The organism is Streptomyces sp. CB02366 (genome assembly GCF_001905905.1).
Classification (GTDB): Bacteria; Actinomycetota; Actinomycetes; order Streptomycetales; family Streptomycetaceae; genus Streptomyces.
On record NZ_LIVT01000005.1, the window covers coordinates 56672 to 113642 of the forward strand.

The window sequence follows — 56971 nt, forward strand, 5'->3', positions numbered from 1 at the left end:
CAAGGACCTCGCCCGCAGCGGCACCACGATGATCGTCGTCACCCACGAGATCGGCTTCGCCCGCGAGGTCGCCGACACCGTCGTCTTCATGGACGAGGGCCGCATCGTCGAACAGGGCCCGCCCGCCGCCGTCCTCGACCACCCCGTCCAGGAACGCACCCGCGCCTTCCTCTCCAAGGTCCTCTGAACCGCTTCTCGCCCCAAGGAGTCCGTACGTGTCCGTCCGCCGCGGCACCACCCTCGCCCTCGCCGTGCTCACCGCCACCGGTCTGCTCGCCGCCTGCGGCGCCTCCGACCCCGCCACCGACCCGGCCGCCCCCGAGGGCCGCCGGGACACCGGGATCCACATCGGCCCCGACCAGGACCGCATCAGGGGCGAGAAGGCGGCTGCCGCCGCCGCTCTCGTCCCCGAGGCGGTCCGCGAGCGCGGCACGCTGCGCATCGGATCCAGCGCCGACGCCTCGCCGCCGCTCGCCTTCTACGCCACCGACGACAAGACCCGGATCGGCTCCGAGATCGACATCGCCACCCTCGTCGCCGACACCCTCGGTCTGGAACCGGAGTTCGAGCAGGTCTCCTGGGAGAACCTCTTCGTCGGTCTGGACAGCTCCAAGTTCGACGCCGTCCTGTCCAACGTGACGGTGACCGAGGAGCGCAAGGAGAAGTACGACTTCGCCACCTACCGGCTCGACAACATCGCCTTCGAGGCGGAGAAGGGCTCCGGCTGGAAGGTGAAGGGCCCCGCCGACGTCGCGGGTAAGACCATCTCGGTCTCCTCCGGGACCAACCAGGAGAAGATCCTCGTCGAGTGGAGCGAGGAGAACGCCAGGGCCGGGCGCGAGCCGGTGGACATCAAGTACTTCCAGAAGGAGACCGACTACTACCTGGCCCTCCGGTCCGGCCGCGTCGACGCCCACCTCGGCCCCACCCCCAACGCCGCCTACCACGTCGCCACGGCGGGCCAGTCCGAGATCGTCGGGCAGCTCTCCGGGGCCGGCGGGGACCTCCAGGGGAAGATCGCCGCCACCACCAAGAAGGACAGCGGCCTGGTGGAGGCGTACGCCGCCGCGATCGACCACATCATCCGGAACGGCTCGTACGGCGAGGTCCTCAAGCGCTGGGGGCTGAGCGGCGAGGCCGTGGAGAAGTCGGAGATCAACCCGCCCGGCCTGCCGAAACCCACGAGCTGACGCCGGCGCCGCGGGCCCGTCGTCGCGACCGCGCCCCGTCCGGCCCGGCCACGACGACGCCCCGGCGAGCCCCCGTCCGTCCGCCGACCCGAGAGGTACCGCATGCCCGCCCCCGCCCCCCTCCACCTCGCCGCCGAGATCGGCGGCCCGCCGCACTACGACGCCGGGCACTACCTCCGGCTGGCCGAGCTGGCCGAGGACGGCGCGCTCGACTACGTCACCCTGGGCGACTCGTTCGCCCGGCCCGGCCTCGACGCGCTCGCCGTCCTCGCCCGCGTCGCCCCCCGCACCGACCGGATCGGCCTCGTCCCGACCGTCACCACCACCCACACCGAGCCCTTCCACGTCTCCTCGGCCGTCGCCACCCTCGACTGGGTGAGCCGGGGCCGGGCGGGCTGGCAGGCCGACGTCTCCACCACCGAGGCCGAGGCCCGGCTGTTCGGCAGGCGCCCCGCCGCGCCCCCCGCCGAGCTGTGGCGGGAGGCCGGCGAGGTGGCCGACGTCTCCGGGCGGCTCTGGGACAGCTGGGAGGACGACGCCGAGATCAGGGACACCGCCACCGGCCGCTTCATCGACCGGGACAAGCTCCACTACGTCGACTTCACCGGCTCCGCCTTCACCGTCAAGGGCCCCGCGATCGTGCCGCGTCCGCCGCAGGGCCGGCCCGTCACCGTCCTCGACGCCACCACCGCCCCGGCCCGCGAGGCGGCCGCCCGGCACGCCGACGTCGTCCACATCCGGGCCACCACCCCCGAGCAGGCGGCCGCCGTCCGCGACGAGGTGCGCGCCGGGGCCGCCGCCCACGGGCGCGACCCGGAAGCCCTGCGGGTCCTGGTCGCGCTCACCGTCGACCTCGGCGACGTGGAGACCGCGCCGGAGCCGGGGCTGGAGGCCGGGCCGCGGCTCGCCGGGCGCGGCACCTACTTCCGGGGCGGGCCCGTCGACCTCGCCGACCTCATCGCCCGGTGGCACGGCTCCGGCGCGGCCGACGGCTTCCACCTCACCCCCATCACCCCCGAACGCGACCTCGAAAGGATCGTCAACGGCACCGTGGCCCTCCTCCAGCACCGCAGTCTCTTCCGCACCTTCCATCCCGGCGGCACCCTGCGGGAACACCTGGGGCTCCCACGCCCCGTCGGCCGGTACTCCACCGCCCGGACCGCCGCGAAGGGGGCCTGACCGTGCCGCGCCCGATGCACCTCGCCGCCCATTTCCCCGGCGTCAACAACACCACCGTGTGGGCCGATCCCCGTTCCGGCAGCCAGATCGACTTCTCCTCCTTCGAGCACCTGGCCCGGACCGCGGAGCGCGGGAAGTTCGACTTCTTCTTCCTCGCCGAAGGGCTGCGGCTGCGCGAGCACAACGGCCGCATCCACGACCTGGACGTGGTCGGCCGGCCCGAGTCGCTGACCGTGCTCAACGCGCTGGCCGCCGTCACCGAACGGCTCGGCCTCGCGGCCACCGTCAACGCCACCTTCAACGAGCCCTACGAACTGGCCCGCCGGCTCGCCACCCTCGACCACCTCAGCGCGGGCCGTGCCGCCTGGAACGTGGTGACCTCCTTCGACGCCTTCACCGGCGAGAACTTCCGCCGGGGCGGCTACCTCGACCGGGCCGACCGGTACGTACGGGCCGCCGAGTTCGTCGCCACCGCCCGCGAGCTGTGGGACTCCTGGACGCCCGACGGCGTCTCGCGGCCGTTCGCCCACGAGGGGCCGCAGTTCACGATCTCCGGCGAGTTCACCGTCCCGCGCTCGCCGCAGGGGCATCCGGTGGTCATCCAGGCCGGGGACTCCGACGAGGGCCGGGAGTTCGCCGCGTCCGCCGCCGACGTCGTCTTCACCCGGCACGGCACCCTGGAGGCGGGCCGTGCCTTCTACGCCGACGTCAAGGCCCGGCTCGCCGCGTACGGCAGGCAGCCCGACGACCTCAGGATCATGCCCGGCGTCACCGTGGTGACCGGCGACACCGACGCCGAGGCCCAGGAGCTGGCGTACGAGATCCGCCGGCAGCAGGTCTCCCCGCAGAACGCGATCCTCGCCGCCGAACAGGTCTGGGGCGCCGACCTCTCCGCGTACGACCCCGAGGGCCCGCTCCCGGACTTCGACCCGGTCCCCGACTCCGGGATCACCCAGGGCCGGGTCCGGCACGGCGACCCCCTCGCGACCGCCGCCCGCTGGCGCGCGCTCGCCGAGGCCAAGGGGCTCTCGCTGCGGGGGACCGTCATCGAGACGACCACCCGGCAGTCGTTCATCGGCTCGCCCGCCACCGTCGCGGCCGAGCTGACCGCGTTCGTCGACGGACGGGCCGCCGACGGCTTCATCCTCGTCCCCCACCTCACCCCCGGCGGCCTGGACGACTTCGTCGACCGGGTCGTCCCGATCCTCCAGGAGAGCGGGGCCTTCCGCTCCGCCTACACCGGCTCCACGCTGCGATCGCACCTCGGCCTCCCGGAGCCGGTGTGGAAAGGTTGACCGCATGAGCACGGACGCACAGCAGCAGGAGCAGGGCGGCGGACCGGACGCCGCGCAGGACTGGCAGCGGTGGCACGAGGAGCGGATCGCCGCCGTCGCGGCCCCCTACGGCCCGCTCTCCCTGACCGGAACCCACTGGCTCGCCGACCACCCGGAAGGGCGAATTCCGGCCGTCCCGGGGCGGTGGCGCGAGGACGGCGACGAGGTGGTCCTCACGGCCACCGCCGAGGACGCCGTCACCGTCGACGGCAAGCCGCTGACCGGCGAGATCCGCCTCGGCGCGGACCGCGGGCCGGCCGACGACTCCCGGGTGGCGAGCGGGGGGCGGCGGCTGGTGGTGATCCGCCGCGAAGGGCTGTGGGCGGTACGGGACTTCGACCCGTCGTCCCCCGCGCGGCGCGCCTTCTCGACCATCGAGGCCACCCCGTACGACCCCCGCTGGGTGCTGCCGGGGACCTTCCGCCCCTACGGCGGCGACCGGACCGTACGGGTGGCCAACGCGGACGGGGTCGAGCGCGGTCTCGGCCTCGGCGGCGAGATCGCCTTCACGGTGGACGGCGAGGAGTGCACGCTGCGGGTCGCGGTCGAACCGGACGGGTCGCTGTGGGCGGTCTTCGCCGACGCGACCAGCGGGAACGGTAGCTACCGCTTCCGCTTCCTGCGGCCCGGCGCGCCCTCCGCCGACGGCCGGGTGACGGTCGACCTCAACCGCGCGCTGCTGCCGCCGTGCGCCTTCGCCGACCACTTCATCTGCCCCTTCCCGCCCCCCGGCAACACGCTCGCCGTCGCGGTCCCCGCGGGGGAGCGGAACCGCCTCGACGCCTGATCCGGAAGAAACCCCTCCGGCCCCGCGGGCCCCACGGCCCGCGGGGCCGGGTGCGTGAGTGACCGGCGTGGCCGAAAGGCATTCTTGCGTCTCCCGTCCGGCCGCCTCGATACTCCGGTCAGCGATTGTCAGGGGCACGGCAAATCCGGAATCCGGACAGGCCCCCGACTGCGCCTCACGGGCCCACCACCCCACAGGAGGGCCCCCGATTCCCCTCGGAGGAACCCGACGTGAGGATCAAGCGCACCAACAACCGCTCCGCAACGGCGAGACGCGCCCGGAACACGGCCGTCATCGCGGGGCTCGCCGCCGTCGCGGCGCTGGCCATCCCCACCGCGAACGCCGACACACCCCGTACGTTCAGCGCCGACCAGCTGACCGCGGCGAGCGACGCCGTGCTCGGCGCCGACATCGCGGGCACCGCCTGGAACATCGACCCGCAGTCCAAGCGCCTCGTCGTGACCGTCGACAGCACGGTCTCACAGGCCGAGATCAACCGGATCAAGAAGTCGGCGGGCGTCAACGCCGACGCGCTGCGCGTCGAACGCACCCCGGGCAAGTTCACCAAGCTCATCTCCGGCGGCGACGCCATCTACTCCGGCACCGGGCGCTGTTCCCTCGGCTTCAACGTCCGCAGCGGCACCACCTACTACTTCCTCACCGCCGGCCACTGCACCGACGGCGCGACCACCTGGTACGCGAACTCGGCCCGCACCACGGTGCTCGGCTCGACCTCCGGATCGAGCTTCCCCAACAACGACTACGGCATCGTGCGCTACACCAACACCACCATCCCCAAGGACGGCACGGTGGGCGGCCAGGACATCACCAGCGCCGCCAACGCCACCGTCGGCATGTCCGTGACCCGCCGCGGCTCCACCACCGGCACCCACAGCGGCTCGGTCACCGGCCTTAACGCCACCGTCAACTACGGGGGCGGCGACGTCGTCTACGGCATGATCCGCACCAACGTGTGCGCCGAGCCCGGCGACTCCGGCGGTCCGCTCTACTCCGGCACCCGGGCGATCGGTCTCACCTCCGGCGGCAGCGGCAACTGCTCCTCCGGCGGAACGACCTTCTTCCAGCCGGTCACCGAGGCGCTGAGCGCCTACGGCGTCAGCGTGTACTGACCGGCCCCGCCCCGGCCGGGTACGGAGCTGTCCGTACATACGTGCCCCCGTCCGGAATTCCGGACGGGGGCTCCCGCTCGCCGGGTGGCTCTTGAGAGGATGACGCCACGACGGGTCGTCGCGACGGGGCGACAGAGGGCGCCGGGGGCGGGCGAGCCCCGGACCGCCCTCCGCTGGGCATCAGGGGGTAGCAGGTCCGTGTACCGCATCGGAGTGACCGGTCACCGCTCCATCCCCGCCGAGGCCGAGGCCCATGTGCTCGCGGGACTGCGCGCCGCGCTCCACGACCGCGCAGGGGCGGTGCAGGCGCTCTCCAGCCTGGCGGTCGGCGCCGACCAGCTCTTCGCCGACCTCGCCCTCGCCCGCGGCGCCGAACTGACCGCCGTCATCCCCAGCGGCGACTACGAGGCGTGCTTCGAGAACGCCGTCGACCTCGCCCGCTACCGGACGCTCAAGGCGCGCGCCGCCCGGGAGGTGCGGCTCGGCTTCCCGCACTCCACCGACGAGGCGTACTACGCGGCCGGCGCCTACATCGCCGACCACTGCGACCGGCTGCTCGCGGTCTGGGACGGCCTCCCCGCCCGGGGGCTCGGCGGCACCGGCGACATCGTGACGTACGCCCGGACCCTCGGCCGCCCGGTCACGGTGATCTGGCGCGACGGCGTGCTGCGCGGCTGACCCCGGCCGGACCCGCCGCCGCCCCGGCGACGGACCGGCCGGCTCACACCCGGTGCCGCACCAGCCAGTCGGTGTGCTCGGGCGACACGATCTGCTCCGTCTCGAACACCGCCGCGGGCCAGTGCCGCTCGGTGAGCGTGGTCTCCATGGCCGCCTGCATCGACTCCAGATCCTGCTCCACCAGCGAGTGCGCCGAGATCAGCGGATGGTGCCGGCGCATCTCGTTCCAGGCGAGACAGGCCGCCGCCGCCGCGGACAGCACCCTCGTCAGCCCGAACGACCTGCCCATCCCGAACGCCTGGAACGTGCTCAGGACCAGCGCCGGAAGCGTCAGCGCGACGATGGCGCCCGACCACACCAGCGCCCCGCGCCGGGAGGCGTGCCGGCGCCTGCGGTACCAGCGCCGCTGCTCGATGAGCCGGTCCCGCACGTAGGTCTCCTTGCGGACCGTGTACGCCTTGTTCCGCAACGCGCGCATCGACTCCGTGATGAGCCCGCCGGAATCCGGCAGCTCCTCGCGCGGATCGGCCCACCCCACCTTCCGCAACTCCTGGAGGCCGTCCTCCAGACGGTTGGCGAACAGCGCCTCGGGATGCTCGGTCGTGCTGTCGAACGGAGCGCCGTGGACCGCGTACCGCCAGCAGTTGGACTTGATGAACTCGGCCGCCGAGCGGTTCAGCTGCCAGTGGGACTTCGCCTTGCGGTGGGAGGCGAGGAACGTGGTGAAGAGCACGCCCAGATAGGCCAGCACCGCCGCGCCGTGCAGGACGCGGGCCGCCGGGCCGTCCTCGGCGGACCACGGCAGCGCCGCCGGGACCGTACCGGCCACGAGCAGCGCCAACTGCGCCCGCGTGGTGTTCACGGCCTCACGCTGCCGGGCCACCGCGACCGCGTCCGTGTGGTGGAACAGCGCGGGCAGGTCGTCGTTCCTGAAGACCATGGATCTCAGCGGCTCGGGCAGCGCCGTCACGGTCGCCTCCGTCTGCAGTTGTCGTGTGACCCGGCCGCACGTCCCCCTGCCCGTCCGGGGCCACGAGAGTAGGGGCGGGGACCGGGTGCGGCAAGGGCGCCCCGGCCCTCCGGCCGGTCACCGCGACGAGGTTCGGCCACCTTCGCGCGAGCGGCCTTCCTCACCCGTCGGCACTGTGGCAAGGTTGCCCGACCGGGCGGTACAGCAGGCGGGCCGGCGCCCTCTTCGGCGGGCCCGGCCGCCTCCGGACGGGGGAGGGGCCATCGAGGGGGACCGGCACGGAGGGGCGGACGACGGCACCCCGCTCCAGGACGCTCAGCGCAGGGTGCGCCGCAGCCCGCTGCTCTTCACCGCACCGCTGGTGCTGCTCGCGCTCCTGCTCGTGATCCTGGTGTGGGAGGCCGTGCGGGCCAATGTCTCGCCGGGGGCCCGGAGCGACTGGCCCTGGCGGCTGCAACTGCTGGACACGGAGGCGCTGGGGAGCCTGCTCGCCGTGGCGACGGGCGCCGTCCTGGCCCGGGCCCAGTACGCCCGTACGGTGCGGCCCTACCTCGGCTACCGGGGCTCGTGGCGCACCGGGCTGCTCGCCGAGGGGGAGCCCGCCTGGCGGGTGGGGATACTGAACGGCGGCCAGCACATCGCCGTGGTCGACAGCTGGGAGTGCCGCGTCGTGCTGCGCGGCGGGTCCGACGAGGCGCCCGCGCCCTGGGCCGCCGTCCCGGACGTCGTGTCCACCCTGACGTCGGCCGGACTCTCGGTCGGCCGGGACTACCAGCTCATCGCCTTCGGGGCGGGCTTTCCGCTGGTCGGCACCGGGAACTACGAGACCGTGCCGGTGGGCGTCTTCTCGCGGCGGTGCGTCGAGAAGGTCGAGTCGCTCCAGGTCCGGGTCCGGGTCACCGACGTCGTGGGCGACAGCCACGAACGCGTCCTGGACTGCATGCGCGGCGCCCGCGCGGAATACAACGTTCCCGGCACGGAACCGGTGAACGGGTGAACCGGCGGCCCCGGCGGGACGTGCCGGCGGCCGTGTCCGGGGCGGCGCCGCGCACGTCTCCGGTGGCGCGCCGGACGTCTGTGCGGACGGCCGGGGAGCCCTCCGCACGCCTCCCACCTGCGAGAGCCGGCGACGGGGGGAGCCGGCCCTCCGGCCCGGCGGCCCGGCCCTTCCTCCCCCGTTCCCCCGAGCGGCCGAACGCGGGCCGTGTTCCGGCTTTCGGAACACGGGGGCGAAGGCCGCTCCGCCGGCATGTGGAGGGCCCCCGGCGGTAGTAAAGTGCGCATGCCGGACCGTGTGGTGACACGGAATCCGGCGGTGTTGGATTGTCCGGAAACAGACCCCCTCAGGACCCCCCTAGGACGGCCGTGAAGACCTACGGAACCACCCCCGCCTTCGCCCCGGCGAAGACCCGCGCGACCCTCGCGGCGACCGACGTCCGCAGTGCCGAGGCCGTCAGGAAGATCAGCCGCGCGATCGGCGCGACGACGGCCCGGTCCACCCGGATCTCCACTTTCAGTTCTGCTCTCTGAACAGGCGTCAGAACTGGCTAGACTGGCGGAATGACAGGACCCCTGGTCCCCTTCCGTGAATTCGTTCTCAAAGTGCACAGCAGGTGCGATCTCGCCTGTGACCACTGCTATGTCTACGAACACGCAGATCAGAGCTGGCTGACCCGCCCGAAAGTCATCTCCGACGAGGCGATTTCCTGGACTGCCCGGCGCCTGGCCGAGCATGCGACGACACATGCGCTTCCCTCCGTCACAGTGATCCTGCACGGCGGGGAACCGCTCCTGGCGGGGCCCGCGCGACTGCGCCGGGTCTGCGAGGAGCTCGGCTCGGCCCTGAACGGCATCGCTGAGCTGGACCTCAGGATCCACACCAACGGCGTCCAGCTCAGCCCCCGCTACCTCGACCTCTTCGACGAGTTCCACGTCCGCGTCGGGATCTCGCTCGACGGCGACCGCGCCGCCAACGACCGCCACCGCCGGTACGCCGACGGACGCAGCAGCCACCCGATGGTGCTGCGCGCGGTCGGACTCCTGCGCGAGGAGCGCTACCGTCACCTGGACCTCGGCCTGCTGTGCACGGTCGACGTCCGCAACGACCCGGTGGCCGTGCACGACGCCCTCGCCGCCCTGGAACCCCCGCTCGTCGACTTCCTGCTGCCGCACGCCACCTGGGACGACCCGCCGCCCCGGCCGGACGGCTCGCCCACCGCGTACGCCGACTGGCTGCTGACGGTCTTCGACCGCTGGACCGAGCAGGGCCGCCCCATGCCCGTGCGGATGTTCTCCTCGGTGCTCTCCACCCTCGGCGGCGGCCCCAGCCTCACCGAGTCCCTCGGGCTCGCCCCCACCGACCTCGTCGTCATCGAGACCGACGGGACGCTGGAGCAGGTCGACTCGCTCAAGAGCGCCTACGAGGGCGCCGCCGCCACCGGGTTCGACGTCTTCCGCAACACCCTCGACGAGGTCGCCGCCCACCCCGGCGTCCGGGCGCGCCAGCTCGGGCTGGCCGGCGTCGGCGACACCTGCCGCCGCTGCCCGATCGTGCGTTCGTGCGGCGGCGGGCTCTACACCCACCGGTACCGCTCCGACCGGGCCCCCGGCGGCGGCGGGGGTTTCGACAACCCCTCGGTCTACTGCGCCGACCTGACCGCCCTGATCCGGGGGGTCGAGGAGCGGACGGCCGCCGCCGCCGAGTCGCCCGCCCTCCGGTCGTCCGAGGCGCTGCTCGCCGCCCACCAGGAGCTGACCCGTACTCTGCTCGCCGTTCTCCACGACACCCTCGACGGACGCGGCGGGAGGCTCTGGGACGACGCCTGGCGGCTCGCGGCCGAGGCCGAGGCGGACCCGGCCGGGGCCGACGCGCTCGACGCGGTCCTCGCCCACCCCTACACCCGTACCTGGCTGGTCGAGGCGCTGGAGGACGTCGACGCCGGGCGCGGCCTGCCGGAGGCCGCCGCCGGACGGTTCGCCGCCACCGTGGCCGCCGCCGCCGTCCGCGCCGGCCTCGACCTGCCCGTCCCCGTGGCGTACCGCGACGGAAGCCTCCACCTGCCCACCCTGGGCACCGTGCTCCTCGACGGCCCCCCGGAGCGGGGGACGGCGGTCGTGCGCCCCGAGGGCGGCGGCGGATTCCTCGTCCGGGGGGCGGAGGCCGCGCCCGGTATGGAGCGGCGCGTCGCGCACGGCGAGCCCGAAGGCCCGCACTGGCTGCCCGTCCGCACCCTGCGCCGGGCGCCCGCCCCCGTACTCCCGCTGGACGACCTCGACCCCTTCCGCGACCGCTACGACGCCCCCGCGACCGGTCGGCTCGACGCGGCGGAGGCCGACGCCTGGACGCGCCGGATCGCCGACGCCTGGGCGCTGCTGGCCGACGCCGTCCCCGAGCAGGCGGCCGAGGCGGCCCGTACGCTCACCGCGCTGACCCCCCTGTCCGCCGGGGCGGCCGAGCCGGGGCGGCACGGGCCCGGCGCGCTCGGCGTCGGACCGGCGGCCGACGCCGAGGCGTTGGCACGCGGCATCCTGGGCGGAGCGCGCCGCGCGAAACTGCGGGCCCTCGGTGAAGTGACGGATCTTTACGCCCTGGACGGCACCTGGGAACATCGGACGCCTTGGGGGAGCGAACACGTGCCGTTCTCCCGACTGCTGACCGAGACATTCGAACGGGCGGGGCTCGGACTGTACGATCCGCGTTTCCTCATGGGTGTTCCGGAAGCGATCGACATGATCGAGAACGCGGCGGAGGTGACGGTCGACGGTAAACAGCTGATCGCCGCTGTCCGCAAGGAGATCAGCGGAACACGGAGCACCGCCGGGAAGAACCCCGACAGGGTCCTCCCGCTCTCCGGCCCTTCACCGGACATGCCGGCGGCTGACCGGAAAATGACGGTCGAATGACCGAACGGCCCGGCGAGGAAAACGGTCCGCTCCGGAATGATGAGTTCGCTTGCACTCCCTTCCTCCTTCTGGGATGCGAGTGCTCACACAGGACGGGGGTCGTGTGCACGCATCGACGCAACAGCGAGCGGTGGGCCATCGGCCGTATTTCTTTCTGAGTTACGCCCACACGCCGGGATACGGCGCCGGCACGGACCCCGACATGTGGGTCGAACGGCTTTTCCAGGACCTCTGCGGCCATGTGATGGCCATGACCGACTTACCCGCCGGAGCACGCGCCGGGTTCATGGACCGGGAGATACGCTCCGGCGAGGGCTGGTCGGAACGGCTCGGCGACGTCCTCGCCACCTGCCGGGTCTTCGTCCCCCTGTTCTCGCCGCGCTACTTCGCCAGCGAGATGTGCGGCAAGGAGTGGTACGCCTTCGAGCAGCGGGCCATCCACCACCGGGCCCGCTCCAACGAACCGGCCGAGGCCATCGTCCCGGCGCTCTGGGTGCCGGTCCCCCCGAGCCAGCTCCCCGGCCCGGCCGAGCGGTTGCAGTTCAACCACCGGGACTTCGGGGAACGGTACGTCAGCGACGGCCTCTACGGCCTGATCAAGCTCAGGCTCTTCGCCGAGGAGTACGAACGGGCCGTCTACGAACTGGCCAAACGCATCGTCAGCGTCGCCGACACGGTCCGCATCGACACCGGCCGCCCCGTCGACTACCGCCTGGCCCCCAGCGCCTTCGGCTCCCCCGGCAGCGAGGTCGGCGCGCCCCGGCCGATGCGGATCACCATCGCGGCGCCCACCCGCCACGATCTGCCCGAGGGCCGCAACGGCGCCCACTACGGCGACCACCCCCAGGACTGGAACCCCTACTACCCGGCCTCCGCCCGCCCTCTGGCCTACGTCACCGGGGAACTGGTCCGCTCGCTCAACTACCAGGCCGTGATCACCTCGTTCGACGAGGACCGGCACGAGGCCAAGGCCCCGCCCAACACCCCCGAGATCCTCATCGTCGACCGCTGGGCCCTGCGGGACGAGGACCACTGCCGCCGGCTCGCCGCCTTCGACGCCGAGAACCGCCCCTGGGTCACCCTGGTCGTGCCGTGGAACCGCGACGACCACCAGAGCAGGGCGGCCGACGCCGAACTGGCCCAACGCCTCGAAGCCACCATGCCGGTCAAGATGGGCCAGGGCCGGGCCCTGTGCCGCGCCGCGGCGAAAGGAGTCCCCACGATGGAGGCGTACGGACAACTCCTGCCCCAGGTGGTCGAGGTCGCCGCCCAGCAGTACCTCAAGTACGCGAAGGCCTACCCGCCCGGTGCCGGTGGTGGTTCCGGCGAACGGACCCGGCTCACCGGCCCCATGGGCGCCACGAGCTACATACCCGACCCGCACGACCCTGCGACGGAAGCGGAGGACCTATGAGTGCCGGTCGTGACGGGCGCATCGTCACCTTCTACTCGTACAAGGGCGGCACCGGGCGCACCATGGCCCTCGCCAACACCGCCTGGATCCTCGCGGCCAACGGCAAACGGGTGCTGGCCGTCGACTGGGACCTGGAGGCCCCCGGGCTGCACCGGTTCTTCCACCCCTTCCTGGACCCCGCCACCCTCGGCGCCACCACCGGCGTGATCGACCTGATCACCGAGTACGCCTGGGCCGCGACCAGCCCCGTCCAGCGCCCCGAGGACTGGCACCGCGACTACGCCCGCATCCAGCCGCACGCCGTCTCGCTGACCCCGGAGTCGCTGGGCTGGGAGTTCCCGCAGGGCGGCACGCTCGACTTCGTCTCCGCCGGGCGGCAGAACCGCGAGTACAGCGCCACCGTCTCCACCTTCGACTGGGACAACTTCTACGACCGGTTCGGCGGCGGCACCTTCTTCGACGCGCTGCGCGACGACATGAAGGCCCACTACGACTACGTCCTCATCGACAGCCGGACCGGCCTCAGCGACATCGCCGACATCTGCACTGTCCACCTCCCGGACGTCCTCGTCGACTGCTTCACCCTCAGCGACCAGTCCATCGACGGCGCCGCCTCCGTCGCCCGCCAGATCGCCGAGCGCAACACCGGCCGCCCCATCTCCATCTACCCCGTGCCGATGCGCATCGACGAGGGCGAGAAGGAGAAGGCGGACGCCGGACGGGCGCTGGCCCGGCTCAAGTTCGACCGGCTGCCGCGCGACCTGTCCGGCGACGAGCTCACCGCCTACTGGGGCGCGGTGGAGATCCCCTACCGCCCCTACTACGCCTACGAGGAGACCCTCGCCACCTTCGGCGACGAGGCCGGGCTCACCAACTCGCTGCTCTCCGCCTTCGAACGGCTCACCGCGGTCGTCACCGACCGGGAGATCACCTCGATGCCCCCGATCGGCGAAGAGGTCCGGCTGCGCATCCGCGACGCCTTCACCCGGCGCAGGCCCGCGCTGCCCGCCGACCTCCACCTCAGCTACGTGGCGGAGAACCGGATGTGGGCCGACTGGCTCGAGTCCATCCTCACCCGGGCCGGCTTCCGGGTCGTCCCGCGCGACGTCTCCGCCGAACGCCCGCCCCAGGAGCAGACGGACCCCGCTCCGGAGAACGCCGGCCGCACGGTGGTGCTGCTCTCCAGCGCCTACCTGAAGTCCCAGCGGGCCGTCGAACTGTGGGAGCGGACCGCCGCCGAGGCCGTGGGCAGCGGACACCGCCGGCTGGTCCCGCTGCGCATCGGGGACGTACGCCTGACCTCCCCGTACATCGACCGCAACCCGGTCGACCTCTTCCGGCTGGACGAGGTGCACGCCACCACCGCCGTGATGCGGGCCCTGGACCGGCCGGTGCAGATCACCGACGGCGTCCCGCCCGGACCGCGCTTCCCCGGCACCGTGCCGAGGATCTGGAACGCCCCGCCCCGCAACCCCGGCTTCACCGGCCGCTCGCTCGTCCTGGAGCGGATGCGCGACCAGCTCGGCGGCGGCCTCGCCGTCGTCCTGCCGCAGCCGCAGACCCTGTACGGGCTCGGCGGCGTCGGCAAGACCCAGGTGGCTCTGGAGTACGTGCACCGCTTCATGGCCGACTACGACCTGGTGTGGTGGGTATCGGCCGAACAGCCCGACGACGTGGTGGCCTCGCTCGCCGAACTCGCCGTCCGGCTCGGCGCCCAGGGCGGCGACGACATGGCGGCCGCCTCCAAGGAAGCCGTGGACCTGCTGCGGCGCGGGGTGCCCTCGGACCGCTGGCTGCTGGTCTTCGACAACGCGGACGACCCCGAGCAGCTGCGCCGCTACTTCCCGCAGGGCGGCTCCGGCCACATCCTGGTGACCTCCCGCAACCAGAGCTGGTCCCAGCACGGCGACGCGCTGCCCGTGGACGTCTTCCTCCGGGAGGAGTCGATCGAGCACCTCCAGCGCCGGGCCCCGGGCCTCAGCGACGAGGACGCCGACCAGGTGGCCACCGCGGTGGGCGACCTGCCGCTCGCCGTGGAGCAGGCGGCCGCCTGGATCGCGGAGACCGCCACCCCCATCGACGCCTACCTCGATCAGCTCGCCCGCCAGGCGCCCCAGGTCCTCGCGCTCAACCAGCCGGCCGGCTACCCCGAACCGGTCGCGGCGACCTGGAACATCTCCATCGCCCGGCTCAGGGAGCGCTCGCCCGCCGCCGTACGGCTGCTCCAGCTCTGCGCCTTCTTCGCCCCCGAACCGATCTCCGCCAACCTCCTCTACAGCAAGGAGATGATCGACGCTCTGAAGCCGTACGACTCCTCGCTCCAGGAGAAGCTGGTGCTGGGCCGGGTCATCCGGGAGATCGGCCGGTTCGCCCTCGCCAAGGTCGACCAGGTCTCCAACTCCGTCCAGGTGCACCGCCTCGTCCAGGCCGTGATCAAGGCGCAGCTCAGCGAGGAGGAGCAGCGCGAGGCCCGGCACGTCGTCCACCGCATCCTGGCCGGCGCTCGGCCCGACGACGACGAGCCGATAGACAACCCGGAGACCTGGCCGCGCTTCGCGACGATCTGGCCGCACCTCGGTCCCTCCGACGCACGCAACTGCAAGGAGCCGGAGACCCGCAGGCTGCTGATCGACCGCGTCCGCTACCTCTGGAAGCGCGGCGACATCAGGACCGCGTGGGCGCTGGGCGAGGAGCTGCGCGAGATCTGGCGCGAGCAGCTGGGAGAGCGCGACCTGCAGTACCTGTACCTCTGCTTCCACCTCTCCAACATCCTGCGCACCCGCGGGCGTTACGTGGAGGCGAGGGAGCTGGACGAGTTCACGCTGGAGCGGCAGCGGGAGGTGCTGGGGCCCGAGCACCCGCACACGTACATGACCACCAGCAGCCTCGCCATCGACCTCGGCCTGCTCGGGGAGTACGAGCGGGCCATCGAGATGGCGACCGAGGCCCACGAGGGGTTCGGGCAGATCTTCCACGACTCCCACCCGCGGACCCTGGCCGCCGCCAACAACCTGGCGCTGAACCTGCGCAGCGTCGGCCAGTACGCCCGCGCCCGGGAGATCGACCAGGACGTCTACGATCTGCGCACCCAGGTGCTCGGACCGGCCCACCCCTACAGCCTCTCCTCCGCCATGAACCTGGCGCGCGACCTGCGGGAGGTCGGCCGGTACGAGGACTCGGTGACGCTGCTCAGCACGACGTACAACAGCTTCAAGGAGACGATGGGCCGCACCTTCCCCGCCACGCTGAGCGCGGCGAAGAGCCTCGCGGTGTCGTTGCGCAGGGCGGGCCGGCTGGAGGACGCCCGCCGGCTCACGGTGGCCACCCGCGCCCGCTACCGGGCGAAGTACACCACCGCCAACCCCGAGTCGCTGGCCTGCGACCTCAACCTGGCGGCGGACCTGTTCGCGGCGGGCGAGAGCGTGGAGGCGCGGGACACCGCGCAGGAGGTGGTCGACCAGTACATGAAGGTGCCCGGGGAGAAGCACCCGTACACCCTGGCGGCGCAGAACAACCTCGGCGTCTACCTGACGGGGGCCGGGGAGCCGGAGGCGGCGGAGCGGGTGCTGAAAATGGTCGTCGCCGCCATGCGGGAGACGTTCGGCCGGGAGCACCCCAACACCCTGTTCTGCGTGATGAACCTGGCCAGCGCGACCGCCGACCTGGGCGAGCTGGACATCGTGCTGGAGACCGAGCAGCGCCTGTCCGTGCAGATACGCGACGCGCTCGGGGCGCACCACCCCGAGACCCTGGCGCTGACCTCGAACCTGGCGGTCACGCTCGACGCCATGGGGCGCCAGGACGAGGCGGCGCAGCTGCGGTCGGAGCTCGTCGTCGAGCTGGCGCGTCAGCTCGGCGACGACCATCCGCTGGTCCGGATCGCCCGGACCCAGGAGCGGTTCCGGCGCGAGCTGGAGCCGATGGCGGTGTGACGCCGCGTGCCGGGGGGCCCGCCCTCCCGGCACGCGGACCGGTTCAGCCCCCGTCCAAGTGCTCCCGGTCGTCCAGCAGCCAGTCCAGGACGCGGGGGAGCACCGACAGGGCGTCGAAGTGCGCCGCCGCCGGTTCCAGTACGGCGGTGGCGCCCGGTATCTGCCCGGCCAGCCAGCGGGAGTGGCCCACGGGCGTGAAGACGTCCTTCTCGCCGTGCCAGAGCATCACCCGGCCGCTGATCCGGGCCGGATCGAACCCCCAGGGGCTGCAGAAGGCGATGGCGTCGTCGATCCAGCCGTGCGCCGACGTGCGCAGCCCCTCGCTGTAGTTGCGCAGCAGCATGGACCGGATGCCCACGTCGTTGACCACCACCCGGTCGGAGTCGGTCAGTTCCCGGCGCAGATCGTCCAGGAGCCGTACCGGGTTCTGCCGGATCTGGTCCGAGCGGAGGGTGAAGGACTCCGCGAACCCGTCCGGGTCGGCGGCGGCCGTGGAGTACGCGTCCACGTTGGACGCCGCCATGCCGTCGAACCAGTCGAGGCCGGCCGCGTCCCGGGGTGCGAGGCCGACCAGCGCCGCGGTGCGGGTGATCCGCTCGGGCAGCAGGGCCGCGCAGGCCAGCGCGTGCGGGGCGCCGCCGGAGCGGCCCACGACGGCGAAGCGCGCGAGGCCCAGGGAGTCGGCGATGGCCCGGACGTCCTCGGCGACGTCGCACACCCGGCGGCCCGCCTGCCGGTCGCTGCCGCCGTACCCCGGGCGGTCGTAGGTGATCAGCTGCGTGTGGCGCTGGTGCAGGACCATGGAGCGGGGAGCGGGACCGAGCCTGCTGCCCGGAGTGCCGTGGAGCAGGAAGACCGGTCTTCCCCGCGGATCACCCCGGCGCTCCACCATCAGATGCCGCCCGTCCGCCGCGAGCACCCGGTTGCGCACCCGTGCCTCCTCCGCTCGGTCCCCCGGCCGGCTCGGACACGGCGTGCCCGGCGTGTGCCGCCGCTTCGATGATGACCCATCAGAGGCGTTACGGGGACTGTCCGACCGCGAGGAACTGTGAAGGTCCCGGGAGGCTCCCGGCGGACGATTCCTTCGACATCCGGACGGTTCGCCCCACCATCCGGACCCGCGCGGGCGCCTACCGGACAGGTCTACTCCTCACGCAGGGGCCGTTCCCGGTCGCACCGGGTGTTCGCGAACGGAACCGACGTGGCGTGACCCGCGGTAAGTGAACGGCCCGCGTGCGAAGCGTCGGTGTCGTGTGCACGTCCAGAAGTCGACCTTGTGCGCGATTCCGGGCCTCGGAATAGTGGGCGGCTCATCCCCTCCGTGCACGGACACCCCACATGTCCCGTGCGCGGCCCCACAGGAGGAGGCCGAAGTTGAAGCACCGACGTACATCCGGGAAGCGCGCGATGGTCGCCGGGTCGGCCGTCGCCGCCCTGGTCGCCGCGGGACTCACGTTCCAGACTGCGAACGCCAGTGACGACGTACCGCGGTCCGAGGCCAGGACGCTGAGCGCGGACGCGGCCGGAAAGCTGGCCGCCGCCCTCGACCGGGACCTGGGCGCGGACGCGGCCGGGACGTACTACGACACGAAGGCGAAGACCCTCGTCGTCAACGTCGTGGACGAGACCGCCGCCGAGCGGGTCCGCCGGGCGGGCGGCGAGGCCAGAATCGTGGAGAACTCCCTCGCCGAGCTGAAGTCGGCCCGGCAGACCCTCGCCGACCGGGCGACCCTCCCCGGCACCTCCTGGGCGGTCGACCCGGTGGCCAACAAGGTGCGCGTCACCGCCGACGGCACGGTCGACGGCGCGGCCTGGAAGAAGCTCTCCGCGGTCGTCCAGGGGCTGGGCGGGAAGGCCGAACTCACGAGGACCAAAGGCGAGTTCACACCGCTGATCGCGGGCGGCGATGCGATCTGGGGCTCCGGCTCCCGCTGCTCGCTCGGCTTCAACGTGGTCAAGGGCGGCGAGCCGTACTTCCTCACCGCCGGCCACTGCACCGAGTCGGTCACCAGCTGGTCGGACACCCAGGGCGGTGCGGAGATCGGGGCGAACGAGGGCTCCAGCTTCCCGGAGAACGACTACGGCCTGGTCAAGTACACCTCCGGTACCGCGCACCCGAGCGAGGTGAACCTGTACGACGGCTCCACCCGGGCGATCACCAGGGCGGGCGACGCGACGGTCGGCCAGGTGGTCACCCGCAGCGGTTCCACCACCCAGGTGCACGACGGCGAGGTGACCGGGCTGGACGCCACGGTCAACTACGGCAACGGCGACGTCGTCAACGGCCTCATCGAGACCACGGTCTGCGCCGAGCCGGGCGACAGCGGCGGCGCCCTCTTCGCCGGCGACACCGCGCTCGGTCTGACCTCGGGCGGCAGCGGCGACTGCTCCTCGGGCGGCACGACCTTCTTCCAGCCGGTACCGGAGGCGCTGGCCGCCTACGGCGCCGAGATCGGCTGACGCCCCGCGGCGGTACGGAAGGGCCCCCGGTTCGCCGGGGGCCCTTCCTGTTCTCCGCCGCCCGCTCACTCGGGTCCGGCGGCCCGGGCGGGGGTTCAGGCGGCCCGGGGGAGGTTTCGCGTCCCGGCCCCGGCCGGGGAGACGCCGAAGATGCTCACCGCCTGGTAGTACGTCCACGCCGTGCTGTTGCACGACGTCTTCTTCGCGCCCGAGTAGGCGGAGCACACCCGCTTGAGGTCCGCGTAGAAGGCGGAGTCGACGCGGTCCTTGTTGGCGGAGAACGTACCGGCGGCCTTGTAGTTGCGATAGCCGAAGTCGTGGCGGGCGCAGGAGTTCTGGAAGGGGAAGCCGAAGGGGTTGTCGGGGGAGGTGCTGCAGTAGTCCGTCGACCAGTCGAAGCCGTACGCCGACCAGGCGCCCTTGTTGTTGCGGGCGGAGTTCCAGGCGTTGTAGCTGGAGGCGCTCGTCTGCGTCCAGGAGCTGAGCACCTGGGGCTTGTCGGCGGGGGCGGCCGACGCGGGGGCGGCGGCGACCGCTCCCAGCGGGAGCGACAGGGCGAGAGCGGCGAGCGGAACGGCGAATCGACGACGCATGTGCGACCTCCGAAGGGGTGGGTGGAGTGGTGCCGGCCGTACTCCTCGGCGGGGTGGCGCGAGGCCGCTCCAGCATGCTGCCATGAACCTGTCATGTATAGATCGAGTGCCGAACCGTCATCCGGAGGGCGTCCCCGCCTCGCCTGCGCGACGGCCGCACGACGCACGGGGCCGCCCCAGGGGCGGCCCCGTGCGGTCCGACGGGTTCGGGCGGTGGTCCTCCGTTCAGGCGGCGGTCGATCCGCCGCCGCTCGGCGCCGGGCCGGCGCCCGCGCTCCCGGCGCCCCGGGCCGGGGCGCCGGCCGGGTCCGCCGGTGTCCGCTTCCGCAGCGACATCAGCAGCGTCACCACCGTGCCGACGACCGCCCAGGCGGAGAGCACCAGCAGGGGGCCGGTGATCGCGTTGCCCCGGAAGTAGGCGATCGAACGGGCTGTCCAGGTGCCCGCCCCCGGGGGCAGGGCCGGGCCGATCGCCCGCCAGAAGTCCGGGAGCATCGGGAGCGGGAAAGCGCCGCCCGCACTCGGGTTGCCCGCGATGACGACGATCAGGACGGCCAGGCCGATGCCGACGATCCCGGTGAGCGCCTGCAGCGCGAGGGTGATCATGCCGACCGCGAAGACGACCAGGGCGCCCAGCCCCGACAGCCCCCAGAAGCTGCCCGGCAGCGCACCGAGGACCGGGCCCACGACGATCGCGCCGCCGATGCCGCCCGCGATCGAGTACAGCGCCATGGTGCCGGTCCGGATCAGGGCGCGTTGCCGGTTGGCGGGCTTGGCGCCGGCGCTGATCGCCAGGATCGAGGCGCAGAGGTAGCCGCCCACGCACCAGCCGATCACCAGGTAGAAGGAGGACAGCCCGTTGAAGTCCTCGGGCGAGGCCCCGGCCACGTCCACGGTCTCCACCGTCCGCTGCTGGGTGCCGTCCGCCTGGGTGACGATCCTCTCCAGGGCGCCGGACAGGGCGGTCCCGCCGCCGGAGGCGACCAGCAGGGTGTCGGTCCGCCCCCGGGGCGAGACGATCAGCGCCCCGTAGAGCTCGCGGTCCATGATCTGCTCGCGCGCCTCGTCCTCGCTGCCCACCTCGCGGGGGTCCAGCGGCCCGCCGGGAAGGCCGTCCAGCTCGGTGACGAGTTGCTGGGACACCTCCCGCGGCGCCACCACTCCGAAGGCGACGTCCGTCGGCTTCGGTTTGTGCAGCGCCCCGATGTAGGACGCGATGAACAGCAGTTGCAGGGCGAGCACGCCGATGACGAGCAGGGCGGCCCGCGGTGTGACGGCGTTCTTCACCTCGTCGACGAAAGTCATGCCCCCACCGTCCGGGCGGCACGGCCCGCGCGCAGGCGGGACGGGGCCGAACGGCGTAGCTTGCCGGGAGCCGGGAGCCGGGAGCCGGGAGCCGGGAGCCGGGAGCCGGGAGCCGGGAGCCGGGAGCCGGGAGCCGGGAGCCGGGAGCCGGGAGCCGGCGTGGGCCGACCGGTCGGCGGGGGCAGGGGCGGTGGCGCCGGGCCGAGGGCTCCGGCAGTTTTTACCGACGCGTAACTTCCCCCTGGCCCTTACTCGTGCGTAATTTGGCATGAGCACGTAAATCTTGTGGTCCGGGCCACAGGGCGCACCGCCGTCGCACCTCCCTTGAGCCGCAAGGAGATCCCACGATGCTGCCCTGGTTCCGTGCTGCGCGCGTTCCCCGCACGCGCAGTCTGCTCGCCGCCCTGCTTCTCGCCCTCACCGTGCTCGTCGCCCCGACGGCCACGGCGGCCGCGGCGCCCGCCGCCGAGGCGGCGGCCTCGCGCGGCTGGAACGACTACTCCTGCAAGCCCTCCGCCGCCCACCCCCGCCCCGTCGTCCTGGTCCACGGAACGTTCGGGAACTCCATCGACAACTGGCTGGTCCTCGCCCCCTACCTGGTCGACCGGGGCTACTGCGTCTTCTCCCTCGACTACGGTCAGCTCCCCGGGGTGCCGTTCTTCCACGGACTCGGCCCCATCGACGAGTCCGCCGAACAGCTCGACGCGTTCGTCGACCGGGTGCTCGACGCCACCGGAGCCCCGAAGGCCGACCTCGTCGGCCACTCCCAGGGCGGCATGATGCCGAACTACTACCTGAAGTTCCTCGGCGGCGCCGACAAGGTCAACGCGCTCGTCGGCATCGCCCCCGACAACCACGGCACCACGCTGCTCGGCCTCACCAAGCTGCTGCCGCACTTCCCCGGCGTCGAGAAGTTCATCACCGACAAGACCCCCGGCCTCGCCGACCAGGTCGCCGGATCGCCCTTCATCACCAAGCTCACGGCGGGCGGCGACACCGTGCCCGGCGTCCGCTACACCGTCATCGCGACCAGGTACGACCAGGTGGTGACCCCGTACCGCACGCAGTACCTGGACGGGCCGAACGTACGCAACGTCCTGCTCCAGGACCTGTGCCCGCTCGACCTCTCCGAGCACGTGGCCATCGGCACCGTCGACCGCATCGCCTTCCACGAGGTGGCCAACGCCCTCGACCCGGCCCGCGCCACCCCGACCACCTGCGCCTCGGCCATCGGCTGACCCACGCCGCGCCGAAGGGCCGGGCCCGACGTCCGACGGAGCGGACGGCGGGCCCGGCCCGTCAGGTCCTGCCGCGCCCGACGTCCCGGAGGGACGCGGCAGGGGTCTGGGGAGGGGGCCGGCGGGATCAGCGACCGCGGCGGCCCGTCGCGGTGGCCCGACGACGCTGCGAGGCGAACAGCGTCGCCGCACCGGCGGCGAGCACCGCCGCGCCCCCGACGGCCAGGTAGGCGCTGCTGCCGGAACCGCCCGTCTCGGCCAGCCCCTCTCCGCCCGGCGCCGCGTTCGCCGCCGGGGCGTCGCCCCCCGGAGCGGCCGGGTCCCCGCCACCGGCCGCGGTCCCGCCCTCGCCCGCCGGTGCGGCGGTCGTGACCTTCGCCCCGGTGTTCGCGTCGTCGTCTCCGTGGCCGTTGTGCTCGACCGACGACTTCGCGGCCCCCTCGGCGATCGCGTCCTCGGACGGTGCGGTGGGGGCCTCCACGCTCTGGGCGCCGATGCCGCCCTCCTTCTTCGCCCCGCCGCCGAACGTCACGTCGGAGCAGGCGTAGAACGCCTCGGGGGAGTCCGAGCGCTGCCAGACCGTGTAGACGAGGTGGCGTCCGGAACGCTGGGGGACCGTGCCGTCGAAGACGTACGAGCCGTTCTTCAGCACCGGGTCGGTGGCGGAGGCGAAGGGCTTCGCCTCCAGGTCCGACCAGGCGAGCGGCTTGGACGCGTCGTAACCGGGCTTGGTCAGGTAGAGCTCGAACGACCCCTTGTGCGGGGCCGTCGCGCGGAACGTGAAGGTGCGCGCGCCCGCCGACATCGCGGACGCCGGCCAGTCGGCGCGCGGCAGGTCGAGCCCCTTGAACTTGTCGTTGGCCGCGCTGCACAGCTTGCCGTCCGGGATCAGATCGCGGTGCTTGCCGGCCGCGTTGGCGATGTTCACCCCGTTCCAGTCGTACAGCGCCTGGGTGCCGCCCGCGGCGACGGCGGCCTTGCACGCCGCCGACCGAGGGTTCTCCGGACCCTCCGCGTAACAGGCGGACACCCGGCTCACCGGGTCGGTGAGCGAACCGTGCGCGAGAGCGGGGGCGGCGGCCAGCCCGGTCAGCGCGAGCGGTGCGATACCGAGGACGAGGATCCCGGCGGCCTTGCTGCGAGCGGTCATGGGTGGATCTCCTTCTGAACGGCACGACTGCGCCGCTGCGACAGCGCTGCCGTGGAGGGCGGCGATCAGCAAGCTAGCCGCTCGGAAGGCCGAAAACGCCTGCTGGGAGAGGGTGGAGGCGATCCTTAGGGTGGTTTTAAGGACCGGTTAGGCGTGGGCTCAGGTATCCCCGGCCGAGCCGCCCCGCGACGCCCCCCGGTCGCCCCGCGGCGCCTCTCAGCCCCTCCAGCGGTAGCGGCGTTCCGGGCGGCCCGTGCCGCCGTAGCGCAGGGTCACCTCGGCGCGGCCCGTACCGGCGAACCACTCCAGGTAGCGCCGCGCGCTCACCCGGGACAGGGCCCCCGCCTCGGCGCACTCGGAGGCGGACAGGCCCCCGGGGTGGTCGCGCAGGGTGCGTTCCACCAGGTCGGCGGTGGGCGCGGCCAGGCCCTTCGGCAGTTCGCGCGAGCCGGGCGGGCGGGGGCCGAAGATCCGGTCGACGCCCTCCTGGCGGGCCTCCCCCAACTCCTCCAGGCGGGTGCGCAGCGAGGCGACGTGGAGCAACTGGTCCTGGAGGGCGGACCGGTGGAACGGCTTGATCAGGTAGTGCAGGGCCCCCGCCCTCAGCGCCGCCCGGATCACCCCCGCGTCCCGGGCCGCCGTGATGAACAGGGCGTCCGTGCTGGGGCGCGAGGCGTCCCGTTCCTCCGCCGTGCGCAGCGCGCGCAGGACGTCGATCCCGTCCATGTCGGGCAGATAGATGTCCAGCAGCACCAGGTCGGGGCGCAACCGCTCGGCCGCCCGCAGGGCCTCGGCCCCGTTGTGCGCCACCCCGACGACGTCGAAGCCGTCCATCGCGGACACATAGCGGCTGTGCAGTTTCGCGACCATGAAGTCGTCGTCCACCACCAGCACTGTCGTCACGCGGACACGCTAAGCGGCGACCGCAACGACCACAACGTCCGTTGGTACCGGAAGAGAGACAGGTTCTTAACGCGCAGGCAACATGTGGGCCACTTCACAGCGAAAGGCGGAACCTGTGCGACTGCGCACTCTCCTCGCCCTGTTCGGGGCGGCGTTGCTCGTGGTGGTCGGACCACCCCTGCTCTCCACCGGTGACGGCTCCGACACCGGCACCCGGATTCCCGGGCTGCGCTTCATGGTCCCCAACACCCCCGGCGGCGGCTACGACATCACCGCCCGCACCCTGGCCAAGAACGCCGAGGACGCCGGACTCACCCCCGGCATCGAGGTGTTCAACCTGCCGGGCGCCGGAGGAACGGTCGGGCTGACCCGGCTCGTCGGCGAGCACGGCAACGGCAAGCTCGCCCTCTCCATGGGCCTCGGCGTGGTCGGAGCCGTCCACACCAACAAGGCCCCGAGCACCCTGGCCGACACCACCCCGATCGCCCGGCTCACCGAGGAGCCGGACATCGTCGTCGTCGCCGAGGACTCCCCGTACCGCACCATCGCCGACCTGCTCGCCGCCTGGAAGAAGAACCCGGCCGACGTCCCGGTCGGCGGCGGCTCCTCGCCCGGCGGCCCGGACCACCTCGCCCCGATGCTCATGGCGCAGGCGGCGGGCATCGCCCCGAGGACGGTCAACTACGTCCCGTTCGACGGCGGCGGCGAACTCCTCGCCTCGATCCTCGGCAACAAGGTCGGCTTCGGGGTCTCGGGCCTCGGGGAGTACCGCGACCAGATCGAGGCGGGCGAGCTGCGGCTGCTCGCGGTGACCGGGCCGAAGCGGGTTCCGGGCCTCGACGCCCCCACCCTGCGCGAGGCCGGACTCGACACCGAGTTCACCAACTGGCGCGGCGTCGTCGCCCCGCCCGGCCTCTCGGACACCGAGCGCGACAAGCTCACCGGTCTGATCCGCGAACTCCACGGCACGAAGCAGTGGAAGGAGTCGCTGGAGAAGAACGGCTGGGACGACGCCCTCCTCGTCGGCGAGCCCTTCGGCGACTTCCTCGAAGAACAGGACCGGCGCGTCGCCACCGTCCTCAAGGAGCTGGGGCTGTGACCACCGAACCCACCCGACCCGCCCGCCCCGACACGGCCGGCGCCGCACCCGCGGAGCCCGGCGCCGCACCCGCGGAGCCCGGCGCCGCACCCGCGCCCGGGGGAGGCGCCCGGTCCTGGCTGCGCGACCACTCCGAACTCGGCGTCTGCGTCCTGCTGTTCGCGCTCGGCGTGCTCGTGCTCACCGACGCCTTCGCCATGAGCGTCGACATCGCCCAGCGCGGCCCCGTCGGCCCCCGCACGGTCCCCTTCGTCATCGGCGGCCTGTTCCTCCTCATCGCCGTCCTGCTCGCAGGCGACGTCCTGCGCGGCGGACGCGGCGAGGCGGAGGGCGGCGAGGACGTCGACCTCGACGCACCGGCCGACTGGCGCACCGTCCTCCTGCTCACCGGGGTCTTCCTCGCCGCCGCCGTCCTGATCGGCCCCCTGGGCTTCCCGATCGCCGGGGCGCTGCTCTTCTGGGGTTCCGCCTACGCGCTCGGCAGCCGGCACCACGGCCGCGACCCGCTCATCGCCGCCGGCATCTCCCTCGCCACCTACTTCGTCTTCGACAACCTGCTCGGTGTCCCCCTCCCGGGCGGCCCGCTGATGGGGGTGCTCTGACCGATGGATTCCCTCAACTCCCTCATCGACGGCTTCGGTACCGCGCTCACGCCGATGAACCTGCTCTGGGCCGCCATCGGCGTCCTGCTCGGCACCGCGATCGGCGTGCTCCCCGGCATCGGCCCGGCGATGGCCGTGGCGCTGCTGCTCCCGGTGACGTACGGCCTCGACCCGACCGGCGCGTTCATCATGTTCGCCGGGATCTACTACGGCGCGATGTTCGGCGGCTCCACCACCTCGATCCTCCTCAACACCCCCGGCGAGAGCGCCGCCGTGGTCGCCGCGATCGAGGGCAACCCGATGGCCAAGGGCGGACGCGGCGCCCAGGCGCTCGCCGCCGCCGCGATCGGGCACTTCGCCGGCGGCATGATCGGCACGATCCTGCTGGTCGTCCTCGCCCCGACCGTGGCCTCCCTGGCCATCGGCATCGGCGCCCCCGACTACTTCGCCATCATGGTGCTGGCCTTCATCGCGGTCACCTCCGTCCTCGGCACCTCCCGCATCCGGGGCATCGCCTCGCTCCTCATCGGCCTCACCATCGGCCTGGTCGGCCTCGACCAGATGACCGGCCAGCAGCGCCTGACCTTCGGTTCGCTCCACCTGGCCGACGGCGTCGACGTGGTCATCGTCGCGGTCGGCCTGTTCGCGATCGGGGAGGCCCTCTGGGTCGCCGCCCATCTGCGCCGCTCCTCCGGCGAGCCGATCCCCGTCGGACGCCCCTGGCTCGGCCGGGCCGACCTGAAGCGCACCTGGAAGCCCTGGCTGCGCGGCCCCGTCATCGGCTTCCCGTTCGGGGCGATCCCGGCGGGCGGCGCGGAGATCCCCACCTTCCTCAGCTACGTCACCGAGAAACGGCTCTCCCGCCACCGCGACCAGTTCGGCAAGGGGGCCATCGAGGGCGTCGCCGGACCGGAGGCCGCCGCCTCCGCCTCCGCCGCCGGAACCCTCGTCTCGATGCTGACCCTCGGACTGCCCACCACCGCCGTCGCCGCCGTGATGCTGGCCGCCTTCCAGCAGTACGGGATCCAGCCGGGCCCCCTGCTGTTCGAACGCGAACCGGAGCTGGTCTGGGGCCTCATCGCCTCGCTCTTCGTCGGCATGGTGCTGCTGCTCGCCCTCAACCTGCCGCTGGCGCCGGTCTGGGCGAAGCTCCTGCGCATCCCCCGCCCCTACCTGTACGCGGGCATCCTCTTCTTCGCCGCCGTCGGCGCGTACGCGGTCGGCGGGGAGCCCCTCGACCTGGTGATCCTCCTGATCATCGGTCTGATCGGGTTCGGGATGCGGCGCTACGGGCTGCCGGTGCTGCCCGCCGTCATCGGCGTGATCCTCGGCCCGGCCGCCGAACAGCAGCTGCGCCGCGCGCTCCAGATCAGCGACGGCGACGTCTCCGGCCTGGTCAACACCCCGTTCTCCCTCACCGTGTACGCGATGGTGGTGCTGATCGTGGCCTGGCCGCTGATCGGCCGGCTGGTCCGGCGGCTGCGCGGTGACCGGAACACGACGGAGGACGCCCGCACTGTCAGCGGGGGCTGAGAACATCGGCCCCATGACCACGATCGACTGGGACGAGGCCGCCCGAACCTTCGACCAGGAGCCCGACCACGGGCTCCTGGACCCCGCGGTGCGCGACGCCTGGGCCGGGCGGCTGGAGAGCTGGCTGCCCGCCACCCGGGGCGACGTGCTGGACCTCGGGTGCGGTACGGGCAGCCTCTCGCTGCTCGCCGCGGGCCAGGGCCACCGGGTCACGGCGGTCGACCGCTCGCCCCGGATGGCCGAGCTGGCCCGCGCCAAGCTCGCCGGGACCGGTGCGGAGGTCCTCGTCGGGGACGCCGCCCGGCCCCCGGTCGGCGAGCGGGCGTTCGACGTCGTCCTGGCCCGGCACGTCGTCTGGCTGCTGCCCGACCCGGCGGCGGCCCTCGCGCACTGGTTCGGCCTGCTCAAGCCGGGCGGCCGGCTCATCCTGATCGAAGGGGTGCGGGGCGGAGACGGCCTCTCCGCCCCCGAGCTGACCGCCCTGCTCTCCGCGCACACCGAGCGCGTCCACCACGAGGACCTGGCCCCCGACGCCCGGTTGTGGGGCAAGGAGGTCGACGACGAGCGCTACGCGGTGATCGCCCGCGCGATGCCGCCGCACCGGCACACCGAGGTCGTCGACGTCCATCTGATCCTCCGCCGGGGCCCGGACGTGCTGCTCGCCCGCCGCGCCGGCACGGGCTACGCGGACGGACTCCTCCACCTGCCCTCCGGCCATGTGGAGGACGGCGAGGACGTCCGCGAGGCGCTGATCCGGGAGGCGGCCGAGGAGATCGGCCTGCGGCTGGAGCCGGAGGAGCTGCGGGTGGCCCTCGTGATGCAGCACCGGGGCCCCGGCGGCGGGGCGCGCACGGGCTGGTTCTTCGTCGCGGAGGACGACCCGGCCCGCCCGCCGCGCAACGCGGAGCCGGAGAAGTGCTCCGAGCTGGACTGGTTCCCGCTGGCCGCGCTGCCGGACGACATGATCGCGTACTGCCGCGCCGGTCTGGACGGCTACCGGTCCGGCGAGCACTTCATGCTCCACTGGCACCGGGACGGCGAACCGGTCGCCCACGTCCCCGGGGCCGCCGGGCGGGCCGTGCCGCTGCCCGCCGCCGCCGGCGGAAGCACCGGGCGGATGCACCACATCGAGCTGTGGGTGCCCGACCTGGCGGAGGCGGAGCGCGGCTGGGGGTGGTTGCTGGACCGGCTCGGCCATGTCCCGTACCAGCACTGGGCCCACGGCCGCAGCTGGCGGCGCGGCGACGCCTACGTGGTGCTGGAGCAGTCGCCCGATCTGGTCCCGGGCGGCCACGACCGCCGCCGCCCCGGCCTCAACCATCTGGCGTTCCACGTGGGCGACCGGGCCGCCCTCGACGCCCTGACGGCCGAGGCCCCGGCGTACGGCTGGCGGCTGCTGTTCCCCGACCGCCACCCGTTCGCGGGCGGGGAGGGGCACCGCGCCGCCTACCTGGAGGACCCGGCGGGGTACGAGGTCGAGCTCGTCGCGGATTCCCGGCCGCGTCCCTGAACCGGCCGCCGCCGCGCCCGGCAGGCGGACCGGCGGGCGCCGGTCCGTCAGCCGGAGGGGCCGGAGGGCCGGTGGCAGCCGAGGGGGGAGAGGCCGGCGGGGCTCCCGGGGCGGCCGGTCAGGCCAGCAGAGCGGTCAGGCCCTCCGCCCGGGCCAGGCGTTCCAGCTCGTCCAGGGCGGCGATCGCCGCCCCGGCCGCCGCCGGATCGCGCCCGGCCAGACCGCTCTCCTCGAACTCGTCCTCGTCCAGCCGCAGGACCGACTTCCCGTCGGCCGAGACCCACAGATCCAGGTCCAGGTCCTCCACCGTCAGCACCCCGTCCGCCGTCACGGCGGGCCGGGTGACGTCGCAGTACCAGCCCTTGAGCGTGCCGTCCCCGCCGCGGACCTCCTTCACCGCGAACCACCGGTCCCGCCAGTAGTGCTCGGTGAAGACGTCGCCCGGCTCGAAGCGGACGAACCCGAAGTCCCGCGCCCCGGGCGCCGCCCACGGTGCGCGGACCGTGACACGGACCCCGTCGTCCCGGACCAGCTCGGCCGGATACCTGATCTTGACGCGGCCGGCCTTGGTCAGGACGACGTCCAACCGCCGCGTACCGGCGGCCCGTCGCTCAGGAGAGGGTCCGGACATGCCGGACCTCCGTGGCGCAGATCTGGTAGCCGAACCACCGGTTGACGGCCAGCATCGGTTCGTTGCCGCTGTCGTTGGAGGTGTAGGCGTCCGTGTACCCGGCGGCCCGCGCCCGGTGCAGCGAGTCGTTCTTCGCCAGCTTCGCCAGGCCCCGGCCCCGGAACTTCCGCAGAGTGCCGGTCATACCGCTCAGATAGGTCCGCGCGCCGTCGGTGGTGGCCGCGCTGAACGCCGCCACCTTCCCGTCGACCAGCGCCACCGTGGTGAGCTCCTGGTCGAAGGCCGGGTGCCGCCAGGTGTTGGTCAGCCAGTCCTCGTAGTCCTCCAGCTCGGAGGTGATGTCGCCCGGCTCGTCCGCCGTCACCTCGGCGTCCGCCTCGAACAGCGGCCGGGGGTCGTCGGCGAAGGCGGAGCCGGGCCGCAGCTCCACGCCGGCCGGGACCTCCTGGCGGGGCGGCAGGGTTCCGTCCGCCAGGCCGAGACGCTGGAAGTGCGCGGAGCGGCGGGGTTCGTAGCCCCGGGCGCGGGCGAACGCCAGGCTCTCCGGATCGTCCAGGGCCCACGCGTACAGGACCGTGGCCCCGGCCTCCGCCAGGTGCTCCTCCGCCGTGCGCAGCAGCAGCGAGCCGGCCCCGCGCCCGGTGCGGCCGGGAAGCGTCTGCGGGGTGAAGTACCCCTGCCCCGGTTCCGGGCTCTCGTGGGCGATGCCGGCCTGGGCGGTGCCGATGATCTCCCCGTCCTCCTCGGCGACCAGCAGCCGGTAGTGCCGGTCGGGATGGGCGTGGGCCCGGTCGTGGAGGATCTGTTCGGGGGTGGCCACCATCCAGGGGACCGAAGCCCTGCGGACACGGGTCCACTCCTCGGCGTCGGACGGCCGGAAGTCGCGCACGATCACAGTCATGCGGGGGACCGTACGCGCGGAGGCGGCCCGGGCGCCTCCCCTTTTTCCCCCGGTGGGAGAGAATCGCCGCGTGACCGACACGATCGTCCTCGACCCGGACTCCGGCATCGCCCCGTACGAGCAACTCCGCGCCCGGTTGGCCGAACTGGCCCGGTCCGGCGCGCTGCCCGTGGGCCACCGCCTCCCGACCGTACGCGGCTTCGCCGAGGAGCTGGGCCTCGCCGCCAACACCGTCGCGAAGGCCTACCGCGCACTGGAGGCGGACGGGGTGATCGAGACCCGGGGGCGCAACGGGACCTTCATCGCGGCCGCCGGGGGAGCGGCCGAACAACGGGCCGCCACCGCCGCGCAGTCGTACGCGGAGACCGCCGAACGGCTCGGCCTCACCCGGCAGCAGGCCCTGTCGCTGGTCCAGGACGCGGTGCGGGCCGCGTACGGGGACTGACCGCCGCTCCCGCGACGCCGGGCGTCAGAGGTACGGCCCCGCGGCGGGGCCCGCGTCCTGCCGCGGCACCGGCGCGGGTCCGGAGCCCCGGCGCAGCGCGTACAGCTCGGCCAGGGAGTTGCCCTCCCGGCCCACGCCCCGGTCCGTGCCCAGCCAGCCCACCGACTCCTGCCGGGTCAACGGCCCGACCTCGATCCGTGCCAGGCAGCGGCCGGGCCGGACGACCGCCGGGTGCAGCCGCTCCAGGTCCTCGTTGGTGGTGACCCCCACCAGGACGTTGCGGCCCTGGCCCAGCAGGCCGTCCGTCAGGTTCAGCAGCCGGGACAGCGCCTGGCCCGCCGTGTGCTTGGCCCCGCCCCGGATCAGCTCGTCGCAGTCCTCCAGGAGCAGCAGCCGCCAGCGGCCCTCCTCCGTGCCGTCGTCCTCGCCGATCGCGATGCTCATCAGGTATCCGACGTCGTTGAAGAGCCGCTCGGGGTCCAGCACGCAGTCGACCTGGCACCAGTCCCTCCAGGAACGGGCCAGGGTGCGCAGCGCGGAGGTCTTGCCGGTGCCGGGCGGCCCGTGCAGCAGGAGCAGCCGGCCCGAGACGTCTTCCGGTCTCGTCCTCATCAGCCGGTCCATGGAGCCGGCCACCGGGGCGGTGTAGTCGGACCGCGCCTCCTCCCAGCTCCGGGCGGTGATCCGGCGGGTGGTGCGGTGCGGCCCGCGGTTCGGGGAGGCGTACCAGAAGCCCATGGTCACGTCGTCGGGCCGGGGCTCCGGTTCGTCCCGCGCGCCGTCCGTGGCCCGGGCGAGGACCTCCGCCGCCAGCTCCGGGGTGGTCGCGATGACGGTCACGTCCGCGTTCCGGCTCCACCGGGAGGCCAGCAGGGTCCAGCCCTCGCCCTCCGCGAGCGTGGCGCTGCGGTCGTCGCCGCCGGCGTTCCGCAGCACGGTGGCGTCCGGCGGCAGCAGCGTCGCCCCGGCCTTCACCCGGTCGATGGAGGTGTTGCGCGCGTACGGCTGCTCGCCCGCCGCGAAGCGCCCCAGGAAGAGCGCGTCGACGACGTCGGACGGGGTGTCGCCGTCGTCGAGGGCGAGCCGGATCGGCAGAGCGGAGGCGAGGGAGTCGGGCATGGCGCTCATGATCCGGCACGGGCCCGGGCCGCGCACCCGGGTTTCGGGGGCGGGCCGCGCGCGGGGCCGGGCGCCGACGGGGCGGCGGGGAGCGCCCGTTGAACACCGGGGGGCGGACGGAAGCACGCCGTTCATATTTTTGGCATGGACACTACCGAACAGGCGAGTCCACTGCTACTACGGAGCAAGCGGATATCCCCTGCTCAAGGAGTCCAAGGAGTTTCATGAAAATGTCCAGACTCGTGGCGTTCTCGTCCTCCCTCCTGCTCGGCGCCGCCCTCGCCCTCACCGGTGCCGGGATCGCGAACGCCGATTCGTCCCCCGCCGCCGTCGACTACGTCGCCCTCGGGGACTCGTACTCCTCCGGCGTCGGAGCCGGCAGCTACGACGGCTCCAGCTGCAAACGCAGCAGCCGCGCGTACCCCGCCCTCTGGGCGGCCGCCAACTCCCCCTCCACGTTCGACTTCGCCGCCTGCTCCGGCGCCCGGACCGGAGACGTCACGGGCGGCCAGCTCGGCAAGGTGAACGCCTCGACCGACCTCGTCTCGATCTCCATCGGCGGCAACGACGCGGGCTTCGCGGACGTGATGACGACCTGCGTCCTGCAGTCCGAGGCCACCTGCCTCAACCGGATCGCCACCGCCCGCTCCTACGTCGACTCCACCCTGCCGGGCCGGCTCGACTCCGTGTACACGGCGATCCGCTCCAAGGCCCCCTCCGCGCGCGTCGTCGTCCTCGGCTACCCCCGCTTCTACCAGCTGGGCGGCGGCTGCATCGCCGGTCTGAGCGAGAAGGAGCGCTCCGCCATCAACGCGGCCTCCGACCACCTCAACACGGCCACCGCCAAGCGGGCCGCGGACCACGGCTTCACCTTCGGCGACGTCAGGACGACCTTCGCGGGGCACGAGATCTGTTCGAGCAGCTCCTGGCTGCACAGCGTGAACTGGCTGAACATCGGCGAGTCCTACCACCCCACCGCCGCCGGGCAGTCGGGCGGCTATCTCCCGGTCTTCAAGTCGGCCCTCTGACAAGCGCGTTCCGCCCGCCGCCGTTCCCGTGGGAGGTCTCGCCGGTCGGGGCCTCCCGCTCCGCGGGGCGGCGGCGGGGGCGCGGGCGGCAGGCCGGGCAGAACCGGCGAACCGCCCCAAGTCGCCCTGAGGGTGCGCGGATTCGGTAACGGGCCGTCAACCTCCGTATGCGTGTGCGCAATCCTGTGGCCGGGATACACGGGTGTCCCCGGGGAACGATAGGGTTAACCTGCCCGGACCGGGTGCCCTCGTACGGGTGGGGAGTGACATGGAACAGATAACGGTGCGGAGCAGGCCGCGTGTGCCTGCCATCACATGCGGAAGCGGTGCGACCAGTACGCGCCTCGACCGCCATCTCGCGGTGCTCGGCGGCCCCGTCGTCCCGCAGCGCGAGGCGGCCGAAGCGACGCTGCTGATGCGCGAGCTGACCTCGCGCGACGTCGCGCGCAGCCACCGGAGCCGGAGCGCGCGCGTGTCGCTCTTCGCGCCCCTGCGGCGACTGCGGCGCTCGCTCTTCGGCAGCCGCCGCTGACCCACCGCACGGCGTCGCCCTGACCGCCCCGCCGCCCGGGACGGCTCAGGCGACCACTCCGTCCCGGCGCAGCACCGATGCCTGCTCGTCCGTCATCCCCAGGGCTCGCAGCAGCGCATCGGTGTGCTCGCCCAGCGCCGGTACGGCGCCCATGCGCGCCTCCTCGCTCCCCGGCAGCGTGATCGGCGGCAACAGCGCCCGCAGCGGCCCCACCGGCGAACCCACCTCCCGCCACCGGTCCCGTGCGGCCAACTGCGGGTGCGCCGCCACATCGGCCACCGTGTTCAGCCGGGCGCAGGCGATGCCCGCCGCCTCCAGCCCGGCCAGCGCCTCCTCGCCCGTCAGGCCCATCAGCGCCCGGCCCACCGCCTCATCGGTCCGCTCCCGGTTCGCGGTCCGCGCCGCGTTCGTCGCGAAGTCCGGATCGTCGGCCAACTCGGGCCGGCCGAGCACCTTCTCGGCCAGCCGCCGCCACTCCCGGTCGTTCTGCACGGAGAGCAGCACCTGCTCTCCGTCGGACGTGGCGAAGGCGTCGTACGGGGCGATCACCGAGTGCGCCAGTCCGGTGCGCGCGGGGGGAGCGGAGCCGTGCATGCCCTGGTGCAGGGGGTGGCCCATCCACTCGGCGAGCGCGTCCAGCATGGACACCTCGACCGGGCCGCCGCGCCCGGTGGCCGCCCGGCGCAGGAGTGCCGCCAGCACTCCGGAGAACGCGTACATGGCCGCCGCGATGTCCGCCGCCGGGACGCCCGCCTTCACCGGCCGCTCCGCCGTCCCCGTCACCGAGACCAGACCGGCCTCGCACTGCACGAGCATGTCGTAGGCCCGCTTGTGCGCGTACGGTCCGGCAGCCCCGTACCCGGAGATGTCCACCGCCACCAGGCGCGGGTGGCCGGCGCAGAGCGAGGCGGCGTCGAGCCCGAGCCGGGCCGCCGCACCGTGGGCCAGGTTCTGTACGAACACGTCGGCCCCGGCGATGAGTTCACGGACGATCGCGAGGCCGCGCGGGTCCTTGAGATCGACGGCCAGGGACTCCTTGCCGCGGTTGCACCACACGAAGTGCGAGGCGAGCCCGCGCGCCGCCGTGTCGTAGCCGCGCGCGAAGTCGCCGCCGTCGGGGCGCTCCACCTTGACGACCCGGGCGCCGAGATCGGCGAGCTGCCGGGTGGCGAAGGGGGCGGCGACCGCCTGCTCGACGGCCACCACGGTGATGCCGTCGAGGGGGAGAGGGATGGTGTTCATGCCCCGTGCATACCCCCTGACCGGCCCTTTCGTCACCCCCCGGATCGACCGGGGCGCTACAGCAGGGCGAACTGGCCCTCCGGGCCCTCCTCCTGGTGCCCGAGCACCGAAGCGGGACGCCGTGCCGAGACCGGGACCGGCAGCACGCCCGCGGCCCGCAGCTCGGCGGGCCCGATCAGGGGGCCCGCGTCCAGCCGTGCCGCCAGTTCCTTCCGGGGCCCCGCGGCGCCGTCCACCAGAGCGAGCACGGTGATGAGTTCGAGCAGCTCCGAGGTCCACTCCCGGGGCCAGCCGCGCGCGCCGACCGCGTCGAGTCCTTCCGGGACCTCCCCGTCCGCCCGCAGCCCCGCCGCCGCGGCGGCGCGGAGCCCGAACCACCGCTCCAGCACCCGTACGCCGCCCACCGTGAACTCCCAGGCCGCCGCGGGCACCGGCGCGATCCGCCCCTCACCGACGATCAGCGCCTCGCCCCCGGCGTCGTAGGACAGCTCCGAGGGCCGCGCCGGGAGCGCCGCCCGCACGTAGGGCCTGCGCCCGCCCGGCAACCGGGGCCGCTCCCCGCCCCGCGCCCCCCGCGTCTGGAGCCGCGTCAGCTCCCGGCCGAGCGCCACCCCCGCCGCCCACACCCCGGCCTCCGCCGGGAGCGGGACCAGGGGCCCGGCGGGGGAGGGCCGGGCGGCGGCCAGGATCCAGGCCAGCACCGCTTCCGGGGCGAACGCGTCCGGGCCGGCCCCGCCGCCGAGCCGCTCGCGCAGCAGCTCCGAAAGCCCCGGCGCGAGATTGGCCTCCGTGCCGCCGGGCCTGCGGAACAGCGGTCGGATCCGGCCGGGCCGCCCGGCGGGGGAGTACCCGTCCGGCAGCAGTGCGGTCACCGACAGGGCGGGGCCGGGGTCCTCGGGGGCGGCGGCGTGCTCGACCGCGAACAGCTGCCGCTCGTCGGCGACCCTCCACAGCTCCGGACGGGCCGCGTCGATCAGCCGGTGGTCCGGGAGCAGCCACTGCTCGTCGTAGGGGCCGTGCGGGACGCGTACGGGATCGGGGCAGGGGCCCGGAAGGCGGGCGAAGCGGGCGGTTCCGCCGGCCCGGCCGGGCAGCGCCGCCACCGAGGTGTGCGGCGTACGGGAACGGGTGGAGGCGAACAGCCGCTCCTGCTCGGCGGGTCCGGCCGCGGCCAGCCGCTCCCAGCGGGCCCGGAGCGCCACGGGGTCGGGGCCGCTCACCCAGGCGCGGCCGGTCCTCAAGGGACGCACGGACCACGGCATCAGCTCGTCGAGCGGGAGGAAGGCGTCGAGGGGCGAGGACCGCGTGTCCCCGCCGGACGCGGCTGCCGCCGTCCTGCGCGCTGCCACCGGGCCGCCCTCCCCTGTCCGACGTGACCTCTCGCATCGTAACGGCGGGCGGCGGCCCCGCGGGCGGGGTCAGTGGGCCTCCACCGTCACGGAGAAGGCGAACCGGTCGCCCCGGTAGCGGATCCGGGCCACGTCCACCACGCGCCCCTCCTCGTCGTACGTCACGCCCGTGTAGTGCAGGATCGGGCTCAGGAGGGGGACCCGGAGCAGCTCGGCGGTGACCGGATCGGCGAGGCGCGCCTCCACCGTGTCGGTGATGCGGGAGATCCTCACCCCGACGACGTCGCGCAGCACTTTGGTCATCGGCCAGCGTTCGAGGTCGGCCACGTCGATCCGGGCGGCGATGTCGGGAAGCACCGCGTTCTCCGCCCAGTTGGTGGGCTCGTCGCTCCCCCCGTCGCGGCGCAGCCGCCGGAAGCAGGTCACCTCGGTGCGGCCGGGGAAGAACTCCGCGAGATCGCCGGGCACCGGGGCGGGGCCGTGGCCGAGGACGGTCGTCGCCTCCCCGGACTGCTGGGCGACGATCGCGTCCACCGAACCCAGCAGCCGGACCGGGGAGACCCGCCGGGCGCGCGGCTCGATGAACGTCCCGCGCCGCCGGTGCCGGCTGATCAGCCCCTCCGCCTCCAGTTCCTTCAGGGCCTGGCGCATCGTGAGCACGCTGACCCCGTAGTGCGCGGCGAGCTGCTCCTCGGTGGGCAGCCGGGCGGGGGAGCCCTGCGGGCGGCCGAGTATGGAGGCCCGCAGGGACTGGGACACCTGGTACCAGAGCGGCAGCTTCCGGTTCAGGACGAGGGAGTCGGGGGCGAAGGCGGGCGCCCCGGGGGCCGGGCCGCCCGCCTCCTCGGCCTCCCGGTCGCCCGCGTCGGCCCGTCGGTGGCTCTCTGTCACGTCGTCCCCGTCCCGTCCTCGGACCTTGTGCCGTCTACGGCCGGAAGTTGCGGCTCAGACCCTGCCACACGTCGTCGTACCCGCGCTGCAGGTGGTCGGCGCCGGCCGCCTGAGCGGTCGCCGTGACCGGCCAGCGGGTCTCGAACATGAAGGCCAGGCCGTCGTCGATCTTCTGCGGCCTCAGCTCCGCCGCGCTCGCCCGGTCGAACGTCTCCCGGTCCGGTCCGTGCGCCGACATCATGTTGTGCAGGGAGCCGCCGCCGGGGACGAATCCGTCCGCCTTCGCGTCGTACGCCCCGTCGATCAGGCCCATGTACTCGCTCATCACGTTGCGGTGGAAGTACGGCGGGCGGAAGGTGTCCTCGCCCACCAGCCAGCGCGGCGCGAAGACGACGAAGTCCACCCCGGCCAGCCCCGGGGTGTCGGACGGCGAGGTCAGCACCGTGAAGATCGACGGGTCGGGGTGGTCGTAGCTGATCGTGCCGATCACGTTGAACCGGCGCAGGTCGTAGACGTACGGGGTGTGGTTGCCGTGCCAGGCCACCACGTCGAGCGGCGAGTGGTCGTACGTCGCCGTCCAGAGGTTCCCGCAGAACTTGTTGACCACCTCCACCGGGCCCTCGCGGTCCTCGTACGCGGCGACGGGGGCGAGGAAGTCCCGGGCGTTGGCCAGGCCGTTGGCCCCGATCGGGCCGAGGTCGGGCAGGGCGAACGGGCGGCCGTAGTTCTCGCAGACGTACCCCCGCGCGGTCTCCGCCAGCAGCTCCACCCGGAAGCGGACCCCGCGCGGGATCAGCGCGACATGGCCCGGTTCGGCGCGCAGCAGGCCCATCTCGGTGCGCAGCAGCAGCCCGCCGCGCTCCGGGACGATCAGCAGCTCGCCGTCGGAGTCGCTGAACACGCGGTCCGTCATGGAGGTGTCGGCGTGGTACAGGTGGATCGCCATCCCGGCGCGCTGGGCGGCGTCGCCGTTGCCGCCGAGCGTCCACAGGCCGCTCAGGAAGTCCGTGCCGGGCACGGGGTCGGGCAGCGGGTTCCAGCGCAGCCGGTTCGGGTCCGGCACGGTCTCGGTGAACGGCGCGGAGCGCAGATTCCCGTTGTCGGCGCGGGTGAACGCCGGGTGGGCGGCCGAGGGGCGGATGCGGTAGAGCCAGGAGCGGCGGTTGTCCGCGCGCGGTTCGGTGAAGGCGGAGCCGCTCAGCTGCTCCGCGTAGAGCCCGAGCGGGGCCCGCTGGGGGGAGTTGCGCCCGTGCGGCAGTGCTCCGGGAACCGCCTCGGAGCCGTGCTCGTTGCCGAAGCCCGAGGAGTACGCCAGCCCCTCGGCCGTCTTCCTCGCCTGGTCGATCGCGCTCATCCCGCACTCCCGGTGTACCCGTGAAATCCCTCGGACCCGCCGGACGGCGAATCCTATGCTCCACCGTAGGAATGAGAACGGGGCACGTCAACGGCGCGCATCGCGCCATGCGCGGGGTGCGCCGCCCTCCGCGGGGCCGGACGCGGTCGCGGACGGGCCCCGGGCCGGGCGGCGGGGTGCTCCCGTTCGCCCGGCGGGGCGCGCACGGCATCATGGGGCCCGTGCCCCACGTCAACCCGAACCTCCGCCGCGCCCCGGTGCAGCAGCGCAGCGCCGACCGGCTGGCCCGGATACTCGACTCCTGCGCCGCGCTGCTCGACGAGACCGGATACGAGCTGCTCACCACCCGTGCCGTCGCCGAGCGCGCCGAGGTGCCCATCGGCTCCGTCTACCGGTTCTTCTCCAACAAACGCGCGCTCGTCGAGGCCCTCGCCCTGCGCAATCTGGAGTTCTACGCCGACCGGGTGGCCGCCCGGCTCGCGAAACTCCCCGACGCCGACTGGCGGGCCGCCATCGACGCGGTGCTCGACGAGTACCTGGCGATGAAGCGCGACGTCCCCGGCTTCGCGCTGGTCGATTTCGGGCCGCCCTCCCCGGCCGAGGGCGCCGCGGACGACGCCAACCGGCGTCTCGCGGACCGGCTCGCCGTGCTGCTGGCCGCCCACCTCGGCCGCCGGGCCGACGAGCGGCTGTCCCGAGCGGTCCTGGTGAGCGTCGAGGCCGCCGACGCGCTGCTCCAACTAGCCTTCCGCGCGGAGCCGTCGGGGGACGCGGCCATCGTCGCCGAGACCCGCACCCTGGTCCGGTCCTACCTCGCCCACACGCTCGACTGAGCGACGGCGGACACCTCCCCACCGTCCGTACCGGTCGGTATGCTCGGCCGGGCCGGGAACGGGCGCCCCCGCCCGCCCGGCCCATGTCCGCGTGCCGTCGCCGCAGCCGCCCGGGGAGGGCCCATGTCCCACGTCTCCCGTACCGCACCGCGTATCTGCCCCCTCTGCGAGGCCACCTGCGGCCTCACCCTCACCATCGAGGGGACCACCGTCACCGGCGCGCGCGGCGACCGCGACGACGTCTTCAGCCGAGGCTTCATCTGCCCCAAGGGGGCTTCCTTCGGAGCGCTCGACGCCGACCCCGACCGGCTGCGCGCCCCCCTCGTGCGCGGCGACGACGGGGAGCTGCGCGAGGCGTCCTGGGACGAGGCGTTCGACCTGATCGCCGCCCGGGTACCGGCCCTGACGAAGGCCCACGGCCCGAACGCGGTCGGCGTGGTCCTCGGCAACCCGAACGTGCACACCATGGCGGGCTCCCTCTACCCTCCCCTGCTGCTCAAAGCCCTGCGCACCCGCAACCTCTTCACCGCGAGCACCCTGGACCAGATGCCCAAGCACGTCTCCAGCGGGCTGCTCTTCGGCGACGCCCACGCCATCCCCGTACCGGATCTCGACCGCACCGACCACCTCCTCCTGATCGGCGCCAACCCGCTGGAGTCCAACGGCAGCCTCTGCACCGCCCCGGACTTCCCCGGCCGGCTCAAGGCCCTGCGGCGGCGCGGCGGCGCCCTCACCGTGATCGACCCGCGCCGCACCCGCACCGCCCGCCTCGCCGACCGGCACATCGCGATCCGGCCCGGCGCGGACGCCCTGCTGCTGGCCGCGCTCGCGCACACCCTGCTCGACGAGAAGCTCGCCGACCCGGGACCGCTCGCCGAACACCTGGACGGCATGGACCGACTCGCCGCCGCGCTGGCCGGCTTCACCCCCGACGCGGTCGCCGCCGCCTGCGACGTGGACGCGGACACCATCACCGCCGTCGCCCGCGAACTCGCCGCCGCCCCCACCGCCGCCGTCTACGGCCGCATCGGCAGCTGCACCGTCGAGCACGGCACACTCGCCAGCTGGCTGATCGACGTCCTCAACATCCTCACCGGCAACCTCGACCGGCCCGGCGGCGCGCTCTTCCCGCTCTCCGCCACCGCCCGCGCCCCCCGCCCCGCCGGTCCCGGACCCCGCGCCGCCGTCCCCGGCAAGGGCTTCGCGCTCGGCCGCTGGGCCAGCCGGGTCTCCGGACACCCCGAGGCCAAGGGCGAACTGCCCGTCGCCGCCCTCGCGGAGGAGATCGACACCCCGGGCGACGGCCGCATCCGCGCCCTGCTGGTCCTCGCCGCCAACCCCGTGCTCTCCGCGCCCGACGGCGACCGCCTCGACGCGGCCCTCGCCGGGGGACTCGACTTCATGGTGAGCGTCGACCCGTACCTCAACGAGACCTCCCGCCACGCCGACGTCGTCCTGCCCCCTCCACCGCCCTCCCAGAGCGCCCACTTCGACTTCGCGTTCAACGGCTTCGCCGTCCGCAACCAGGTCCGCTACACCCGTGCCGCCGTGCCCCTGGAGGAGGGGCGGATGGACGAGAGCGAGATCCACGCCCGGCTGGTCCTCGCGGTGAGCGGTATGCACGGCGCGCCGCCCTCCGCCGTCGACGACCTCGCGATCGACGCCGCCATCGCCGGGGCGGGGGCCCCGAAGGAGCTGGCCGGCCGGCTCACCGGCGCCGACGGCCCCGAACGGCGACTGGACCTGATGCTGCGCCTCGGCCCCTACGGGCTGACGCTGGAGCGGCTTCTGGCCCACCCGCACGGCATCGACCTCGGCCCGTTGGAGCCCCGGCTCGCCGACGTCCTGCGCACCCGCTCCGGCCGCGTCGAACTGCTCCCCGAACCGATCGCCGCCGACCTTCCGCGCCTGCGCCGGGCGCTGGGGGACCGGCCGGCCCCGCTCGTCCTCGTCGGCCGGCGGCACCTGCGCTCCAACAACAGCTGGATGCACAACGTCGGCGCGCTCACCGGCGGTTCGAACGTCTGCACCCTCCAGATCCACCCCGACGACGCGGCCCGCCTCGGGATCGAGGACGGGGCCCTCGCCCGGATCGAATCCTCGGGCGGCGGCGTCGAGGCGCCCGCCGAGATCACCGACGCCGTGCGCCCCGGGGTGGTGAGCCTGCCGCACGGCTGGGGCCACGACCGCCCCGGCACCCGGATGTCGGTCGCCTCCGCCAGCCCCGGGGTGAATGTGAACCAGCTGCTCGACGGCGCCCTCCTGGACCCGCTGTCCGGCACGGCCGTGCTCAACGCCTTCGCGGTCTCCGTCACCCCAGCTCCGTAGCGTCACAGCGTTGACCTGGTGTTTTGCTCGTATTGCTCACGCGTCAACATCTTGTTAACGCCGGGAGGCGGCCCCTAACGTCGTCCGGACCGACCGCCGAGACCGGTGGGAGTTCAAAGATGAACGTTAGGTATCCCCCATGCTGACCATCCTCGGCTTCGCCATGATCGCGACCTTCCTGGTCCTGATCATGACGAAGAAGATGTCGCCGATCGCGGCGCTGGTACTGATCCCCGCACTGTTCTGCGTCGCCGTCGGGCAGGGCGCGCACCTCGGTGACTACGTCATCGAGGGCGTCGGCAACCTCGCCCCCACCGCCGCCATGCTGATGTTCGCCATCGTCTACTTCGGCGTGATGATCGACGTCGGCCTGTTCGACCCGGTCGTCCGGGGCATCCTGCGGTTCTGCAAGGCCGACCCGATGCGGATCGTCGTCGGTACCGCGGTCCTCGCCGCGATCGTCTCGCTGGACGGTGACGGCTCCACCACCTTCATGATCACCGTTTCGGCGATGTACCCGCTCTACAAGCGGCTGAAGATGAGCCTGGTCGTGCTGACCGGGGTGGCGGCCACCGCCAACGGCGTCATGAACACCCTCCCCTGGGGCGGCCCCACCGCCCGTGCCGCCACCGCCCTCAAGCTGGACGCCTCCGAGATCTTCGTGCCGATGATCCCGGCGCTGGCCATGGGACTGCTCGCCGTGTTCGCGCTGGCGTACGTGCTGGGCCGCCGGGAGCGCAAGCGGCTGGGGGTGCTCACCCTCGACGAGGCGCTGGCGCGGGACGCCGAGCCGGACACCGTGACGGTCGGGGCCGGGGGAGCGGGCGGCGGCACGGACCGCCTCCGCAAGGGCGCCGGGTCCGGCGCCGCTTCCGCCCCCGCGGGCGGCGCGGCGGGAGCGGGCGCGGCGGAGGCCGGGGACGGGGAGGAGGACGAGGAGTTCCAGGGCCTCGACCCCAACCGCTCCACCCTCCGCCCGAAGCTCTACTGGTTCAACGCCGGGCTCACCGCCGCCCTCCTGACGGCGATGATCATGGAACTGATGCCGATCCCGGTGCTCTTCCTCCTCGGCGCGGCCCTCGCGCTCACCGTGAACTTCCCCCACATGCCCGACCAGCGCGCCCGGATCGCCGCCCATGCCGACAACGTCCTCAACGTCTCCGGGATGGTCTTCGCCGCCGCCGTCTTCACCGGCGTCCTCACCGGCACGGGCATGGTCGAGCACATGGCCGACTGGGTCGTCGGCACGGTCCCCGACGCCATGGGCCCGCACATGGCCCTCGTCACCGGCCTGCTGAGCCTGCCGCTCACCTACTTCATGTCCAACGACGGCTTCTACTTCGGCGTCCTGCCGGTCCTCGCCGAGGCGGGCGCGGCCCACGGGGTGTCGCCGCTGGAGATCGCCCGCGCCTCCCTGGCCGGGCAGGCGCTGCACATGTCCTCGCCGCTCGTGCCCGCCGTGTACGTCCTCGTGGGCATGGCCAGGGTCGAGTTCGGCGACCACACCCGCTTCACCGTCAAATGGGCCGTGCTCACCTCGCTGGTGGTGCTCGCCGCGGGCATCCTGTTCGGCATCATGTGATGGTGCCCGCACCGCGAACCGGGCCCGGCAGGGGCTGGCTGCTGCGCCTCGTCATCGCCTTCGCCTTCGCGCAAGGAGCGGTGTCGATGGCGCGGCCCGCCGTCTCCTACCGGGCCCTCGCGCTCGGTGCGGACGAGACGGCGGTCGGCGTCATCGCCGGGGTCTACGCCCTGCTCCCGCTGTTCGCCGCGGTGCCGCTCGGCCGCCGTACCGACCACGGCCGCTGCGCCCCCCTGCTGCCGCTCGGCGTCCTTCTGATCTCCGGCGGCTGCGCGCTCGGCGGCCTCGTCTCCTCCCTGCCCGCGATGGCCGCCTGGAGCGGGGTGACGGGCCTCGGCCACCTGTGCTTCGTGATCGGCGCCCAGTCGATCGTGGCCCGGCAGTCCGCACCCGACGAACAGGATCGCAACTTCGGGCACTTCACCATCGGAGCCTCGCTCGGCCAGCTCATCGGCCCGGTCGCGGCGGGCGCGCTGATCTCGGGGCAGGGCGGCGCCCTGGGCCGTACGAGCGCGCTGGCGCTCCTCGTCTCGGCGGGGGTCTGCGCGGCCGCCCTCACCTCGCTCTGGCGCATCGAGCACCGCCGGGAGGGCGGCGCCCGGCCGCGGGCCGGTGAAAAGGTCCCGGTCCGGGCCATCCTGGGCGCACGCGGCGTCCCCGCCGGCATCCTCATCAGCATGGCGGTGCTCTCCGCCACCGACATCCTCACCGCCTACCTGCCGGTCGTCGGCGAGCACCGCTCCATCGCGCCCGCCACCGTCGGGCTGCTGCTGAGCCTGCGGGCCGCCGCCACGATCGCCTGCCGGCTGGTGATGACGCCGCTGCTGCGGCTGCTGGGCCGCCGGGCGCTGCTGACCACCAGCTGCCTGCTCGCCGGGCTGCTGTGCGCGGGCGTGGCGCTGCCCGTCTCCGTACCGGTCCTCGCCGTCATGCTGGCGGTACTCGGCTTCTGCCTCGGCGTCGGCCAGCCGCTGTCCATGACCACGGTCGTCCGGGCCGCCCCCGAGGGGGCGCGCTCCACCGCGCTGGCCCTCCGGCTGACCGGCAACCGGCTCGGCCAGGTCGCCGCTCCCGCCGCGGCGGGGCTGATCGCGGGGGCGGTGGGGGTGGCGGCCCCGTTCACGCTGCTCGGCGTGGGGCTGCTCGGCGCGGCGGGACTCGGCCTGCGCGGCGAGGGGCGTACGGAGCCGGTCCCCACGCCGCCGAAGGGCGCCCCCGTGCCGCCGGAAGCCGGGGCCGTACCGGCGGAGTCGCGGGGCCGGGCGGCCGACGGCCGGTCCCGTCCTCCCGCCGCCCCCTGAGGGGCCGAAGGGGGCGGGGCCGGCGTGCCGGTCCGGCCCTCCCGGCCGGGGGCGTGAGGACCAGGGGCGCTCGGGGAGGGCGCGGGGCGCGCCTCCCGGGGATCGCCGAACACGCCCCGTGTCGCCTTTGCCCCGCTGCCGCCGGTCCCGGGCACGGATGGCCGCGCCGGGAAGCGGGTAAGGGCCCGGAGGCGTGCGCGCCCGGCGTGACCGGCGTCTCGGAAGGCTCCCTGGCGCCGGAAAACTAACGGCGCTAGTTTGGGCGGGTGCGACGTGCGCCCGCGCCGCACGGCTTCGGCGCTCCGCACAGCACGTCCGGGAGGAAACAGCCATGAAGGCCCATGACCAGATGTACATCGACGGCGCGTGGCGGCCCCCCGCCGGCCAGGACACGATCGCGGTCGTGAACCCGGCCGACGAGCGGGTCGTCGCGCATGTGCCGGCGGGCACGGCCGAGGACGTGGACGCGGCGGTACGGGCCGCGCGCGCCGCCTTCCCCGCGTGGGCCTCGACCCCGCCCGCCGAGCGCGCCGCCCGGCTCGCCGCGCTGGCCGACGCGCTGGCCGCCCGCAAGGACACGCTGGCCGAGACGATCACGGCCGAACTGGGCTCCCCGCTGCCGCTGTCGCAGGCGGTCCACGCCGGCGTACCCGTGCTGGTCGCCGCCTCGTACGCCGAACTTGCCGCCTCCTACGCCTTCGAGGAGCGGATCGGCAACTCCACCGTCCTTCTGGAGCCGGTCGGCGTGGTCGGCGCGATCACCCCCTGGAACTACCCGCTCCACCAGATCGTCGCCAAAGTCGCCCCCGCGCTCGCCGCCGGCTGCACCGTCGTCCTCAAGCCCGCCGAGGACACCCCGCTCACGGCCCAGCTCTTCGCCGAGGCCACCGAGGCCGCCGGTCTGCCGCCCGGCGTCTTCAACCTGGTCACCGGCCTCGGGCCGGTCGCCGGACAGGCGCTCGCCGAGCACGAGGACGTCGACCTGGTGTCGTTCACCGGCTCCACCGCGGTCGGCAAGCGGATCGGCGCCGCCGCCGGGGCCGCCGTCAAGCGCGTCGCCCTCGAACTGGGCGGGAAGTCCGCCAACGTGATCCTGCCCGGCGCGGACCTCGCCAGGGCGGTCAACGTCGGCATCGCCAACGTCATGGCCAACTCCGGCCAGACGTGCAGCGCCTGGACCCGGATGCTGGTGCACACCGAGCGGTACGACGAGGCCGTGGAGCTGGCGGCGAACGCCGTCACCAAGTACGTGGCCGGGGAGCGGGTCGGCCCGCTCGTCAACGCCCAGCAGCAGGCCCGGGTGCGCGGTTACATCGCCCGGGGCGTCGAGGAGGGCGCCCGGCTGATCGCGGGCGGCCCCGACGCGCCCCTGGAGACCGGCTTCTACGTCAGCCCGACCGTCTTCGCCGACGTCACCCCGGACATGACGATCGCCCAGGAGGAGATCTTCGGCCCGGTGGTCTCGATCCTGCGGTACGAGGACGTGGACGACGCCCTGCGGATCGCCAACGGCACCGTGTACGGGCTCGCCGGGGCGGTGTGGGCCGCGACCGACGAGGAGGCGGTGGCCTTCGCCCGCCGGATGGACACCGGACAGGTCGACATCAACGGCGGACGGTTCAACCCGCTGGCCCCGTTCGGCGGTTACAAGCAGTCGGGGGTCGGCCGCGAGCTGGGGCCGCACGGCCTGGCGGAGTACCTCCAGACCAAGTCGCTCCAGTTCTGACCCCGTTCGCACCGTGCGGGTGAGCCCGCCGGGACGCACGCGTACCGAGGCGGTGACGCGCCGAGGCGCCGACGTGCCGGGGAACCCGACCGAGATACCGACGTACCGTCCGATCCAGCCGTTCGAAGAGTCCTGGGAGTCTGTTCGTGGTCCGCGCCGCCGTACTGCCCGCCGTCGGAGCTCCGCTGGAGATCACCGACATCGTCCTGCCGGAGCCCGGCCCCGGCCAGGTGCGCGTCGCGCTCGCCGCCGCCGGTGTCTGCCACTCCGACCTGTCCCTGTCCAACGGCACCATGCGCGTCCCGGTGCCCGCCGTCCTCGGCCACGAGGGCGCCGGTACGGTCCTGGCGGTCGGCGAGGGCGTCGCCCATGTCGCGCCCGGCGACGGCGTGGTCCTGAACTGGGCGCCCTCGTGCGGGGCGTGCTTCCACTGCGGGATCGGCGAGGTGTGGCTCTGCGCCGACGCCCTCAAGGGCACCGCCGGCCTCCACGCCCGTACGGCGGACGGCGCCGGCCTCCACCCCGGGCTGAACGTCGCGGCGTTCGCGGAGGAGACCGTCGTCGCCGCGAACTGCGTCCTCCCCGCCCCCGACGGCATCCCGCTCACCGACGCCGCCCTCCTCGGCTGCGCGGTCCTCACCGGTTACGGGGCCGTCCACCACAGCGCCCGGCTCCGCGAGGGCGAGAGCGTCGTCGTGTTCGGGATCGGCGGCGTCGGCCTGGCCGTGCTCCAGGCCGCCCGGATCGCCGGCGCGTCCCGGATCATCGCGGTCGACGTCTCGCCGGCCAAGGAGGACCTGGCCCGGCGGGCCGGGGCGACCGACTACCTGATCGCCTCCGCCACCACCCCGCGCGAGATCCGGAAGCTCACCGGGGGCCAGGGCGCGGACGTGGCGGTCGAGTGCGTCGGCCGGCCCGCGACCATCCGGGCCGCCTGGGAGTCCACCCGGCGCGGCGGGCGCGCGACCGTCGTCGGGATCGGCGGCAAGGACCAGGTGGTCGGTTTCAACGCCCTGGAGATCTTCCACTGGGGCCGGTCCCTCACGGGCTGCGTCTACGGCAACAGCGATCCGGTGCGCGATCTGCCCGTCCTCGCCGACCACATCCGCGCCGGCCGCTTCGACCTGTCGATGATGGTCACCGAGCGCATCGCGCTGGACGGCATCCCCGCCGCGTTCGCCAACATGATCGCGGGCAAGGGGGGCCGGGCCCTGGTCGTCTTCTGAGAGGTGTTCCGAAGGCAGCGCCGTCCGGGGGCGCCCCCGGACGGCGACGGCGGGGCGGCAGGCCCTACGGCGCGTCCGAGCGCGCGTCCGCGTCGGCGGGGGCCGGGCCCCCGCGCGCGGCCCCGGCCCGGCCGCGGCTCCGGGAGACCGCCACCCCGGCCAGGCAGAGCACGCCGCCCAGGACGCCGAGCGGGGTCGGCGCCTCGTCCAGGAGCACCCACGCCATCAGCACGACGATCGCCGGGACCGCGTACGTGGTCGCGCCCATCCGGCCCGCCGTGGTCCGGGCCAGGGCGTAGCCCCAGGTGGTGAAGGCCAGCGCGGTCGGGAAGACGCCCAGGTAGACCATGTTCAGGGTGGCGGACAGCGGGGCGTCGGCGGCCTCGGAGACCAGCACCCCGGTGAACGGCAGGCAGGCCACGGCCCCGATCAGGCAGCCGAAGGTGTTGATCTGGAGCGAGGAGCCGTGCTCCAGCGCCGGCTTCTGGCTCACCACGCCCGCCGCGTACGCCACCGCCGCCAGGACGCAGAGCACCACGCCCAGCACGGAGGAGGAGCCGTGCCCGGACATCCCGAGTCCGACCACCACCGCGCCCGCGAAGGAGACGCCCATACCGGTCAGCAGCCGGCGCGGCAGCCCCTCGCCGAGCATCCGGGCCCCCATCAGCGCCATCAGGATCGGACCGATGTTCACCAGCATCGCGGCCGTTCCCGCGTCGACCTCCTGCTCGCCCCAGTTCAGGGCCACCATGTACAGCCCGAACCACAGCACGCCCGAGGTGACGATCCCGGGCCAGGCGCCCCGCCGGGGCAGCCCCTCCCGGCGGACGAGGAGGATCGCCCCGAGCACGAGCGCGCCCGTCGCCAGCCGCCCGAGCGCCAGCGCGCCGGGGGAGTACGCCTCGCCCGCGCTGCGGATGGAGACGAAGGCGGAGGCCCACAGCACGACGGTGGTGCAGGCGGCGGCCACCGCGCGGCGGCGTCCGGTGGGCGGTGAGACGGGGAGGGGTGTCGGGGTGGTCGTCATGGCCACGACCGTAGAGCCGAATCGCCGCGTCCCCCACCGAATTGTCGTCCCCCGTCAATCGAAGCCCGCCCCGGCCTCGGAGCACCGGTCGATCGGCCCCCCGGGGCCCGGCGTCAGGGGCCGGGCACCTCCTGCCGAACCGTTTCCGTGGAGGGCGCGTACTGCTCGTACTGGAGCGCCAGCCCGTCCAGCAACGCCCGCAACCCCGTCTCGAACGCCCCCTCGTCGACCTGGCGGCGGTGGTCCGCCAGCAGGTGGGCCTGGCCGAGGTGCGGGTAGTCGGCGGGATCGTAGGCGGTCTCGTCGTCGACGAACCCCCCGGCGAACGACCCCAGCGCCGAACCGGTGATGAAGTACCGCATCAGCGCCCCGATCCGCGTGGCCTGCGCGGGCGGCCAGCCCGCCCCCGTCATCGCCCCGAACACCGCGTCCGCCACCCGCAGTCCCGCCGGGCGGCGGCCGGGGCCCCGGGCCAGCACCGGGACGATGTGCGGGTGCGCGGCGAGGGCGGCCCGGTAGGACAGCGCCCAGTCGTGCAGCGCCTCGCGCCAGCCGCGCGGGTCCGACGCCTCGAACATCGACAGGTCGACCTGGGCGGACACCGCGTCGGCGACCGCGTCGAGGATCTCCTCCTTGTTGCCGAAGTGGTTGTAGAGCGAGGGGCCGCTGACCCCCAGGACGGCCGCCAGGCGGCGCGTGGAGACGGCGTCGAGCCCCTCGGAGTCCACGAGCGCGCTCGCCGCCCCCACGATGCGGTCTCTGCTGAGGAGGGGCTTGCGCGGTCGGGCCATGCCGCTCATAGTAGGGCCTGCGAACCGGAAACTAGCAGTGCTAATTAATGCGCGCCCCCAGCGGCGCCCGGAGAGGCAGGGTGGCGCACGATGGACCTGGCGCTCAACGAGGAGCAGGAAGCCGTCCGGAAGCTGGCCGAGGACTTCGTCGCGCGCGAGGTCGCCCCGCACGTCGTCGCCTGGGACCGCGCCGAGAACGTCGACGCGTCGATCGTGAGGAAGCTCGGCGATCTCGGCTTCCTCGGCCTCACCGTCCCCGAGGAGTACGGCGGCTCCGGCGGCGACCACCTGTCCTACTGCCTGGTCACCGAGGAGCTGGGGCGCGGCGACTCCTCGGTGCGCGGCATCGTCTCCGTATCGCTCGGGCTGGTCGCCAAGACCATCGCGTCCTGGGGGAGCGAGGAGCAGAAGCGGGAGTGGCTGCCCCGGCTGACGGCGGGCGAGGCGGTCGGCTGCTTCGGCCTCACCGAGCCCGGCACCGGCTCGGATGCCGGAAACCTCGCCACCCGGGCCGTCCGCGACGGCGGCGACTACGTGGTCAACGGCGCCAAGATGTTCATCACCAACGGCACCTGGGCCGATGTCGTCCTGCTCTTCGCGCGTACGGGCGACGCCCCCGGCCACCGGGGCGTCTCCGCCTTCCTCGTCCCCGCCGACGCCCCCGGCCTCACCCGCCGCGCCGTCCACGGCAAGCTCGGGCTGCGCGGCCAGGCCACCGCCGAACTGGTCCTCCAGGACGTCCGGATACCCGCGTCGGCCCTCCTCGGCCCCGAGGGCAAAGGGTTCTCCATCGCGATGTCCGCCCTGGCCAAGGGGCGGATGTCGGTCGCGGCGGGCTGTGTGGGCATCGCCCAGGCGGCGCTGGACGCGGCCGTGCGGTACGCGGGCGAGCGCGAGCAGTTCGGCAAGGCCATCGCCGGCCACCAGCTCGTCCAGGAACTGCTCAGCGACATCGCCGTGGACGTGGACGCCGCCCGGCTGCTGACCTGGCGGGTCGCCGACCTGGTCGACCGGGGCCGGGAGTTCGCCACGGCCGCCTCCAAGGCCAAGCTGTACGCCTCCGAGGCCGCCGTCCGCTGCGCCAACAACGCCCTCCAGGTCTTCGGCGGCTACGGCTACATCGACGAGTACCCGGTCGGCAAGCTGCTGCGGGACGCGCGGGTGATGACGCTCTACGAGGGCACCAGCCAGATCCAGAAGCTGATCATCGGCCGCGCGCTGACCGGAGTCTCCGCCTTCTGACCGGCGCCCCGGCCCCTGGCCGGAGGGGCGCCGCCCCGCGCTCCGGTTCGTACGGGTGTCTGAGTAGCCGGTCTGAGTAGGGGCGCGGATGTGGCGTGCGCCACGTCGGCGGGATGCTCGGTCCATGAGCGACACGACATCCGTCAAGCAGCAGAGCACCACCGCCTTCTACGGCCAGGCCGTCGCCTCCTTCATGGTGGCGAGCGGCGCGGTGGCCCTCGGCGTCTTCTTCCTCGACGCCGACGCCTGGGTGCGCGGTTTCCTCGCCATCGGGGTGCTCTATCTGGTCACGTCCTGCTTCACGCTCGCCAAGGTGATCAGGGACCGGCAGGAGGCCGGGCAGCTCGTCAACCGGGTCGATCAGGCCCGGTTGGAGAAGATCCTCGCCGACCACGACCCCTTCCAGAAGCTCTGAGCAGGCGGGACTTTCGAAGCACGCCCTAAGCGCTTGCTCAGGTTCGGGGTATGGTGTTCGTCCTGTTGACGGAGAGGGGTCCTGGGCGATGTGTGCGGCGGAGGAGACGAACGGTGAGGACGCGCCGTGGGGCGAGGTCGCTCCCGAGGCGGCCAGGCGGCTCCTCGTCGCCGCGGTGGACGCCTTCGCCGAGCGCGGGTACCACGCCACCACCACCCGTGACATCGCCGGCCGGGCGGGGATGAGCCCCGCCGCCCTCTACATCCACTACAAGACGAAGGAAGAGCTGCTCCACCGGATCAGCAAGCTCGGCCACGAGCGGGCGCTGTCCGTGCTGGAGGCCGAGGCGGACCGGGACGGCACGGCCGCCGACCGGCTCGCCGGGGCCGTCCGCTCCTTCGTTCGCTGGCACGCGGAACGGCACACCACCGCCCGGGTCGTCCAGTACGAACTGGACGCGCTGGGCGAGGAGCACCGCACCGAGATCGTCGCCCTGCGGCGCAGGAGCGACGCCGTGGTCCGCCGGATCATCGGCGAGGGCGTGCGGGACGGCGAGTTCGACGTCCCCGACGTTCCGGGCACCACGCTCGCGGTGCTCTCCCTCTGCATCGACGTCGCCCGCTGGTTCAACGCCCAGGGCAGCCGTACGCCCGACGAGGTCGGCGAGCTGTACGCCGGCCTCGTCCTGCGGATGGTCGGGGCCCGGCCGGTTCGGACGCGGTAGCCGGCGCAGGGGCGGCAGCCCCGGTCCGGACGCGGCGGCCGGTTCAGAAGTAGTAGCGGGACACCGACTCGGCGACGCAGGCCGGCTTCTCGCCGCCCTCGCGCTCGACGGTGACGACCGCCGTGACCTGGACGCCGCCGCCCGTCTCCTCGACCTCGCGGAGCACCGCCGTGGCCCGCAGCCGGGAGCCGACCGGCACGGTCGAGGGGAAGCGGACCTTGTTGGTCCCGTAGTTGATGCCCATCTTCACGCCCTCGACCCGCATCACCTGCGGCACCAGCGCGGGCAGCAGCGAGAGCGTCAGGTAGCCGTGCGCGATGGTCGTGCCGAACGGACCGTCCTTCGCCCGCTCCGGGTCCACGTGGATCCACTGGTGGTCGCCGGTCGCCTCGGCGAAGCCGTCGATCCTCTCCTGCCCGATCTCCAGCCAGTCGCTGTGCCCCAGCTGCTCGCCCACCCCGTCCCGCAGCTCCTGCGCGGACGTGAAGATCCTCGGTTCTGCCATGTTCCCGGTTCCTGCCTTCCGGCTCGGCGCACCACCCGGCGCGATGTCTAAGCGCTTGCTCAGCATCGTCGGGCGGCGCGTTCCTTGTCAACGACATGGCAGTAGGTTTGAGGCGTGCCACAGATCCCGCAGTCACTCCACGAACTCTCGGTCGGCCAGCTCTCGGCGCGCAGCGGCGCCGCCGTCTCCGCCCTGCACTTCTACGAGTCCAAGGGCCTGATCGCCTCCACCCGTACCAGCGGCAACCAGCGCCGCTACACGCGTGACGCCCTGCGCCGGGTCGCCTTCGTGCGGGCGGCCCAGCGCGTCGGCATCCCGCTGGCCACGATCCGCGAGGCGCTCGCCCAACTGCCCGACGAGCGCACGCCCAACCGCGAGGACTGGGCCCGCCTCTCCGAGGTCTGGCGCGGGGAACTGGAGGAGCGCATCACGCAGTTGCACCGGTTGCGCGACCACCTGACCGACTGCATCAGCTGCGGCTGCCTGTCGCTGGAGACCTGCGTGCTCTCCAACCCCGACGACGTCAACGGGGAGAAGATCACCGGCTCCCGCCTCATGCCCGAGCGCAGGCGGTCGCCCGAGCCCGGACAGCCGCCCGGGCAGCCGTAGCCACGGCGGGGCGCGGCCGCCCGGCCTCACGCGGCGGCGGCGGTCCGTTCGCGGTGGCGGGGCAGGCGGGCCCGCGCCAGTGTGCGGTCGGTCAGGGCGGGTTGCGGCACCGCGATCCCGCAGCCCGTGCAGACCGGGCCGGCCCACGCCTCCTCGCCCCGCTCCTGCCGCCACTCGATGCCGGTCCCCGCGCAGACGGGGCAGGCGGAGCCGGGGTCCGAGCCCAGGGCCGCGATCAGTCGGCGCAGGACCTCGGCGAGCGGCTCGCTGGGATGGACCTCCGGGTCGGTGCAGCGGGCCACCCCGTGGCCGCCCCAGGTGCGCCGGTGCCAGTCGTCGAACGCCCCGGGCCGCCGCCGCCCCGCGTGCTTCTCGCGCCGCCGCCGCTCGGCGAACCGCGCCTCGTACGCGAGCCAGACGGCCCGCGCCTCCTCCAGTTCCTCCAGCGCGCGGATCAGACGCGCCGGGTCGGGGGCCCGGTCCTCGGGATCGATCCCGTGCCGGGCGCACAGATGGTCCCAGGTCGCCCGGTGCCCGTACGGGGCGAACCTCTCCAAACACTTGCGCAGCGAGTACCGCCGCAGGGCGAGATCGCCCAGCGGATCGCGGACCTGTCTCGCAAGACTCCGGAAACCGGCCATACCACCGCCACCTCCGCCGTTCGTCCTTGGACGTCAAGGAGTGGACGTACGCCTGCCCGTTTCGGCTCCATCGAAAGATGAAAACCGTCCATTGGCCGAGACTTCTCCCGGGCGCCCCGTGCCGGACGGGGCGCCAGGGGCGGGGCGGGGCGGCGTCCGGGTGGCCGCCTCCCGTGCGGACCGCCGGGCCGGTGGGGCGGGGGTACCCCCGCTGACCAGGTAATCCAGTGGAGGTACGGGCGGCCGATGAGGTTGTGTGACCTCATGACGACTGGATCTCTCCGCCTCGAAGCGGTCACCCCCGACACGGTGCTCGAAGCCTGTCGGCTGGACGTCGCTCCCGAGCAGCGGAAGTTCGTCTCGCCGGTGGCGCAGTCACTGGCCGAGGCGTATGTGCACCCCGATACCGCCTGGCCCCGGCTGATCCGCGACGGCGACCGCGTCGTGGGTTTCGTGATGGCCTTCTTCGGCGTGCGGTTCGACTTCGACGCCGGGACGCCGGACGCCCCGCCCCGCTCCGGTCTGTGGCGGCTCGCCGTGGCCGCCGGGGAGCAGGGCCGGGGGTACGGGCGGTTCGCGGTGGAGGCGGTGAACGAGGAGATACGGCGGCGCGGGGGGACGGTCTCGACGGTGACCTGGCGCCTGGGCGAGGGCGGCCCGGAGGAGTTCTACCTCCGCCTCGGCTACCGCAGGCGCGGCCTCACCGAGGACGGCGAGGCCCTCGGCGACCTGGACCTGACCGGCTGACCGGCTGACCGGATGGCCCCCTGGCCGGGCGCCCGACCGGCCGGGGGCGGGGGCGGGGGCCGGCCGTCCGGCCGAGGGGCGGGGCCCCGCTCGACGGCCCCCGGCCCGCCGCTACCCCCCGTACCGCAGATACCGGCGCCGCTTCGCCCGGAAGGCCGACAGGTCCCGCTGCCACGCCCGTACCACCGTGTCGGTGTCCGCACCCGCGTCGATCATCGTGCGGACCCGGGTGCTGCCGGTGAGCTTGTCGATCCAGTTGTCCGGACGCCAGGCGAAGCCGCTCCACGTCTGCTTCGCCGTGACCAGCAGGGCGATCCCGGTGCGGACCGGATCGAAGACCTCCCGGTCCTGGACGTGCACCTGCACCCCGCCCACCGTCTTCCCGGCGAACTTGGAGAAGGTCGGCGCGAAGTACGCCTCGCGGAAGGCCGCCCCCGGCAGTTCCAGCGCGTTCGCGGCGGCCGCCCACCGGTGGTCGACGCCCTCCGCGCCCAGCAGCTCGAAGGGGCGCGTGGTGCCCCGGCCCTCGGAGAGGTTCGTGCCCTCGAAGAGGCAGGTGCCGGAGTAGACGAGCGCGGTCTCGGGCGTCGGCATGTTCGGGCTCGGCGGCACCCACGGCAGGCCGGTTTCGTCGAAGAAGTCCGAGCGCCGCCACCCCGACATCGTCACCACGTCCAGCCGCGCCGGATTCTCGTGCAGGAACTCCGCGTTGAAGAAGAGCGCCAGCTCCGCCACCGTCATCCCGTGCGCCTGGGCGATCTCCCGGCGGCCGACGAACGTGCCGAACGCCGGGTCCAGCACGGGCCCCAGCGCCTCGCGCCCGGTGACCGGGTTCGGCCGGTCCAGCACCACGAGGCGCTTGCCCGCGAGCGCTGCGGCCTCCATGCAGTCGTAGAGCGTCCAGATGTAGGTGTAGAAGCGCGCACCGGCGTCCTGGATGTCGAAGAGGACCGTGTCCACCCCCGAGGCGATGAAGACGTCCGCCAGCTCCCGGCCCCTCTTGAGGTACGTGTCGTAGACCGGCAGCCCGGTCGCCGGGTCGTCGTAGCGCCCCTCGGAGCCGCCCGCCTGCGCGGTCCCCCGGAAACCGTGCTCGGGCCCGAACACGGCGGTCAGCTCCACCCGGGAGTCCGGATGCATGACGTCCACGATGTGCCGTACGTCGGCGGTGACCCCGGTCGGGTTGGTGACGAGTCCGACCCGCTCGCCCCGCAGCATCCGGTAACCGTCGGCCGCCAGCCGGTCGAAGCCGGTGCGCACCCGGCCGCGCCCGTGCCCCGGGCCGCGTCCGCGCGCGGACGACGCCGCGGCGGGACCGGTACCGGCCGCCGTCGCCGCGAGCGCCCCCACCGCGCCTCCCGCGGCCAGCACACCACGTCGGGACAGGCTCATTCCGCTACCTCCATGATCGCGCCGACTGTCATGGCCACGCACGCTAGCGCGGGCCGGGGCCGCGCGGAACGACCCGGACGGCACGGATTCCCCGCGCCGGACGCCGGACGCCGGCCGCCTCGGGGAGGGCGGCGCCGCTCCGGGCCCCGAAGCCGCCCCTCTCCCGGGCCGGACCGCGCCAGGCGTCCGGGCCGGACCCCGCCGGCCTCCCGGGCGGGAACCGGGCCCCTTCCGGCCGCCCCCGGCTCTTCCCGGATCACATACCGACTGGTTAGTCTGCCGGTGCGGCCGGACGGAGAGGCGGGATGACGATGGGTACGGTGCAGGGCGCGGGAGTGGTGGTCACCGGGGCCGGAGGCGGCATCGGCGCCGCACTGGCCCGCAGGTTCGCCGCGGGGGGAGCGCGGGTCGTCGTCAACGACCTGGACCCCGCGCGGATCGAGCCGCTCGCGAAGGAGATCGGCGGCCTCGCCGTCGCCGGGGACGCCTCGGGCATCGTGAACGCGGCCCGTGAGGCGCTCGGCGGCACGGTGGACGTCTACTGCGCCAACGCGGGCCTCGCCTCCCCCGGCGACGCGTTCGCCGACGAGGAGGTCTGGGCCGCCGCCTGGGACGTCAACGTGATGGCCCACGTCCGCGCGGCCAGGGCGCTCCTGCCGGACTGGCTGGAGCGCGGCGGCGGGCGGTTCGTCACCACCGCCTCCGCCGCCGGACTGCTGACGATGATCGGCGCGGCCCCCTACAGCGTCACCAAGCACGGGGCGGTGGCCTTCGCGGAATGGCTCTCCCTCACCTACCGCCACCGGGGGGTCAAGGTCCACGCGATCTGCCCGCAGGGCGTGCGCACCGACATGCTCACCGCCGCCGGCTCGGCCGGCGAACTGGTCCTCGCCCCCGGCGCGATCGAGCCGGACGCCGTCGCGGACGCCCTGTTCGCGGCGATGGACGAGGACCGCTTCCTGGTCCTGCCCCATCCGGAGGTGGCCGACTACTACCGGGCGCGCGCCGCCGACCCCGACCGGTGGATGGGCGGCATGAACAGGCTCCAGCGGAAGTGGGAGGCGAGCGGGGCATGAGCGACCCGACGCGCCCCGGCCCCGCGCCCGCCGCCGGAACACCGGCCCCGGGCGCCCCGAGCCCCGGCGCCGGGGCCCCGGCCCCCGGCGCCGGCCGCCCGGCCGCTTCGATCTACGCCGCCCGGCCCTGGCTGGCCCTGCTCAGCGAGGCCCAGCGCGCCCCCGTCGCTCCGCCCCCGAGCGTGCTGCACTCCTGGCGGGACGCGGTGGACCGGGCCCCGGACCGCACCGCCCTCGCCTACTTCGACGGCCGCCTCGACTACCGCGAGACCGACCGGCTGTCCGACTCGGTGGCCGGGTACCTCGCCGCCCGGGGGCTGCGACGCGGCGACCGGGTCGCGATCATGCTCCAGAACAGCCCGCACTTCGTCCTCGCGCTGCTCGGCGCGTGGAAGGCGGGCGCG

Annotated in this window: 52 protein-coding genes (2 of these 52 cut by a window edge); 34 read left to right on the plus strand and 18 right to left on the minus strand. The window is 73.8% G+C overall.

Annotation, left to right across the window (positions count from 1 at the left end):
- From AMK24_RS17245 to AMK24_RS17275, 7 genes are all read left to right on the plus strand, one after another.
- On the plus strand, positions 1–187 hold the end of the coding sequence (locus AMK24_RS17245) for an amino acid ABC transporter ATP-binding protein (RefSeq protein WP_199876452.1). 566 nt of this gene lie to the left of the window's left edge; the window shows 187 of its 753 coding nt (coding positions 567–753); its start codon lies off the left edge, out of view; the stop codon is at positions 185–187.
- A 28-nt stretch (positions 188–215) separates the two neighbouring features.
- Positions 216–1190: an ABC transporter substrate-binding protein gene (locus AMK24_RS17250; RefSeq protein WP_073769663.1), complete on the plus strand. Its 975-nt coding sequence runs from the start codon at positions 216–218 to the stop codon at positions 1188–1190.
- Between the two features lie 102 nt (positions 1191–1292).
- Entirely contained in the window at positions 1293–2369 is a 1077-nt protein-coding gene (locus AMK24_RS17255) for an LLM class flavin-dependent oxidoreductase (protein WP_073769664.1), read from the plus strand.
- A 14-nt stretch (positions 2370–2383) separates the two neighbouring features.
- Complete coding sequence (locus tag AMK24_RS17260; RefSeq protein ID WP_073769972.1) at positions 2384–3664, plus strand: NtaA/DmoA family FMN-dependent monooxygenase; 1281 nt, start codon at positions 2384–2386, stop codon at positions 3662–3664.
- A 4-nt stretch (positions 3665–3668) separates the two neighbouring features.
- Positions 3669–4490, plus strand: a complete 822-nt coding sequence (locus AMK24_RS17265) for a DUF1684 domain-containing protein (protein ID WP_073769665.1) — start codon at positions 3669–3671, stop codon at positions 4488–4490.
- Between the two features lie 230 nt (positions 4491–4720).
- Entirely contained in the window at positions 4721–5620 is a 900-nt protein-coding gene (locus AMK24_RS17270; protein WP_073769666.1) for a S1 family peptidase, read from the plus strand.
- A gap of 198 nt (positions 5621–5818) precedes the next feature.
- Positions 5819–6298, plus strand: coding sequence for a hypothetical protein (locus AMK24_RS17275; protein WP_073769667.1), 480 nt, complete (start codon positions 5819–5821; stop codon positions 6296–6298).
- A 43-nt stretch (positions 6299–6341) separates the two neighbouring features.
- Here the strand turns inward: AMK24_RS17275 and AMK24_RS17280 are convergent, their stop codons facing one another.
- On the minus strand, positions 6342–7238 hold the full coding sequence (locus AMK24_RS17280; protein WP_073769973.1) for a DUF4231 domain-containing protein: 897 nt from the start codon (positions 7236–7238) through the stop codon (positions 6342–6344).
- A 205-nt stretch (positions 7239–7443) separates the two neighbouring features.
- On the opposite strand from AMK24_RS17280, the gene AMK24_RS17285 reads away from it, so the two are divergent.
- From AMK24_RS17285 to fxsT, 5 genes are all read left to right on the plus strand, one after another.
- Entirely contained in the window at positions 7444–8265 is an 822-nt protein-coding gene (locus AMK24_RS17285) for a hypothetical protein (RefSeq protein WP_242435184.1), read from the plus strand.
- Positions 8266–8633: 368 nt separating this feature from the next.
- Positions 8634–8798, plus strand: a complete 165-nt coding sequence (locus AMK24_RS33955; protein ID WP_158072158.1) for an FXSXX-COOH protein — start codon at positions 8634–8636, stop codon at positions 8796–8798.
- Between the two features lie 30 nt (positions 8799–8828).
- Positions 8829–11171: a radical SAM/SPASM protein FxsBH, inactivated beta-hydroxylase extension form gene (gene fxsBH / locus AMK24_RS17290; protein WP_073769668.1), complete on the plus strand. Its 2343-nt coding sequence runs from the start codon at positions 8829–8831 to the stop codon at positions 11169–11171.
- Positions 11172–11244: 73 nt separating this feature from the next.
- Positions 11245–12585 (plus strand): FxsC protein, encoded by a 1341-nt coding sequence (fsxC, locus tag AMK24_RS17295; RefSeq protein WP_158072159.1) that lies wholly within the window; start codon positions 11245–11247, stop codon positions 12583–12585.
- Positions 12582–16517: an FxSxx-COOH system tetratricopeptide repeat protein gene (gene fxsT, locus AMK24_RS17300; protein WP_073769670.1), complete on the plus strand. Its 3936-nt coding sequence runs from the start codon at positions 12582–12584 to the stop codon at positions 16515–16517. The genes fsxC and fxsT overlap by 4 nt, the downstream gene beginning before the upstream one ends.
- Before the next feature lie 43 nt (positions 16518–16560).
- On the opposite strand, the gene AMK24_RS17305 is transcribed toward fxsT, so the two are convergent.
- Positions 16561–17448 carry an alpha/beta fold hydrolase gene (locus AMK24_RS17305; protein WP_073769671.1) on the minus strand — a complete coding sequence of 296 codons (888 nt, stop codon included), beginning with the start codon at positions 17446–17448 and terminating at the stop codon, positions 16561–16563.
- Between the two features lie 443 nt (positions 17449–17891).
- Between AMK24_RS17305 and AMK24_RS17310 the strand changes: the two genes are divergently transcribed.
- Positions 17892–18977 carry a S1 family peptidase gene (locus tag AMK24_RS17310; RefSeq protein WP_073769672.1) on the plus strand — a complete coding sequence of 362 codons (1086 nt, stop codon included), beginning with the start codon at positions 17892–17894 and terminating at the stop codon, positions 18975–18977.
- 95 nt (positions 18978–19072) lie between these two features.
- Here AMK24_RS17310 and AMK24_RS17315 read toward each other — a convergent pair whose 3' ends face one another.
- Together AMK24_RS17315 and AMK24_RS17320 are read right to left on the minus strand one after the other, a co-directional pair.
- A complete protein-coding gene (locus AMK24_RS17315; RefSeq protein WP_073769673.1) occupies positions 19073–19570 on the minus strand; it encodes a phospholipase in 498 nt (165 codons plus the stop codon).
- Positions 19571–19795: 225 nt separating this feature from the next.
- Positions 19796–20875, minus strand: coding sequence for a DUF3533 domain-containing protein (locus tag AMK24_RS17320; RefSeq protein WP_073769674.1), 1080 nt, complete (start codon positions 20873–20875; stop codon positions 19796–19798).
- Positions 20876–21222: 347 nt separating this feature from the next.
- Between AMK24_RS17320 and AMK24_RS17330 the strand changes: the two genes are divergently transcribed.
- A complete protein-coding gene (locus AMK24_RS17330) occupies positions 21223–22113 on the plus strand; it encodes an esterase/lipase family protein (protein WP_073769676.1) in 891 nt (296 codons plus the stop codon).
- Positions 22114–22240: 127 nt separating this feature from the next.
- Here AMK24_RS17330 and AMK24_RS17335 read toward each other — a convergent pair whose 3' ends face one another.
- Positions 22241–23263, minus strand: a complete 1023-nt coding sequence (locus AMK24_RS17335; protein ID WP_073769677.1) for a lytic polysaccharide monooxygenase auxiliary activity family 9 protein — start codon at positions 23261–23263, stop codon at positions 22241–22243.
- 216 nt (positions 23264–23479) lie between these two features.
- Complete coding sequence (locus AMK24_RS17340; RefSeq protein WP_073769678.1) at positions 23480–24166, minus strand: response regulator; 687 nt, start codon at positions 24164–24166, stop codon at positions 23480–23482.
- 115 nt (positions 24167–24281) lie between these two features.
- Between AMK24_RS17340 and AMK24_RS17345 the strand changes: the two genes are divergently transcribed.
- The 4 genes from AMK24_RS17345 to AMK24_RS17360 are packed head-to-tail and all read left to right on the plus strand — an operon-like array spanning position 24282 to position 28910.
- A complete protein-coding gene (locus tag AMK24_RS17345) occupies positions 24282–25265 on the plus strand; it encodes a Bug family tripartite tricarboxylate transporter substrate binding protein (RefSeq protein WP_073769679.1) in 984 nt (327 codons plus the stop codon).
- A complete protein-coding gene (locus AMK24_RS17350; RefSeq protein ID WP_073769680.1) occupies positions 25262–25867 on the plus strand; it encodes a tripartite tricarboxylate transporter TctB family protein in 606 nt (201 codons plus the stop codon). Before AMK24_RS17345 ends, AMK24_RS17350 begins: the two co-directional genes overlap by 4 nt.
- Before the next feature lie 3 nt (positions 25868–25870).
- Complete coding sequence (locus tag AMK24_RS17355) at positions 25871–27400, plus strand: tripartite tricarboxylate transporter permease (RefSeq protein WP_073769681.1); 1530 nt, start codon at positions 25871–25873, stop codon at positions 27398–27400.
- Positions 27401–27413: 13 nt separating this feature from the next.
- Positions 27414–28910: a trifunctional class I SAM-dependent methyltransferase/NUDIX hydrolase/VOC family protein gene (locus AMK24_RS17360; RefSeq protein ID WP_073769682.1), complete on the plus strand. Its 1497-nt coding sequence runs from the start codon at positions 27414–27416 to the stop codon at positions 28908–28910.
- A gap of 118 nt (positions 28911–29028) precedes the next feature.
- Here the strand turns inward: AMK24_RS17360 and AMK24_RS17365 are convergent, their stop codons facing one another.
- The gene (locus AMK24_RS17365; protein WP_073769683.1) at positions 29029–29541 is read right to left on the minus strand and encodes a DUF402 domain-containing protein; all 513 of its coding nucleotides are present in this window, start codon (positions 29539–29541) and stop codon (positions 29029–29031) included.
- Positions 29522–30442: a GNAT family N-acetyltransferase gene (locus AMK24_RS17370; RefSeq protein WP_073769684.1), complete on the minus strand. Its 921-nt coding sequence runs from the start codon at positions 30440–30442 to the stop codon at positions 29522–29524. The genes AMK24_RS17365 and AMK24_RS17370 overlap by 20 nt, the downstream gene beginning before the upstream one ends.
- 70 nt (positions 30443–30512) lie before the next feature.
- Here AMK24_RS17370 and AMK24_RS17375 point away from each other — a divergent pair, with 70 nt between their 5' ends.
- Entirely contained in the window at positions 30513–30887 is a 375-nt protein-coding gene (locus AMK24_RS17375; RefSeq protein WP_073769685.1) for a GntR family transcriptional regulator, read from the plus strand.
- Between the two features lie 24 nt (positions 30888–30911).
- Here AMK24_RS17375 and AMK24_RS17380 read toward each other — a convergent pair whose 3' ends face one another.
- Positions 30912–32006, minus strand: coding sequence for a DUF5925 domain-containing protein (locus AMK24_RS17380; protein WP_073769686.1), 1095 nt, complete (start codon positions 32004–32006; stop codon positions 30912–30914).
- Between the two features lie 224 nt (positions 32007–32230).
- On the opposite strand from AMK24_RS17380, the gene AMK24_RS17385 reads away from it, so the two are divergent.
- The gene (locus tag AMK24_RS17385; RefSeq protein ID WP_073769687.1) at positions 32231–33034 is read left to right on the plus strand and encodes an SGNH/GDSL hydrolase family protein; all 804 of its coding nucleotides are present in this window, start codon (positions 32231–32233) and stop codon (positions 33032–33034) included.
- A gap of 268 nt (positions 33035–33302) precedes the next feature.
- Entirely contained in the window at positions 33303–33566 is a 264-nt protein-coding gene (locus tag AMK24_RS17390; protein WP_073769688.1) for a hypothetical protein, read from the plus strand.
- 45 nt (positions 33567–33611) lie between these two features.
- Here AMK24_RS17390 and AMK24_RS17395 read toward each other — a convergent pair whose 3' ends face one another.
- From AMK24_RS17395 to hmgA, 4 genes are all read right to left on the minus strand, one after another.
- Positions 33612–34808, minus strand: coding sequence for a CaiB/BaiF CoA transferase family protein (locus AMK24_RS17395; protein WP_073769689.1), 1197 nt, complete (start codon positions 34806–34808; stop codon positions 33612–33614).
- A 56-nt stretch (positions 34809–34864) separates the two neighbouring features.
- Positions 34865–36157, minus strand: coding sequence for a type ISP restriction/modification enzyme (locus AMK24_RS17400; RefSeq protein WP_073769690.1), 1293 nt, complete (start codon positions 36155–36157; stop codon positions 34865–34867).
- Positions 36158–36226: 69 nt separating this feature from the next.
- Positions 36227–37048: a GntR family transcriptional regulator gene (locus tag AMK24_RS17405; protein WP_073769691.1), complete on the minus strand. Its 822-nt coding sequence runs from the start codon at positions 37046–37048 to the stop codon at positions 36227–36229.
- A gap of 34 nt (positions 37049–37082) precedes the next feature.
- Positions 37083–38402 (minus strand): homogentisate 1,2-dioxygenase, encoded by a 1320-nt coding sequence (gene hmgA / locus AMK24_RS17410; RefSeq protein ID WP_073769692.1) that lies wholly within the window; start codon positions 38400–38402, stop codon positions 37083–37085.
- 212 nt (positions 38403–38614) lie between these two features.
- Here hmgA and AMK24_RS17415 point away from each other — a divergent pair, with 212 nt between their 5' ends.
- The 6 genes from AMK24_RS17415 to AMK24_RS17440 all read left to right on the plus strand — a co-directional run bounded on the left by AMK24_RS17415 (position 38615) and on the right by AMK24_RS17440 (position 47398).
- Positions 38615–39235, plus strand: coding sequence for a TetR/AcrR family transcriptional regulator (locus AMK24_RS17415; protein ID WP_073769975.1), 621 nt, complete (start codon positions 38615–38617; stop codon positions 39233–39235).
- 123 nt (positions 39236–39358) lie between these two features.
- On the plus strand, positions 39359–41563 hold the full coding sequence (locus AMK24_RS17420; protein WP_073769693.1) for a molybdopterin-dependent oxidoreductase: 2205 nt from the start codon (positions 39359–39361) through the stop codon (positions 41561–41563).
- Positions 41564–41702: 139 nt separating this feature from the next.
- Positions 41703–43145 (plus strand): CitMHS family transporter, encoded by a 1443-nt coding sequence (locus AMK24_RS17425; protein WP_073769694.1) that lies wholly within the window; start codon positions 41703–41705, stop codon positions 43143–43145.
- Positions 43145–44446 carry an MFS transporter gene (locus tag AMK24_RS17430; RefSeq protein WP_073769695.1) on the plus strand — a complete coding sequence of 434 codons (1302 nt, stop codon included), beginning with the start codon at positions 43145–43147 and terminating at the stop codon, positions 44444–44446. Before AMK24_RS17425 ends, AMK24_RS17430 begins: the two co-directional genes overlap by 1 nt.
- Positions 44447–44777: 331 nt before the next feature.
- Positions 44778–46172 (plus strand): aldehyde dehydrogenase family protein, encoded by a 1395-nt coding sequence (locus AMK24_RS17435; protein ID WP_073769696.1) that lies wholly within the window; start codon positions 44778–44780, stop codon positions 46170–46172.
- 146 nt (positions 46173–46318) lie between these two features.
- Positions 46319–47398 carry a zinc-binding dehydrogenase gene (locus AMK24_RS17440; RefSeq protein WP_073769697.1) on the plus strand — a complete coding sequence of 360 codons (1080 nt, stop codon included), beginning with the start codon at positions 46319–46321 and terminating at the stop codon, positions 47396–47398.
- Between the two features lie 64 nt (positions 47399–47462).
- Here the strand turns inward: AMK24_RS17440 and AMK24_RS17445 are convergent, their stop codons facing one another.
- Both AMK24_RS17445 and AMK24_RS17450 read right to left on the minus strand, forming a co-directional pair.
- On the minus strand, positions 47463–48425 hold the full coding sequence (locus AMK24_RS17445; protein WP_073769698.1) for a DMT family transporter: 963 nt from the start codon (positions 48423–48425) through the stop codon (positions 47463–47465).
- A 113-nt stretch (positions 48426–48538) separates the two neighbouring features.
- The gene (locus tag AMK24_RS17450; RefSeq protein ID WP_073769699.1) at positions 48539–49216 is read right to left on the minus strand and encodes a TetR/AcrR family transcriptional regulator; all 678 of its coding nucleotides are present in this window, start codon (positions 49214–49216) and stop codon (positions 48539–48541) included.
- A gap of 90 nt (positions 49217–49306) precedes the next feature.
- On the opposite strand from AMK24_RS17450, the gene AMK24_RS17455 reads away from it, so the two are divergent.
- The 3 genes from AMK24_RS17455 to AMK24_RS17465 all read left to right on the plus strand — a co-directional run bounded on the left by AMK24_RS17455 (position 49307) and on the right by AMK24_RS17465 (position 51597).
- On the plus strand, positions 49307–50458 hold the full coding sequence (locus tag AMK24_RS17455) for an acyl-CoA dehydrogenase family protein (protein WP_073769700.1): 1152 nt from the start codon (positions 49307–49309) through the stop codon (positions 50456–50458).
- A 124-nt stretch (positions 50459–50582) separates the two neighbouring features.
- Complete coding sequence (locus AMK24_RS17460) at positions 50583–50873, plus strand: YiaA/YiaB family inner membrane protein (RefSeq protein WP_073769701.1); 291 nt, start codon at positions 50583–50585, stop codon at positions 50871–50873.
- Positions 50874–50961: 88 nt separating this feature from the next.
- The gene (locus AMK24_RS17465) at positions 50962–51597 is read left to right on the plus strand and encodes a TetR/AcrR family transcriptional regulator (protein WP_073769702.1); all 636 of its coding nucleotides are present in this window, start codon (positions 50962–50964) and stop codon (positions 51595–51597) included.
- A 43-nt stretch (positions 51598–51640) separates the two neighbouring features.
- Here the strand turns inward: AMK24_RS17465 and AMK24_RS17470 are convergent, their stop codons facing one another.
- A complete protein-coding gene (locus AMK24_RS17470; RefSeq protein ID WP_073769703.1) occupies positions 51641–52102 on the minus strand; it encodes a MaoC family dehydratase in 462 nt (153 codons plus the stop codon).
- Positions 52103–52216: 114 nt separating this feature from the next.
- Between AMK24_RS17470 and soxR the strand changes: the two genes are divergently transcribed.
- Complete coding sequence (soxR, locus tag AMK24_RS17475) at positions 52217–52711, plus strand: redox-sensitive transcriptional activator SoxR (RefSeq protein ID WP_073769704.1); 495 nt, start codon at positions 52217–52219, stop codon at positions 52709–52711.
- Between the two features lie 26 nt (positions 52712–52737).
- On the opposite strand, the gene AMK24_RS17480 is transcribed toward soxR, so the two are convergent.
- Positions 52738–53352, minus strand: coding sequence for a hypothetical protein (locus AMK24_RS17480; protein WP_073769705.1), 615 nt, complete (start codon positions 53350–53352; stop codon positions 52738–52740).
- Between the two features lie 264 nt (positions 53353–53616).
- Here AMK24_RS17480 and AMK24_RS17485 point away from each other — a divergent pair, with 264 nt between their 5' ends.
- Positions 53617–54099, plus strand: coding sequence for a GNAT family N-acetyltransferase (locus AMK24_RS17485; protein WP_073769706.1), 483 nt, complete (start codon positions 53617–53619; stop codon positions 54097–54099).
- 111 nt (positions 54100–54210) lie between these two features.
- Here AMK24_RS17485 and AMK24_RS17490 read toward each other — a convergent pair whose 3' ends face one another.
- Complete coding sequence (locus AMK24_RS17490; protein WP_073769707.1) at positions 54211–55491, minus strand: exo-beta-N-acetylmuramidase NamZ family protein; 1281 nt, start codon at positions 55489–55491, stop codon at positions 54211–54213.
- Between the two features lie 305 nt (positions 55492–55796).
- On the opposite strand from AMK24_RS17490, the gene AMK24_RS17495 reads away from it, so the two are divergent.
- Both AMK24_RS17495 and AMK24_RS17500 read left to right on the plus strand, forming a co-directional pair.
- The gene (locus tag AMK24_RS17495) at positions 55797–56567 is read left to right on the plus strand and encodes an SDR family oxidoreductase (RefSeq protein WP_079190548.1); all 771 of its coding nucleotides are present in this window, start codon (positions 55797–55799) and stop codon (positions 56565–56567) included.
- Positions 56564–56971 carry the 5' portion of a class I adenylate-forming enzyme family protein gene (locus AMK24_RS17500; RefSeq protein ID WP_199876448.1) on the plus strand. Its footprint extends 1362 nt past the window's final position, so the window shows 408 of its 1770 coding nt (coding positions 1–408); it begins with the start codon at positions 56564–56566; its stop codon lies off the right edge, out of view. Before AMK24_RS17495 ends, AMK24_RS17500 begins: the two co-directional genes overlap by 4 nt.

What these genes read in the sequence shown, in the direction of transcription:
- fxsT (WP_073769670.1), top strand. Translation starts at nt 12,582, where the DNA reads ATGAGTGCCGGTCGTGACGGGCGCATCGTCACCTTCTACTCGTACAAG.
- AMK24_RS17445 (WP_073769698.1), bottom strand. Translation starts at nt 48,425, where the DNA reads ATGACGACCACCCCGACACCCCTCCCCGTCTCACCGCCCACCGGACGC.
- AMK24_RS17470 (WP_073769703.1), bottom strand. Translation starts at nt 52,102, where the DNA reads ATGGCAGAACCGAGGATCTTCACGTCCGCGCAGGAGCTGCGGGACGGG.
- AMK24_RS17460 (WP_073769701.1), top strand. Translation starts at nt 50,583, where the DNA reads ATGAGCGACACGACATCCGTCAAGCAGCAGAGCACCACCGCCTTCTAC.
- AMK24_RS17355 (WP_073769681.1), top strand. Translation starts at nt 25,871, where the DNA reads ATGGATTCCCTCAACTCCCTCATCGACGGCTTCGGTACCGCGCTCACG.
- AMK24_RS17395 (WP_073769689.1), bottom strand. Translation starts at nt 34,808, where the DNA reads ATGAACACCATCCCTCTCCCCCTCGACGGCATCACCGTGGTGGCCGTC.
- AMK24_RS17450 (WP_073769699.1), bottom strand. Translation starts at nt 49,216, where the DNA reads ATGGCCCGACCGCGCAAGCCCCTCCTCAGCAGAGACCGCATCGTGGGG.
- AMK24_RS17465 (WP_073769702.1), top strand. Translation starts at nt 50,962, where the DNA reads ATGTGTGCGGCGGAGGAGACGAACGGTGAGGACGCGCCGTGGGGCGAG.
- AMK24_RS17430 (WP_073769695.1), top strand. Translation starts at nt 43,145, where the DNA reads ATGGTGCCCGCACCGCGAACCGGGCCCGGCAGGGGCTGGCTGCTGCGC.
- AMK24_RS17415 (WP_073769975.1), top strand. Translation starts at nt 38,615, where the DNA reads ATGGGGCCCGTGCCCCACGTCAACCCGAACCTCCGCCGCGCCCCGGTG.
- AMK24_RS17385 (WP_073769687.1), top strand. Translation starts at nt 32,231, where the DNA reads ATGAAAATGTCCAGACTCGTGGCGTTCTCGTCCTCCCTCCTGCTCGGC.
- AMK24_RS17425 (WP_073769694.1), top strand. Translation starts at nt 41,703, where the DNA reads ATGCTGACCATCCTCGGCTTCGCCATGATCGCGACCTTCCTGGTCCTG.
- AMK24_RS17320 (WP_073769674.1), bottom strand. Translation starts at nt 20,875, where the DNA reads ATGACTTTCGTCGACGAGGTGAAGAACGCCGTCACACCGCGGGCCGCC.
- AMK24_RS17260 (WP_073769972.1), top strand. Translation starts at nt 2,384, where the DNA reads ATGCACCTCGCCGCCCATTTCCCCGGCGTCAACAACACCACCGTGTGG.
- AMK24_RS17390 (WP_073769688.1), top strand. Translation starts at nt 33,303, where the DNA reads ATGGAACAGATAACGGTGCGGAGCAGGCCGCGTGTGCCTGCCATCACA.
- AMK24_RS17420 (WP_073769693.1), top strand. Translation starts at nt 39,359, where the DNA reads ATGTCCCACGTCTCCCGTACCGCACCGCGTATCTGCCCCCTCTGCGAG.
- fxsBH (WP_073769668.1), top strand. Translation starts at nt 8,829, where the DNA reads ATGACAGGACCCCTGGTCCCCTTCCGTGAATTCGTTCTCAAAGTGCAC.
- AMK24_RS17480 (WP_073769705.1), bottom strand. Translation starts at nt 53,352, where the DNA reads ATGGCCGGTTTCCGGAGTCTTGCGAGACAGGTCCGCGATCCGCTGGGC.
- hmgA (WP_073769692.1), bottom strand. Translation starts at nt 38,402, where the DNA reads ATGAGCGCGATCGACCAGGCGAGGAAGACGGCCGAGGGGCTGGCGTAC.
- AMK24_RS17365 (WP_073769683.1), bottom strand. Translation starts at nt 29,541, where the DNA reads ATGTCCGGACCCTCTCCTGAGCGACGGGCCGCCGGTACGCGGCGGTTG.
- AMK24_RS17315 (WP_073769673.1), bottom strand. Translation starts at nt 19,570, where the DNA reads ATGCGTCGTCGATTCGCCGTTCCGCTCGCCGCTCTCGCCCTGTCGCTC.
- AMK24_RS17330 (WP_073769676.1), top strand. Translation starts at nt 21,223, where the DNA reads ATGCTGCCCTGGTTCCGTGCTGCGCGCGTTCCCCGCACGCGCAGTCTG.
- AMK24_RS17360 (WP_073769682.1), top strand. Translation starts at nt 27,414, where the DNA reads ATGACCACGATCGACTGGGACGAGGCCGCCCGAACCTTCGACCAGGAG.
- AMK24_RS17435 (WP_073769696.1), top strand. Translation starts at nt 44,778, where the DNA reads ATGAAGGCCCATGACCAGATGTACATCGACGGCGCGTGGCGGCCCCCC.
- AMK24_RS17495 (WP_079190548.1), top strand. Translation starts at nt 55,797, where the DNA reads ATGACGATGGGTACGGTGCAGGGCGCGGGAGTGGTGGTCACCGGGGCC.
- AMK24_RS17380 (WP_073769686.1), bottom strand. Translation starts at nt 32,006, where the DNA reads ATGCCCGACTCCCTCGCCTCCGCTCTGCCGATCCGGCTCGCCCTCGAC.
- AMK24_RS17490 (WP_073769707.1), bottom strand. Translation starts at nt 55,491, where the DNA reads ATGAGCCTGTCCCGACGTGGTGTGCTGGCCGCGGGAGGCGCGGTGGGG.
- AMK24_RS17455 (WP_073769700.1), top strand. Translation starts at nt 49,307, where the DNA reads ATGGACCTGGCGCTCAACGAGGAGCAGGAAGCCGTCCGGAAGCTGGCC.
- AMK24_RS17370 (WP_073769684.1), bottom strand. Translation starts at nt 30,442, where the DNA reads ATGACTGTGATCGTGCGCGACTTCCGGCCGTCCGACGCCGAGGAGTGG.
- AMK24_RS17485 (WP_073769706.1), top strand. Translation starts at nt 53,617, where the DNA reads ATGACGACTGGATCTCTCCGCCTCGAAGCGGTCACCCCCGACACGGTG.
- AMK24_RS17265 (WP_073769665.1), top strand. Translation starts at nt 3,669, where the DNA reads ATGAGCACGGACGCACAGCAGCAGGAGCAGGGCGGCGGACCGGACGCC.
- fsxC (WP_158072159.1), top strand. Translation starts at nt 11,245, where the DNA reads ATGCGAGTGCTCACACAGGACGGGGGTCGTGTGCACGCATCGACGCAA.
- AMK24_RS17335 (WP_073769677.1), bottom strand. Translation starts at nt 23,263, where the DNA reads ATGACCGCTCGCAGCAAGGCCGCCGGGATCCTCGTCCTCGGTATCGCA.
- AMK24_RS17255 (WP_073769664.1), top strand. Translation starts at nt 1,293, where the DNA reads ATGCCCGCCCCCGCCCCCCTCCACCTCGCCGCCGAGATCGGCGGCCCG.
- AMK24_RS17280 (WP_073769973.1), bottom strand. Translation starts at nt 7,238, where the DNA reads ATGGTCTTCAGGAACGACGACCTGCCCGCGCTGTTCCACCACACGGAC.